Source organism: Gelidibacter gilvus (assembly GCF_004115975.1).
Classification (GTDB): domain Bacteria; phylum Bacteroidota; class Bacteroidia; order Flavobacteriales; family Flavobacteriaceae; genus Gelidibacter; species Gelidibacter gilvus.
In genome coordinates this window covers 173,014-230,684 of the sequence record NZ_SDDZ01000005.1, presented here as the reverse complement: position 1 = coordinate 230,684, position 57,671 = coordinate 173,014, and the positions used below count along the sequence as shown (strand labels likewise).

32 protein-coding genes (2 of these 32 only partly in view) are annotated in these 57,671 nt (G+C 38.8%); 17 read left to right on the top strand and 15 right to left on the bottom strand.

Features of this window, described 5'->3' with window-relative positions; genetic code table 11:
- The 7 genes from ESZ48_RS10835 to ESZ48_RS10805 form a co-directional block, all read left to right on the top strand.
- On the top strand, positions 1-1,829 hold the 3' portion of the coding sequence (locus ESZ48_RS10835) for a GH92 family glycosyl hydrolase (protein WP_223266420.1). Its footprint begins 373 nt before the window's first position; 1,829 of the gene's 2,202 nt are visible here — the last part of the coding sequence; the start codon falls outside the window, past its left edge; it ends in the stop codon at positions 1,827-1,829.
- Positions 1,830-1,935: 106 nt separating this feature from the next.
- The gene (locus ESZ48_RS10830; protein WP_129017501.1) at positions 1,936-3,114 is read left to right on the top strand and encodes a PNGase F N-terminal domain-containing protein; all 1,179 of its coding nucleotides are present in this window, start codon (positions 1,936-1,938) and stop codon (positions 3,112-3,114) included.
- A gap of 237 nt (positions 3,115-3,351) precedes the next feature.
- Positions 3,352-6,708 carry a glycoside hydrolase family 2 TIM barrel-domain containing protein gene (locus ESZ48_RS10825; protein ID WP_129017500.1) on the top strand — a complete coding sequence of 1,119 codons (3,357 nt, stop codon included), beginning with the start codon at positions 3,352-3,354 and terminating at the stop codon, positions 6,706-6,708.
- A 25-nt stretch (positions 6,709-6,733) separates the two neighbouring features.
- Entirely contained in the window at positions 6,734-9,850 is a 3,117-nt protein-coding gene (locus ESZ48_RS10820; RefSeq protein WP_129017499.1) for a glycoside hydrolase family 2 TIM barrel-domain containing protein, read from the top strand.
- Between the two features lie 48 nt (positions 9,851-9,898).
- A complete protein-coding gene (locus ESZ48_RS10815; protein WP_223266419.1) occupies positions 9,899-11,191 on the top strand; it encodes a glycoside hydrolase family 27 protein in 1,293 nt (430 codons plus the stop codon).
- A gap of 315 nt (positions 11,192-11,506) precedes the next feature.
- On the top strand, positions 11,507-13,081 hold the full coding sequence (locus ESZ48_RS10810; RefSeq protein WP_129017498.1) for an arylsulfatase: 1,575 nt from the start codon (positions 11,507-11,509) through the stop codon (positions 13,079-13,081).
- Positions 13,082-13,320: 239 nt separating this feature from the next.
- Entirely contained in the window at positions 13,321-14,925 is a 1,605-nt protein-coding gene (locus tag ESZ48_RS10805; protein ID WP_129017497.1) for a sulfatase family protein, read from the top strand.
- A 157-nt stretch (positions 14,926-15,082) separates the two neighbouring features.
- Here the strand turns inward: ESZ48_RS10805 and ESZ48_RS10800 are convergent, their stop codons facing one another.
- The 7 genes from ESZ48_RS10800 to ESZ48_RS10770 all read right to left on the bottom strand — a co-directional run bounded on the left by ESZ48_RS10800 (position 15,083) and on the right by ESZ48_RS10770 (position 26,265).
- Positions 15,083-15,523 (bottom strand): CHRD domain-containing protein, encoded by a 441-nt coding sequence (locus ESZ48_RS10800; protein ID WP_190246237.1) that lies wholly within the window; start codon positions 15,521-15,523, stop codon positions 15,083-15,085.
- Positions 15,524-15,922: 399 nt separating this feature from the next.
- A complete protein-coding gene (locus ESZ48_RS10795; RefSeq protein ID WP_129017495.1) occupies positions 15,923-16,561 on the bottom strand; it encodes a hypothetical protein in 639 nt (212 codons plus the stop codon).
- 218 nt (positions 16,562-16,779) lie between these two features.
- A complete protein-coding gene (locus tag ESZ48_RS10790; RefSeq protein WP_129017494.1) occupies positions 16,780-19,044 on the bottom strand; it encodes a beta-N-acetylglucosaminidase in 2,265 nt (754 codons plus the stop codon).
- Between the two features lie 18 nt (positions 19,045-19,062).
- Positions 19,063-20,841: a DUF4091 domain-containing protein gene (locus tag ESZ48_RS10785; protein WP_129017493.1), complete on the bottom strand. Its 1,779-nt coding sequence runs from the start codon at positions 20,839-20,841 to the stop codon at positions 19,063-19,065.
- A 51-nt stretch (positions 20,842-20,892) separates the two neighbouring features.
- Positions 20,893-23,190: a family 20 glycosylhydrolase gene (locus tag ESZ48_RS10780; RefSeq protein ID WP_129017492.1), complete on the bottom strand. Its 2,298-nt coding sequence runs from the start codon at positions 23,188-23,190 to the stop codon at positions 20,893-20,895.
- A gap of 283 nt (positions 23,191-23,473) precedes the next feature.
- Positions 23,474-25,120 (bottom strand): beta-N-acetylhexosaminidase, encoded by a 1,647-nt coding sequence (locus ESZ48_RS10775; RefSeq protein ID WP_129017491.1) that lies wholly within the window; start codon positions 25,118-25,120, stop codon positions 23,474-23,476.
- 188 nt (positions 25,121-25,308) lie between these two features.
- Positions 25,309-26,265: a M20/M25/M40 family metallo-hydrolase gene (locus ESZ48_RS10770; RefSeq protein WP_129017490.1), complete on the bottom strand. Its 957-nt coding sequence runs from the start codon at positions 26,263-26,265 to the stop codon at positions 25,309-25,311.
- A 252-nt stretch (positions 26,266-26,517) separates the two neighbouring features.
- Here ESZ48_RS10770 and ESZ48_RS10765 point away from each other — a divergent pair, with 252 nt between their 5' ends.
- Positions 26,518-29,136 carry a sodium:solute symporter family transporter gene (locus ESZ48_RS10765; RefSeq protein ID WP_129017489.1) on the top strand — a complete coding sequence of 873 codons (2,619 nt, stop codon included), beginning with the start codon at positions 26,518-26,520 and terminating at the stop codon, positions 29,134-29,136.
- Between the two features lie 209 nt (positions 29,137-29,345).
- Here the strand turns inward: ESZ48_RS10765 and ESZ48_RS10760 are convergent, their stop codons facing one another.
- Positions 29,346-30,134: an Fpg/Nei family DNA glycosylase gene (locus tag ESZ48_RS10760; protein ID WP_129017488.1), complete on the bottom strand. Its 789-nt coding sequence runs from the start codon at positions 30,132-30,134 to the stop codon at positions 29,346-29,348.
- A 169-nt stretch (positions 30,135-30,303) separates the two neighbouring features.
- Between ESZ48_RS10760 and ESZ48_RS10755 the strand changes: the two genes are divergently transcribed.
- Positions 30,304-30,732 carry a GNAT family N-acetyltransferase gene (locus tag ESZ48_RS10755; protein ID WP_129017487.1) on the top strand — a complete coding sequence of 143 codons (429 nt, stop codon included), beginning with the start codon at positions 30,304-30,306 and terminating at the stop codon, positions 30,730-30,732.
- 13 nt (positions 30,733-30,745) lie between these two features.
- Here the strand turns inward: ESZ48_RS10755 and ESZ48_RS10750 are convergent, their stop codons facing one another.
- Positions 30,746-34,834, bottom strand: a complete 4,089-nt coding sequence (locus ESZ48_RS10750; protein ID WP_129017486.1) for an ATP-binding protein — start codon at positions 34,832-34,834, stop codon at positions 30,746-30,748.
- 285 nt (positions 34,835-35,119) lie between these two features.
- On the opposite strand from ESZ48_RS10750, the gene ESZ48_RS10745 reads away from it, so the two are divergent.
- The 8 genes from ESZ48_RS10745 (at position 35,120) to ESZ48_RS10710 (ending at position 49,070) form a co-directional block, all read left to right on the top strand.
- Positions 35,120-36,478, top strand: coding sequence for a Gfo/Idh/MocA family protein (locus ESZ48_RS10745; RefSeq protein WP_129017485.1), 1,359 nt, complete (start codon positions 35,120-35,122; stop codon positions 36,476-36,478).
- A 55-nt stretch (positions 36,479-36,533) separates the two neighbouring features.
- Positions 36,534-39,539, top strand: coding sequence for a SusC/RagA family TonB-linked outer membrane protein (locus tag ESZ48_RS10740; protein ID WP_129017484.1), 3,006 nt, complete (start codon positions 36,534-36,536; stop codon positions 39,537-39,539).
- 11 nt (positions 39,540-39,550) lie between these two features.
- Entirely contained in the window at positions 39,551-41,263 is a 1,713-nt protein-coding gene (locus tag ESZ48_RS10735; protein WP_129017483.1) for a RagB/SusD family nutrient uptake outer membrane protein, read from the top strand.
- Between the two features lie 158 nt (positions 41,264-41,421).
- A complete protein-coding gene (locus ESZ48_RS10730; protein ID WP_129017482.1) occupies positions 41,422-42,744 on the top strand; it encodes a DUF3472 domain-containing protein in 1,323 nt (440 codons plus the stop codon).
- A 377-nt stretch (positions 42,745-43,121) separates the two neighbouring features.
- A complete protein-coding gene (gene nhaA / locus ESZ48_RS10725) occupies positions 43,122-44,474 on the top strand; it encodes a Na+/H+ antiporter NhaA (protein WP_129017481.1) in 1,353 nt (450 codons plus the stop codon).
- Between the two features lie 432 nt (positions 44,475-44,906).
- Positions 44,907-47,687, top strand: coding sequence for an aconitate hydratase AcnA (acnA, locus tag ESZ48_RS10720; protein WP_129017480.1), 2,781 nt, complete (start codon positions 44,907-44,909; stop codon positions 47,685-47,687).
- Positions 47,688-48,029: 342 nt separating this feature from the next.
- Positions 48,030-48,701 carry a ferredoxin reductase domain-containing protein gene (locus ESZ48_RS10715; RefSeq protein ID WP_129017479.1) on the top strand — a complete coding sequence of 224 codons (672 nt, stop codon included), beginning with the start codon at positions 48,030-48,032 and terminating at the stop codon, positions 48,699-48,701.
- Between the two features lie 6 nt (positions 48,702-48,707).
- Positions 48,708-49,070: a DUF488 domain-containing protein gene (locus ESZ48_RS10710; RefSeq protein WP_129017478.1), complete on the top strand. Its 363-nt coding sequence runs from the start codon at positions 48,708-48,710 to the stop codon at positions 49,068-49,070.
- A 114-nt stretch (positions 49,071-49,184) separates the two neighbouring features.
- On the opposite strand, the gene ESZ48_RS10705 is transcribed toward ESZ48_RS10710, so the two are convergent.
- From ESZ48_RS10705 to ESZ48_RS10680, 6 genes are all read right to left on the bottom strand, one after another.
- Positions 49,185-49,640, bottom strand: a complete 456-nt coding sequence (locus tag ESZ48_RS10705; protein WP_129017477.1) for an RES family NAD+ phosphorylase — start codon at positions 49,638-49,640, stop codon at positions 49,185-49,187.
- A gap of 2 nt (positions 49,641-49,642) precedes the next feature.
- The gene (locus tag ESZ48_RS10700; RefSeq protein ID WP_129017476.1) at positions 49,643-50,062 is read right to left on the bottom strand and encodes an antitoxin Xre/MbcA/ParS toxin-binding domain-containing protein; all 420 of its coding nucleotides are present in this window, start codon (positions 50,060-50,062) and stop codon (positions 49,643-49,645) included.
- Positions 50,063-50,326: 264 nt separating this feature from the next.
- Positions 50,327-53,185 (bottom strand): alpha-amylase family glycosyl hydrolase, encoded by a 2,859-nt coding sequence (locus ESZ48_RS10695; RefSeq protein ID WP_129017475.1) that lies wholly within the window; start codon positions 53,183-53,185, stop codon positions 50,327-50,329.
- A gap of 58 nt (positions 53,186-53,243) precedes the next feature.
- The gene (locus tag ESZ48_RS10690; RefSeq protein WP_129017474.1) at positions 53,244-54,596 is read right to left on the bottom strand and encodes a SusE domain-containing protein; all 1,353 of its coding nucleotides are present in this window, start codon (positions 54,594-54,596) and stop codon (positions 53,244-53,246) included.
- Positions 54,597-54,608: 12 nt separating this feature from the next.
- A complete protein-coding gene (locus ESZ48_RS10685; protein ID WP_129017473.1) occupies positions 54,609-56,207 on the bottom strand; it encodes a RagB/SusD family nutrient uptake outer membrane protein in 1,599 nt (532 codons plus the stop codon).
- 28 nt (positions 56,208-56,235) lie between these two features.
- Positions 56,236-57,671 carry the 3' end of a SusC/RagA family TonB-linked outer membrane protein gene (locus tag ESZ48_RS10680; protein WP_129017472.1) on the bottom strand. 1,468 nt of this gene lie beyond the right edge of the window, so 1,436 of the gene's 2,904 nt are visible here — the last part of the coding sequence; its start codon lies beyond the right edge, outside the window — the gene reads right to left on this strand; it ends in the stop codon at positions 56,236-56,238.

Below are 57,671 nucleotides of genomic sequence, written 5' to 3'. Positions count from 1 at the left end.
ATTACAGTACACAAATTGACAAATACGACGTCAGAGCAGAATTTACCGCTTCGACCAGAGTAGGCGTGAGCAAATTCAGCTTTCCGGAAGGGCAAGCCAATATTCTATTGAATTTGGGCATTGGACTGACCAATGAAGAAGGCGCCATGGTGCAAATAGTATCTGATACTGAAATTCAAGGCATGCGTTCAGTTGGATCGTTTTGTTATAACAGTCCAGAGGCGGCGTATCCCGTCTATTTTGTGGCGAAATTTTCCAAGCCTGCGGCCAATTTTGGAGTATGGAAAAAACCTGCACTTTATGAAGGTGTGGAAGCGCAATGGATGGGGTATAATGGAAAAACGCGACTCATGGAAAAGTCGACCAAAATGGTGGTGGGCGATAGTATTGGAAGTTATTTCAGCTATAACTTTGACAAACCAGAAACCATTGAGGTTAAAATTGGCGTGAGTTACGTCAGTATTGAAAACGCACGCGAAAACTTAGAACAGGAAACTGGGGGCAAATCCTTTGAAGATGTTTATAAGGAAACTCATAACGCGTGGAATGAAACGCTTTCCAAAATCAAAGTGGAAGGTGGCACCAAGGAAGATAAGACCATATTTTACACGGCATTGTATCACACTCAAATCCATCCCAATACTTTAAACGATTGGAATGGCGATTACCCTGAAATTAAAACCGGTGAAATTGGGAACACCAAGGGCACGCGTTATACCGTGTTTTCTTTGTGGGATACCTATCGAAATGTGCATCAGTTATTATCGCTAGTATATCCGAAGCAACAATCAAATATGATCCAAAGTATGTTGGATATGTACGATGAAAACGGCTGGCTCCCAAAATGGGAATTGAATTCCACCGAAACTTTTACCATGGTAGGCGATCCTGCAAGTATTGTCATTGCCGATACGTATTTGAAAGGGATTCAGGATTTTGATGTTGAAAAAGCTTACGAAGCCATGTTAAAAAGTGCTGATCAGATCGAGAATAATCCGTTGCGACCAGGTCTAAAAGATTATATCGAAAAAGGCTATGTCACCACCGATCATGGCGGTTCGGTTTCTACGACCCAAGAATATAATGCTGCCGATCACGCCATCGCTTTATTGGCAAATGCATTGGGCAAAAAAGACGATTATAAGCGATTTCAAAACCGTTCCTTATCCTATAAAAAGCTCTTCGATAAAAATTTAAAAATGTTGCGACCAAGATTGCAAAATGGCGATTGGTACGAACCTTTCGACCCAAATGAGGGCGCTAATTTTGCTGAAAACGTTGGTTTTATTGAGGGGAATGCATGGCAATATTCGTTTATGATTCCGCATGATGTACCTGGATTAATTAAATTGATGGGTGGCAATAAAGGCTTTACGGATCAGTTGCAAAAGATTTTTGACACCAAGCAGTTTGATATGGCCAACGAGCCGGGAATTGCGTATCCGTATCTTTTCAATTATGTGAAAGGTGAAGAATGGCGCAGTCAGAAAATGGTTGAAGAACTTGTCAGGAAACATTTTAAAAACACGGCCGATGGTCTTCCTGGAAATGACGATACCGGCACCATGTCGGCTTGGGCAGTCTATTCAATGATGGGCTTCTATCCTGTTTCTCCGGGCGATCCAAAATATACCATTACAAAGCCACTGTTCGATAAAATCACTATTCAATTAGATTCCAAATACTATAAAAACAAGGAATTGGTCATTGAAAAAGTTGGAAAAGGTCGAATCAAACAAATTCTAATCAACGGTAAAAAACACAAAGGTTATTTTGTTAGCCATGACGAATTGGTAAACGCTAAAATACTAAAAATCATTTTGGAATAAATAATGTTACGGAGACCTGCAAGTTTCCCGCGACCTGCAAGGTTTCCAAAACCTTGTAGGTCTTAACCACAATTTCAAAAACTAAAAACTAATAAACATTTTAAAAATGAAACTCAAATCCCTCCTCATAACATTCCTTTTAGCCACGTTCGTTTCGGTCTACGCACAAAATCCATCAACTTACAAGGTCTTTGAAAAACAACCTCTAAATTTTAGTGGTGAAAAAGGTACGGATGCTGAAGCCGTCAGCTTAATGGACGGACGTTTGGTCTACAAAAAAGTGACCGTGCCCACATTTGCAAATGGAACTGATGTGAAAATCAAATTGACTGTACGTTCCGCTGGCGATCGTTGGGATAAGTCCGGATCTTGCTTTGTGGTCACCGATCCAGAGAAACTCTCCATTCTTTCCATTGCGGAAAAAGACGAAAAATTCCCATCAGATTCTTATGTGGATGATAAATACGCCGGATTTGTCACCGGTAAAAGCTATAATCCAGTGGTAGAATTAATGCGATTTATGACCCCATTTGGCGTAGGACATTACAGTGATAACAAAGTGAAATATAGAAAACCAGTTTATATCCCTTCATGGGAAAAACAAGTGGTTTGGGAACATGACATTACCGATTTGGAAAGTCTGGTCACCGGTACATTTTATGTGGGCGTTTGGATTGACACTTGGACTGCCGAAGGCTATGACTTTGATATGGAATTGACCTATTCCGACAGAAAACAACAAAAAGTTTCCGTGATACCACTAGTAAATACGATTCCGTATGTTGGCGGACAGCAAATACCGGATAATTTCGCCCATAAAGATTTAGAGCAAACCATTCATTTAAAAAAGAATGCAAAAAACGTAAAGCTACATTATATCACAACAGGCCACGGTGGGCACAGCGGTGGTGATGAATTTATCAAAATCAAAAACAGTGTCTATTTTGATGGCAAATTGGTATTGGATACCATTCCGTGGCGTGATGATTGTGCCTCTTTTAGACGTTTCAATCCAACTTCGGGCGTGTGGATCAAGAAAGATTCGGCGTCTTATATAAGTTCTGAAACCAGAAAATATGAAATTAAGGAAATTGAAGAGCGTATTGCATCTTCAGATTTGTCACGTTCCAACTGGTGCCCTGGGTCATTTGTGGAACCAATGGTAGTAGATTTAGGTAATTTGAAAGCTGGTGATCATGCTATCAAAATTAAAATCCCGGCGACGCCTGTTGAGGGTGATAAATTAAACCATTGGCTGGTTTCGGCGTATTTGACTTACGAATAAAAAGTTCCTTAATTATAGGTTTTTATACCCTTTTAAATAGTAAATCCACGAAACCGTTTTCGTAGATTTAATATGTCCTACATAATACTATTGATGAAATATTGCTTAAATTTAGGGCATTCATTGTAGTAATAATCGTTGCTCATTCAGTCCAAAAACGAATGCTTTTGGCTATTAAAACTGCTGATAGTGAAAATGATTATTAAAAGTTTAATTATGCATTCTATATAAATTCTTATGAAAATTTTAAAAAAATCGACGTCTGTAGCCGTTCAAATCGTCCTTGTATTTCTTGCGGTTTTAAAAGTTAATGCCCAAGAAAAAAATCCGATAACGGATTACGTGCATTATATAATGAACGAATCAGTAATTAGCGAAAACAAAATGGATGCTCACGCTTCATTTACTTCGTTTACTTCAGAAAAGGATGCCTTGAACAATACGCCAAAATACCATCAATTATTGGATGGGATTTGGAAATTCAATTGGGTAAGAAATCCTGCTGATCGACCAACAACATTTATGAATCCATCTGAGGATGTTTCCTCATGGGATGATATCAAAGTGCCATCCAACTGGGAAGTGGAAGGCTATGGTATTCCAATTTATGTCAATCATCAATATGAGTTTGCCGATTATAAAGCGCCGGTTGCTGATGATATGGAATTTGTGGACAGAATTTATCCTGCACATCCTGGAAAAGTTCCCAGCGAATACAATCCCGTAGGTACTTATGTCCGTGATTTTACGATTGATAAGGATTGGGACGGTAAAGAAATCTTTCTACATATTGGCGCCATGAAATCGGGAGGTTTTGTATGGCTTAATGGTAAATATATTGGCTATTCCCAAGGCAGTAAATTGCCAGCGGAATTCAATATTACCGAAGCAGCAAAACCGGGTAAAAACAAAATCGCCATTCAAATTTTTAGATGGACGGATGGATCATACTTAGAATGTCAGGATTTCTGGAGAATAAGCGGAATTGAGCGTAGTGTCTATATCTATGCGCAGCCAAAAGTAAGAATTCAGGATTATGAAGTGGTTTCCATTTTGGACGGAGCTTATAAGGATGGTGTTTTTGAACTCTATGTAGATCTGGAAAATCATCTTTCGAAAACGACCAATGGTACTGTTTCTTATAAATTATTGGATGCTGATCATAAAATAGTCGCTTCAGAGAGCAAGTCATTTGCGGCAAAAATCTCAAATAATGATCCGATTGCATTTTCTGCAACGCTTCCAAACGTTAAACAATGGAGTGCAGAACATCCAAATTTATTCACGCTTCTGATTGAAACAAAAGATCAAAAAGGAAAAACGCTTGAGGTGACCACGTCTAGAATTGGATTTAGAATTGTTGAAATTAAGCAAGGTTTGCTGTTGGTCAATGGGCAGCGGATTACTTTAAAAGGTGTGAATACCCAAGAAGCAAATCCCGAAACCGGGCACGTTGTGGATGAAGAATTGATGATGAGGGACATTCATCTATGGAAAGAAAACAACATCAATGCGGTGCGTTTGAGCCATTATCCACAACAAAGACGCTTTTACGAACTCTGTGATGAGTATGGGTTGTATGTGGTTGATGAAGCCAATATAGAATCACACGGCATGTATTACGGCAAATATTCATTGGCAAAGAAGCCAAGTTGGGAAAATGCACATGTGGATCGCATGGTGCGTTTGGTAAAACGCGATAAAAATCATGCTTCTGTGATTATTTGGTCGATGGGGAACGAAGCCGGAAACGGTGTAAATTTCTTTGAAGGCTATGACGAAATGAAGAAGAATGACCGATCGAAACGTCCCGTGCAATATGAGCGTCCTTATAAAGATTATGACGGCAGCATTTGGGACATGGATTCCAATACGGATATTTTAGTACCCCAATATCCAACGCCGGCAACTTTTGAAATGATAGGAAAAACCAAAACAGACCGTCCTTATATTCCGAGTGAATATGCGCACGCGATGGGGAACAGTACCGGGAATTTTAAGGAATACTGGGACATCATTGAATTATATGACAATCTGCAAGGTGGATTTATCTGGGATTGGGTCGATCAGTCCATTTGGAAAACTGATGAAAACGGCGAACGTTTTTATGCCTACGGAGGAGATTTTGGCGAAAATATGCCGTCAGACAATTCCTTTTTGAATAATGGAATTGTGTTTCCTGACCGTACACCGCAACCCGCCTTACACGAGGTTAAAAAAGTGCACGAATTCATCAACTTTAAAGAAATGGGCATCAATCGCCATGATGAATTACGCGTGTTACTTGAGAATTTATATGATTTCACTGATTTGGAACACTTCGATTTTACGGCAGAAATAAAAGCAGATGGGAAAGTTTTAAAAACAATTCCATTTGAGACTATTTCGGTTGAAACCCATACAGGAAAACTGATTAGAATCCCTTTGAAAGACGTCGATTATAAAGAAAACACCGAATATTTCGTTGAAATTTCAGCAAAGACGAAAGCTGCTTGGGGACTGCTTCCAAAAGGATTTGAAGTTGCCCACGAGCAAATTCCTTTATCTGAAAAGTATAAAAAGGAAATTACCGAGATCGGTAATACAGGAACCTTGAAAATTAAGGATTCGAAAAACAATCTTGAGATTTCAAACCAGAATCTAAACTTGGTGTTCGATAAAGAAAAAGGACAAATCACATCCTATGTTTTTGAAGGCAATGAACTGCTGAAAGACGGCAATGGCCCAAAACCAAATTTTTGGCGTGCTCCAACCGATAATGACTTCGGTAGCCAGATGCAAGCCAAAAACATCGAATGGAAAAAAGCGTCACTATTCATGAAAGTTTCCAAATTGACTTCTAAGTCTAATGCAGATGGTAGCGTCACTATTGATGTGACTTACAATTTACCAGGAGTGGATACGACATTTGAATCACAGTATCACATATTTGGAAATGGCGTGGTCAAAATCGATAATACGCTCAATGAAACCAATTATTCGGGCGATATTCCTCGTGTGGGCATGCGGATGCAAATACCAAAAAAATACGAGAACATGAGCTTTTTTGGTCGTGGTCCATGGGAAAATTATCAAGACAGAAAAGCCTCTGCGTTTATTGGTTTGTATGAGTCTAAAGTAAAAGATCAATACGTGCCTTATGTGCGTCCGCAAGAAAACGGGTATAAGGTTGATGTGCGTTGGACAGCGTTTTCTGATGCCAATAATAACGGTTTATTAGTCGTTGCAGCAAATCAACTGCAAGGTTTGGGTATTGGCGCTTTGCATATGCCAAATGAGGATTTTGACACCACTTCCGGCATTGCTTATAGCGGTACTGATGTTTTGGAAGACGAATTTAAAACGGATGGGATTCCGCAGATCAATGCGTCCAAGCATATCAATGATATTAAGGAGCAGGATTTGGTTCAGCTAAATATTGATTTAGGACAACGCGGATTAGCAGGTGATAACAGTTGGGGAGGAAAACCGATGGATAAATACCAAATGAAAGGCGAATCCAAACATGCTTATAGTTTTTACTTGATTCCATTCAAAAATGGCTCTGAGGAAGCGTTTATCGCTTGGAGTAAATTGTATGGAAATCTGAAATAATTGTGTGAGAGGAAAATATAAAATCATGAATAAGATACATTATATATTAAAAGCGGCATTTCTGTTAGTAATAGGAAGCCACTTGGGTCAAGCGCAAACGCTTGATCCCGTTATCGAAAATCCAGATGTGGTAGGAATTAATAAGTTGGATGCACGTGCGACATTTTTTCCGTACAATTCTTTAGAATTGGCGAAGGAAGATGATGTTTCAAAAGCGGACAACTATATGTTGTTAAACGGCATCTGGCAGTTTAATTACAGTGATACTCCTGAAGTACGACCAACAGATTTCTATAAAGAAGATTTCGATACCTCAAACTGGAACACTATTAAAGTGCCTTCAAATTGGGAAGTGGAAGGCTTTGGAATTCCTATTTATGTGAATGCCACCTATCCGTTTCAGAAAGGCGAATTAAATCCACCAGAAATTCCAGATGGCGATAATCCTGTAGGTTCCTACAAAAGAACGTTTGAGGTTCCGAATGATTGGAACGGCAAAGATGTGTTCATCCATTTTGGAGCTGTTAAATCGGCTTTTTATATCTGGATCAACGGCAAGAAAGTAGGGTATAGCCAAGGTTCGAAATTACCGGCAGAATTTAATGTGACTAATTTTGTTAAGCCTGGCAAGAACAGCATCGCCTTGGAAGTGTACCGTTGGAGTGATGGCAGTTATTTGGAATGTCAAGATTTTTGGAGAATTTCAGGCATTGAGCGTGATGTATATTTATACGCAAGACCAAAAATTCAATTAGCCGATTATTTTGCGAAAGCCGGATTGGAAAACAATTATACCGATGGCGTTTTTGATCTGTCGGTGGATTTGAAAAGCATCGATTCTAAAAAGCAAAAAGGAAACATAGAAGTAGAGATAATTCGAGATAATCAATCGGTTTATAAATCATCTTCAGCTTATGAATTGGATCCGAATTCTGGAAAAACGTTCAGTTTCATAAAAACCATTCCGCAAGTAAAAACCTGGTCTGCTGAAATCCCAAATCTGTACCAATTAAACATTGTCATCAAAGACAGAAAAGGAAACGTAATTGAAGCGATTTCCAGAAAATTAGGATTTCGTACTTCTGAAGTAAAAGGCAGCAATTTCTTGGTCAATGGGAAACCAATATTAATCAAAGGCGTCAACCGTCACGAACATGATCCAAATACCGGACATGTCATTTCCCGCGAAGATATGCTTAGGGATATTCAAATCTTTAAGGAATATAACATCAATGCGGTAAGAACTGCGCATTATCCCAACGATCCCTATTTTTATGAACTATGTGATGAATATGGCATTTATGTGGTGGATGAAGCCAATATCGAATCACACGGAATGGGTTATGCCTTGGACAGGACTTTGGGCAATAATCCAGCTTGGTTAAAGGCGCATTTAGAGCGCATCAATCGTATGGTGGAACGCGATAAAAACCATCCGTCCATTATAATTTGGTCTTTAGGGAACGAAGCTGGAAACGGCTATAATTTTTATGAAGGCTATTTATCGGCTAAAAGAATCGACAATACCCGACCTGTACAACACGAACGTGCGGTTCATGAATGGAATACCGATTTGTACGTGCCAATGTATGAAACACCTGAAGATGCAGAGGCTTATGCCAAAAATGATAAACGGACCAAACCGTATATTCAATGTGAGTATGCACATGCTATGGGAAATAGTATGGGCGGTTTTAAAGAGTACTGGGATTTATATGAAAAATACGATAAACTACAAGGTGGATTTATCTGGGATTTCGTAGATCAAGGGCTTAGAATTGAACGAAATGGTAGAGAGATTTTTGCTTATGGCGGCGATTTCGGACCTGAAGGCACGCCAAGTGATAATAACTTTTTACTTAACGGATTGGTGCAAGCGGATAGAACACCAAATCCGCATATTTTAGAAGTAGCGCATATCCAACAGAATATTAAGTTTTACGAAAATGATCTTTCTAATGGGATGATAGACATCAAAAACTGGTATTTCTTTAGAGATTTGTCAAATTACAAATTGAATTGGGAGGTCATTGCTAATGGCGAGGTTGTAGAGTCAGGAACAATTGAAGAATTGGATTATGCTCCACAGGCTAAAAAAGCAATTAAAATTCCTTTTAAAACACAATTTAAAAACGGTGTTGAATATTTCTTGAACGTTTCTGCCATATTAAAAACTGATGAGCCTTTATTGAAAGCAGGTTATAGAATAGCTTATGAGCAATTTCAATTGCAAGAAGCTAAAGTTGGATTACCGGAAGCAGCCACGGCAGCAGTAAATTTTAAAACAAACGGTGATATGATTAACGTTACAGGAACCGACTTCGAATTGCTATTTAATCAAAAGGAAGGCACCTTAACCGATTACACCTTTAAAAACAAGAATTTAATAGAAAGCGGCCCCGTAGTGAACTTCTGGCGGGCGCCAACTGATAATGATTACGGTGCAGGAACTCAAAGAAGTTATAAAGAATGGAAAGATGCAGATACTTCAGGTAAGTTGACTACCGCTGTCAAACAACTGTCAAAGTCGCAAGTTGAAATCACGTTTACCAGAGATTTATTTGATGGTGATGCAAAGATTATTGAAACCTACTTAGTAGATGGAAATGGGGCGGTAAAAGTGACCAATGAATTGAAAGCTATTAAAGGGAAACATTCAGGTTTCTATAAGTTTGGAAATAAACTGGTCTTGCCAGAAGCCTATAAAAATATCACTTTTTACGGGAAAGGCCCTTTTGAGGCGTATACTGATAGACAGCATGCAGCTAAAGTAGGCTTGTACAAACAAACCATTGCAGAACAATATTTCGCATACTTACGTCCGCAAGAAAACGGAAACAAAATGGATGTACGTTGGGCGTCACTCACCAAGGAAGACGGCTCAGGAATAAAGTTTTTAAGTGAAACACCATTCTTCGTCCAGGCACTTAATTATAGAGAAGACGATTTACACAGTGGCGACCAAAGAAAACAAGAGCATGCTGGAGAAATCGATCCACGCAAAGAAGTGTTCGTCAATATTGATGGTTTCCAACAAGGTTTGGGAAGTATCAACAGCTGGGGAAGATTACCTTTGCCAGAATACATGCTGGCGTATAAAGACTATTCTTACTCGTATTGGATGGTACCTATTGAGAAATAAGAAATTAAAATAATGCTATAAAAAATACCATATCGACTTTATTGCAACATGCAGAAAGTCGATATTGGTTTTTATAAATCAAATGAAATGATAAAATATGGTCTTTTTTTAGCGGTGATTCTGCTCGTGTCTTGTAAAAATCAAGAACAGGAGATAAGGTCGGATGATTTGAATGGACCAATATCACTTGCGACTAATAAACCACAAACGCCCATTATGGGATGGTCCAGCTGGAATAATTTTCATGTGGATATTAATGAGGAGGTGATTAAAGCGCAAGCCGATTTTATGGTGTCTTCCGGGATGGCTGAAGTAGGCTATGCTTATGTCAATATTGACGATGGGTTTTTTGCTGGTCGTGATGATCATGGTGATTTGCTCGTCCATCCTGTACGATTTCCAAATGGTATGAAAGTGATTTCAGATTATATCCATTCTAAAGGCTTAAAAGCCGGAATTTACTCCGATGCGGGCATCAATACCTGTGCTTCCCACTGGGATAAAGATACGATAGGTGTAGGCTCAGGACTAATGGGTCACGATCGAAAGGATTTGAAACTGATGCTTAACGACTGGAACTACGATTTCATTAAAGTCGATTGGTGTGGTGGCGATTGGTTAGATCTCGATGAAGAAACACGCTACACCCAAATCGCCAATATTATAAAAGAGATCAAACCCCACACGGTTTTTAATATCTGTCGATGGGAATTTCCTGGTGAATGGGCGCTTCAAATTGCCGATTCCTGGCGAATTTCAGGCGATATTTCCAACGAATTTAGTTCCATTCTACACATCATCGATTTGAATGCCGATTTATGGAAATACGCTTCTCCGGGTCATGTCAATGATATGGATATGTTGCAAGTAGGAAGAGGAATGACTTATGAAGAAGATAAAACGCATTTTACCATGTGGTGCATGATGAACTCACCTCTTTTGGCAGGCAATGATTTGAGATATATGACTGATCAAACCATTGAAATTTTAACCAATAAAGAAATTATCGCACTCAATCAGGATCCTTTGGTTTATCAAGCACGCCGCTTGGATAAACGTGGCGATTTGGAAGTTTGGGCAAAACCATTGATTTCCACAATGAGTGGGAAAGTAGCGGTCACACTTTTGAACAGATCAGAAAAAGCAGCAACCATTTCTTTTGATTTGGATACGATAGGTTTGGATGCTTCAGAAAGTTATAGTTATCGCGATTTATGGGCAAAGAAGGATTTTGAAACCAGTACAAAGAAAACTTTAAGCTTTGAAGTGGCGCCACATGGTGTGGTTGTTTTAAAGCTTGACGGTGTTTCAAAACCGTTCAATATTTTTCAGAATAAATAATTAAATCGTCCATTGAGATGGCGCTCCTACGGAGCTCTATTCCCTATGCATATTTAAACTACAAATATTCCGCTCCGCTGGAGCTTAGAAATCCCATAGGGATGACATCTTTGTAGCCAATGTATAATTAGTAAAAATCAAGCCTCAGAGAGGCGACATCTTAAATGGGTTTTGAATTTAAACATCGATTGTTTAAGGTGCTCAGTGAAGGGCGCAGGAACGTATCGAGCAGCCGCCAATGGCGATGCAACTTGTAAAAAGATCAAAAACAAGAAAAATGCATATCTCAACTAAAAATTAAAAACAGATTATCGCATGAAATTAATTCAGATTTTAACATCTTTTATTTTAATAGTCTCCCTTTCTAGCTGTCAAGATAAAAAGGCAAATGATTCTGCTAAAACCGAAGTCCATCAAAAACCCAATATCATTTATATCCTTGCGGACGATTTAGGTTATGGCGATTTGGGCGTTTACGGACAGACCAAAATAGAAACGCCTAATATTGATGCCTTGGCTAAAGAAGGCCTGTTGTTTACCCAACATTATTCAGCATCGCCTGTGTGTGCGCCAGCTAGGGCTTCATTGTTAACGGGATTGCATGGCGGTCACGCCAGTATTAGAGGGAATGACGAATGGGAAGAACGCGGAAATGTTTGGAATTATCGCGCCATGATTGCAGATTCTACTTTGGAAGGACAACGCCCGATGCCTAAAAAAAGCGTCACAATCGCTCAATTATTGAAAAAAGCAGATTATAAAACTGCTATTGTTGGCAAATGGGGATTGGGAGCACCACAAACGGAGTCTATCCCAACAAGAATGGGCTTCGACTACTTTTTTGGATACAATTGCCAGCGTCAAGCACACACCTATACGCCGGTACATTTGTATGAAAACGAAAACCGTGTGTATTTAAATAATGATACCATTGCCCCACACGAAGGCTTGGCCAAAGGAAGTGATGCGTTTTCTTTAGAATCCTATGCTAAATACACACAGCCTGATTATAGCCCGTCCTTGATTTTTGATAAAATGATGGGTTTTATTGATGAAAATAAAAAGGATCCCTTCTTTGTGTATTGGGCAAGTCCAATCCCACACGTACCCTTGCAAGCGCCGCAAAAATGGATCGATTATTACGTCAAGAAATTTGGTGATGAAAAACCACATCATTTTATTGAGGACAAAGGCGCAGATTATTTTCCAACCCGATATCCACACGCGACCTATGCGGCGATGATTTCTTATTTGGATGAAAATGTTGGTAAGTTGGTCGCGTATTTAAAAGAAGAAGGTCTTTATGAAAATACGCTCATTGTATTTACCTCTGATAATGGACCTAGCTCAGCCGGTGGTGGTGACGCCGTTTGGTTTGATAGTGCTGCGCCATTTGATAGTAGTGATGGGAGAGGCAAAGGGTTTTTATACGAAGGTGGGATAAGAGTGCCCATGATTGCCACATGGCCTGCTAAAATAAAAGCTGGTTCGAAAACAGATCATATCTCTGCATTTTACGATGTGATGCCTACCTTAAATGAGATTGCCAATGTCCAAACCGACTATAAATCCGATGGTATTAGTTTTTATAACACGCTTACGAATACCGAAAAGCAAAAGGAACATGAATATCTTTATTGGGAGTTCGCGGGCTATAATGGACAAGTTGCGGTGAGAATGGGCAAATGGAAAATGATCTGGAAAAATATTAAAGACGGGAATAAGAACGTTGAGTTGTATGATTTGAATGCCGATATTCGAGAGGAACATAATATTATGGACCAACATCCAGAAATGCTCGAAAAATTCTTTGAGATTGTAAAAAAAGAACATCATACGCCAGAGAATGCATCTTTTGTGATTGATGGAGTGGAGGCGATTTTTGAATAGGGAGTAGAAAAAATTTCTATCGCGACCCTTGCAGAAAATCTTTGTATGCTTTGCGGTTGAAAAGTTGTGACACAGAGTTTCACAGAGGTTTCACAGAGGGTCACAGAGAGAAAAGGCTTTTGCATTCGGAATCTCAACATCCGAAAATATTTATGGATGATGGATACTATAAATAAAAATTGAATCGCTTATAACTTGTCTTTAGAAACCGAAAAGCATTAAATTAAAAATAAATTTTTATGACATATTTTAAACTCTTAATCATTGTTTTTGGCAGCTTACTGATGGTAAGTTGTAAGCAAGAAAAAGCTTCTGAAAAAACGGAACAGGCAACTTCTGAAAAACCCAACATCATTTTCATTATGTCTGATGATCATGCGTATCAGGCCATAAGTGCTTATGACAAGACCTTGATACACACGCCAAATATCGATAGGATTGCCAATGAAGGCATGTTGTTTACTAACGCCACGGTTACCAATTCCATTTGTGCACCGTCAAGAGCAGTGATCCTCACCGGAAAACACAGCCATATCAATGGTAAAATAGATAACTTAAGTGAATTTGATACCACCAATGTCACGTTCCCGCAGATCCTTCAGAAAGCAGGTTATCAAACAGCGATGTTTGGAAAATTGCACTTTGGAAATAATCCGAAAGGGTTTGATGAATTCAAAATTCTACCTGGCCAAGGGGAATATTACAATCCTAAATTTATTACCCAAAAAGGAGATACCATCATTGAGGGTTACGTGACCGACATCACTACCGATCTGACTTTGGATTGGATGAAAAACCGAAGGGATCCAAACAAACCGTTTATGTTAATGTATTTGCACAAAGCACCACATCGCGCCTGGTTGCCAAGTGAAAAGTATTATAAGGAATATACCCAGAAAACTTTTCCTTTGCCGGAAACCTTGTTCGATGATTATAAGACAAGAGGCACTGCTGCAAAAACTGCAGAAATGGGCATCTTAAAGCACATGTCGCTTATCAACGATAATAAATTAACTCCAGAAACGGTTAAGGAACTCGGTATTGAACAATGGAGCCAGCTCGGAGAAAGTTTATATGGTATGACTGTTGAACAACGCGCCAGTTGGGATGCTGTTTATGGTCCTATCAATGAGGATTTCAAAAAGCGCTATCCTACTATGAATGATTCCACGCTTACGGTATGGAAATATCAGCGCTACTTGCAAGACTATCTAGGGACGATTGCTTCTGTTGATGATAACGTAGGTCGTGTATTGGATTATTTGGATGATGAAAACCTTGCCGATAATACCATCGTTATTTATACCTCCGATCAGGGATTTTATTTGGGCGAGCACGGTTGGTTTGACAAGCGTTTTATGTACAACGAATCTTTTAAAACACCATTATTGATCAAATGGCCAAATAAAATTAGGCCAGGGATTACTGAAGATGAAATGGTTCAGAATCTGGATTTTGCTCAAACCTTTCTTGAAGTTGCCGGTGTTACAGCGCCAAAAGACATGCAAGGAGAGAGCTTGGTGCCGCTTTTAACGGGTAATAAAGCCGTTTGGGATCGAGATGCTGTCTACTATCATTATTACGAATATCCTGCCGAACACGCCGTGAAAAGGCATTATGGGATCGCTACGAAAGATTATAAGATCATCCATTTTTATCATGATGTCAACGAATGGGAATTGTATGACCGCAAAAAAGATCCAAGGGAAATTAACAATGTGATCAATGATCCAAAATATGCCAAGGTGGTTGCTGAAATGAAACAGAAACTTCAGGAAACAAGAGAGAAATATAAAGATTCGGAATCCTTGGATAAAAAATATATTGATCAGTACAACAAATAATAAAAAGATTTTTGGACTTCATTTTCAGTTGCAATGTGAAAATGGATTTACTAATCAGTGCCAAAACATGATTTTTTACGCTTGGATTTCATCGAAAGGAAATTAAAAAAAGCCGATTCCTTATGAATCGGCTTGGAATATAAAATATCATTATTTTTTATTTCTTTACAAGATTTCCACGGATTTCCCCTCCTGGAAATAATTCCGTATGAATATTTACATAGTAAAGTCCATTGTTTAAGTCAGCAATTTGGTCTTCTGTCAAAACGGGACTTGTAAAAGAAATTGGTGAGGCTAGAGATGTAAATGGAAATATAACTGAGCCATTTTCACCCGCAGCAGCTTTATGCACATGTCCCATGGTTGGAGTGGCAATATCATGGGTGACATTTAATGTGAAAATTTTTGTATCCTTATTAAATGTAAGTGTGGCAGTGCCCTTTGCCTCTGAACTATTTGCTGGAACTTCGTTGGCTCCGGATAGTGTTGTTTCATATACAACATTTGGATCTGGTGTGGTATTGTCATCATCATCACTACATGATGCCACGCCAATAATAATTGCTAAAATCGCAACGAATTTGAATATTTGTTTCATAATTTTCATAATTTTTAAGTTATACGTTTAAGAAAAGGATTTTCTTAATTGTTGTATAACAACGTTATTCAATAATAAATTGCGTGTAAATTTTATTTTAACGTTAGTTTAACCTTGTCTTTTGATCAAATTATGGGTGTAAGACGAGTAGATGATTTTTAAAACTCTTAGAGGTTAGGGGGCAGAATTATTGAAAAAATGTGGTAAATCTCACTACGGGTTAGGGATTAAATCTTCCATTTTGAGGGATGAGCCAAGTTTTTATTTGGAAACTTGTTTAGAGTTTTACAGTAGTAAGATTTTTAACGAATATCAAATTACTAATAATTGGTCATTAAGTTTATAAATCGAAAGTTTCTTTCATCATATATAATGATAGAAATGCATTTGAGAACTGCTTTAGCGATGAACCAAGAACCAGTCCATTATTGATAAGTAGTTGAACTCCTTTAACCTTTTGCTGTCTTCATCAAATATGAATTTCACTTCAAAAGAGTCGTTATCGATATAAGATGCAACATGATTTTCGTTTATTTCTAAAGGAAATAGTTTCGTAAAATCATCCAAGGCCATTCCTAAATGCACGCCATAATTTAATTGTATTCCGTTTGAATTCAATCTCATATAGGTAATACGTTCTACATATTTGTTTTTTAAAATCTCAATGACGTCCGTATTTGAAGATATTCTAATTATGGAATCTTGTTCTTTGTCAAAAGACGATCCATTTAGGATCACATAGCTGTTTGAAGTTGCCTTCGCAATAGAGTCGCTGTCAGAATTAAAATGTGGATTATCATTTAGAATATAGCTCTTATGGAATTTGATGTTGTTTAATCGCTGTTCGTTCGCGTTGGTATTAATAGTGATTGGCGATTCTAAAAACAGATCGAGTCTTTCCGTTTTAGTTAAAGAATGGTCTTGAAGTAAATTCCGATGGGGTGTTTTATCTTGACAAGAGATGATGATGCTTGATATAAAAACTAATAAAATGATTCGCTTCAATGGGTCGCAATTGATTGAAAAGTTTTTATTCAAGGTTGTTGCATTTTAACTATTGATGTCTCTAATATAGCCATAGTTTTAAAGCCCGCCTTATTTGATGAAAGTTTTTATAACCGAGTGGAAAATTACCTTAAGCTATTTTGAGTTTCGTGATTTTTGTTAAATTAGGATGCTCTCAAAAACAAAGGCAAAGCATTACTATTTGCTTTGCCTTTTGTTTAATATGAAATCCAAAGTGATTTATGACTTTACTACAACATCACAGTAAAATGTTCAAGTTTAGCTTCTGACATTTCCGATGAGGTGTTTACAAGTCTAATAAACTTAATCTCGCTATTCACAGTTGCTTTTACAGCGTCGTCTTTAACTTCTGTTTTTAAAGCAGTCCACTCTGCGCCATCGTTAGAAACTTCAAGAGAAATTTGCTCGTAAACTGTACTTGGAGAAAGTTTGTAGGCTATATTTTTCACATGTTCTATCTTTTGTAATTCAAATCCAAAATAAGATTGTGGCTCAAAACGAAGGATTTCCAATGGCGGATTTAACGCTAGTGTCCTATCTCTCAATGTGATCTGCTGATTTTTTAACTGCTCAACATTTGTAAATAATTGATGCGGGTTGTAATTGGACTCTACTTCAAGATTTTTATCAAATGTGTCATTATAAGCATTCACTACATGAGCAAATCCCTTATCAATCAATGGTGAAACTACTAAAGTCCCAGTTTTAACTCCAGGTTGGTAAGGATTTTGGTTTTCGGTACGGTCTATGGCATACATTTGAGCCTTCATGGCTTTGAGCGCTTGATAACTTCTTTCAAAACGCTCCGTTTGTTTATCTTCCAATGCCTTGTACATATGCAACATTGCAAGACCTGATTGTCCGAGAAGTTGGAACTGTTTTACCCACGGGCGGATTTCATCCAGAAGTACTGGATTATCCGTGCTATTCAATAAAATATAGGACGCTTCAACCATGGATTGAAATTCGTTTTGAATGGCTTCAAGATTATCAATCTGTTGATTTGCTTCAAGTTTTTGTAAAAACACAGTGGCTTTAGGTGCAAAGCTGACCGATTCATCACGTCTGTATTTATGGCCATTCGGACCCAAATCGCTGTTATGCCTTGCAAAAATTTCCAAAGCTTTATAGCTTTCAGGCATCACTACTTTTAAGGCTTCCAACCAGTTTTTTTCCGATTGGTATGCAGTCATGTTCCAAGCGTAATCGGCCACGCCATAAATAGCAATTTTCGATGCTTCGGCATGTTCCATCGGATTTGCAACAAAACCTGAAACGTCATCAGCGATATCTTTTGCATTGCCGTAGGTTGGACCTAAAAGCAGATGATTTCGCACATAATCGGACACAGGGAAATTCCACCATATAAATGCTTTTCGTTGTATTTTGGAGTTGATCCAATCCATCGTTTCTTGATCGATATCAGACACGACCGTATTGCCCGTCCACATAATCCTAATGGAAGGCTCCAATTCTTTTCCTAGAGTTTCTAAATACCCACCTTCAGGTTTTGACCAGCCTTTATTGTATTCGGTAGGACACATGATCAAAGGTTTGACATCGTCTTTTACTTTAACGAAGGCCTTGTGCAAATAATTTAATAAGTCTGCTTGTTGTTTTGGGTTGGTACCTTCTCCTGAAATGTCATCAAAAAACACGGCATAGGAACGGATGCCCAGATCGTACATCAATTCAAATTTATGGAGTAGGGCAGTGCGGTCTTCATCATTCCATTGGATGTCTTTTCCGGGATGAATGGCCCAGACAAAATCGACATGATTTTGCGCTGCTCGATCGATGAGTTTTTTAAGTTGAGTAGCTTCGTCTTCAGGATAGGGTTTTCTCCAATTTGGCGAGCTATGGTAAGGATCGTCTTTTGGTCCATAAATATACGTGTTCAATTTATTTTGGCCATAAAAATCGATTTGACGGATCCGGTGGTCAAAACTCCAAGGTGTTCCGTAAAAACCTTCTACAACGCCTCGCGCAACGACATCGGGATAATCTATAATTTCACCTTGAGGAAATTTATCTGATGCCAATAACGCTAATAAGGTCTTCACACCGTAAAAAGTGCCCCGCGCATCCCGACCAATAACCGTGATTTTTTTATTACTACTATTGATGAAATAGCCTTCTGCGTTTTGAGGTACTTTTCTTAGGAATTTTCGATGGAACCGATCATTGATGTCCCCAATGGTAATCGTAAAACCTTTGTTTGAAGTGTTCCCTTCATTAAAAAATCCAGAGAGTAGGTTTTGGGTCGCAAGGTCTACGTTTTTCAACTGTAACTTAAAATGAGTGGGCGTCTCTATATAATTAGAAATCACGGTTTGTTGAGGCGTAGGGTTAATGGCTAAGTTTTGTGCAAAACCAAAAAAGCACATCAAAAGGAATAATCCAGAAAGTGAAGCTTTCATTAAAATTGTGTTTGCTGTAAGTTTTTGTGTTTTAATCACGTTTTTATTGGGTATTAAAATGGTTCTTAAAATCATTTTAGAACCTTATTATGTCTATTGATTTAGTTTTTCAGCTAAAATATCGAGTACATTTTTGGCGTCTTTAAGCATGCCTTCAAAATTTGCTGGCTTTACAGTCAGATTAAATTGGGCCACAACTTTATCCAAATGGTCCAATTCATCCAACATGTTCTTTTCTGTAAGTTCTTCTCTTAGAATCCTGATTTTTTCAGCATCTTGAATGCCTTCCCTTAATCTTTCAAACCGAATGGAACTTCTGTTGTCGGGATAAACACTGTAGGTATCTCCAGCAGGCCAGGTGATGAAACGGGAATCTTGTAGCGGATTTTCTGTCCAGCTATTATACGACCATCTCAAAAAACCATCAAAATCGGCAGCCATAGTGTACCAACCAATGAATGTAGCTTCTGCCGGGGCCGAAAAGGTAAAGGTGTTTGGGAAGCCATCTGCACAGGATACATAAAAGGTGCTGATGTAGCCATTTGCTCTTCTAAGGATCAAATCTTCTTTATCAACCGGATCTCCAAAAGCGACGGACATATCCTTTAATTCATTGGGATAAAGTTTGTAGCTTTTATGATTATCGGCAAAAGAGACGCCAAATTCTGGAGCATGTTCATTGAGCAATTGCAACATGGCCTTCATTTCTTCCGGACCACGTTCGTCCATAGCTATTCTCGTAATGGTATTCCAACCTTTTTTCTCCAAATGCGCTTTAAACTGGTCCAAAAACGGAATCCATAATTCGCTATAAGCTTCAGTTCCTGGAGCCGCTTTTATTTTTATCTCTTTATTTTCGTTTTCATCGAAATAGTAGAATTCATTGCCCCATGGCACCATCGAATAACAGCTGATTTGATTTTTAACGCCTAAGTCCATCATCATTTGCACCCAACTATCAAAAATTGAATAATCATAGCTCCAAGTGCCATCTGCTTTCTTGCGCCATTCGATCATGGCTTCAAATTGATCAAAAGTCTGCCCGCCCCAAGGACGTTTGTTGAGAGAAACGGTAATCACTTTTTGTCCCGCATCTGCTAAACGTTTCATGATGGGTTTCAATAAATCAAAATGCGCTTCAGACCAAGGTTCAACATCATGATAACGGGCTACTGCGTAAGGATTTTGCCATAGATCCAAATGGAATTTCCAATCGGTAGCAGGTGGCAATACTTTATCAATCACACGAATGGAAAACGTCAGGGTTTTGGTCTCCTGTCCCTTGATATCAATGCTAAAAGTACTGTTGTAAGTTCCTGCTTTGGCATCAGAAGGCACATCAATCGAGATCCAAATAGGTCGTGTTTCTTCAGCTTTTATGGCGTAGGAATTTACAGGGTCTAAACCATCGGCGGCCAGTGAGGATGCAAAATCCTCTGGTTTTCTGTAGCCACAGCCTTCTGCAAACTCATCGGTTAGAATGTATTTTACGAAACTTATTTTGGCGATATCTGATGGTAAGGTTTCACCAGCATCCGACTTAAATTCTGACAGCTGCGTATGTACTTCGGTTAATGAATCTTTACTCCACAAGACGATTTGTGCAGAAGTTCGATCACCTTTCCAAGCAGTTCCGGACCAGGAGTTTTGTTGTTCAATTCTTGGGATTTCACTTCTTACAAAACGAATGTCGGTTGAGGTTACAGAAGCTTGCAGTCCGTTGGCAACGGCAGACCAATTTTCTTCAGTGTTTGGTGAAGGATCTTGAGGCTCTTCGTAGGTTTGAGCTACAGTAAATTCTTTGTTTTCATTCTGACAGCCGACTGTAAGTAGAATTGAAAGAACGAATACGCATTTAAAGATTAATTTCATTTTTGATTATAAATTTTGAATTGGTATTTTTTATTTGGAATTTTTCAATTCTCACTCTGCAATAACATCCCCTTTTAAAACTTTCTTTTCGCCGTTTGGTGCGGTGTACCAAACTTCTAATGCTCCACCTCCAGTGGCCTCATGGTATTTAATGGTGAGAGGATGCCATCCTTTTTTAAGTGCTACCATCCCATTTTTCTCCATTGCCGAATGGTTGCCGCCATTATCAACAACGAATATATCGCCGAGATACAATAAACTGCCATCATCAGATTTGGTGGCAAACTCGAACAATCCGTCTTCTTCTGCATAAAAATAACCTTTAAAAACCATGGACACGTGTTCTTTCCCATCATGATCTGAGAAAGCAATCGCCTTTTCGGATGTGAACGTGGCGTTTTTAGGTAAAACCACATCATCCACCACAGAAAATTGTTTGATACCTGCCCATCGTTTTAGACTGCCAGTATTTGGATTCACATCGATAGGTTCTAAATAAGTTTGTTTTTCAACCAGTGCGGATCGCGTGTCGCTTTCAATGTCGCCTCTATAGGCAATAGTATTTAGAGTGACTGTTTCTGTAAACTCTAGCGGACCGGTATATTTTTTAGAATCTTTTGAAGGCGTGGTGCCGTCGGTTGTATAATAGATATCCATCTCTTTCAGCGGCGCTTGCAATTCGACAATGGCTTTGTCCAAAAATGCGACTTTATCTTTAAAACCTGTTACGGAAGGGATGTGGTATTTAATATCCAGCGCATCCAATCGGTCGTATTGCAGCAGCATTCTCTTTTGGAAATCGTCATGGTTTTTATTGTCTTTTGAAGTCCATGCAGTTTCTGCCAAGGCCAATAGTCTTGGGAAGGCCATATATTCCAACCGTTTAAAATTAGGAATCATTTCCGACCATAAATTAGCCTGAACACCTAAAATATGTTTGGCTTGATCTTCCGTAAATCCTTCAGGAATGGGTTCATACTTGTAGACTTTTTCAAATGGGGTTACGTCGTGTTGGGCATCAAAGTAGTATTCAAAACAGGGGGTGAGCACCATGTCGTTGCCATTGTTGGCGGCAATATCTCTCATGGTAGGTGCCCAATTGCGCCACCACATCATGGTCGCATCCTCTGATAGACCTCCTTCAACAATTTCATCCCATCCCATAAGGCGTTTTCCTTTAGATTTCAAGAAGTCCTCAATCTCTCTATTGAAAAAGGATTGCAATTCGTGTTCGTTCTTTAAGTTATTATCTTTTATGGCTTGTTGACATAGCGGACATTCTTTCCACGATTGGATGTTCACTTCGTCACCACCAATATGAATGTATTCAGACGGGAATAATTCCACAATCTCCGAGAGGATATTTTTTGTGAATTCATAGGTGCTTTCTTTTCCTAAACATGCCGGAGTTGAAAAAAGTTCGCCCCAACCAGCTTCGCCGGTACAGGACAAATAGGGGTAATTATCAATTGCCGATTTAAAATGTCCGGGCATATCAATTTCAGGGATGACCTCAATTTGACGCTCTGCGGCGTAGGCAATAATTTCCTTGATGTCATCTTGGGTAAAGAATCCGCCGTACATTTTTTGTCCTTCACGACTGTGATAATGCTGTTCGTCTATAATATAAGAAGGATCTGTTTTAGCTAATTCGTTACAAGCAATGTCATGGGAGCTTTCCACACGCCATGCGCCTTTTTCCGTCAATAAGGGATATTTTTTAATTTCAATCCGCCAACCCTGATCGTCGGTTAAATGCATATGGTAGGTATTCAACTTATAAAGTGCCATATAGTTCAAAAAGATTTTTACCTCCTCTAGACTGAAAAAATGGCGACTGAAAACCATGTGCATGCCGCGCCATGCAAATCGCGGATTGTCTTTAATTTTAATGCTCGGAATCACCCAATTGTCTTCGTCGCTGTTTTCGATTTCAATACTTGGTGGAAGTAATTGACGCAAGGTTTGCACCCCGTAAAAATAGCCTGCGGCGTCACTCGCTTTTATGGTGATTTTTTTTGGCGTCACTTCTAACGTATACGCTTCACTAGCTATCTTATCATCATTTAAAAAAGCAACACCTCTATCTTCTCTCGTATCTATTATTGATAATGCATAACCGGCAGCATTCTCGAACAAATCAGATAAGTATTTGGCTGCGGGTTTTTGATTGTCATTTTCAACAGATATTTTAGTGTCTTCCGTAAATGTAAAGCTGCCTTCTTCAATAACCATTTCAGAAGGTTTTGGAACTATGGACACTTCCTCAGCCGTAAAAGTTCTAGTTTTTACGGTTTCGCAGCTATAAAGCATGAGTAAAAGCACTAATAATAAGGAGAGGTTTTTCATTTTTTCATTTTTTTAAGGGGTTGAATCCCTTAATTTTCTGTTCGTTCGGCTTCAAGGTTTCCGTGTTGATTTTTAAAATTTCTTAGACACGAATAGCACTAATTTTTACAAATTCCTTTGTTCTTAAAGGTAAAATCATTTTTTATACTATCTATTTCACGAATTGAATAGACTTTCAGTCTTTATTAAAATCCTATCAACTTATTCCATGGTTTAATTTTTTAACCTAACTAGAAATTCGCCTGCCCGTCCGTAGCTTTTGCGTAGGCGGAAACATCAAACTTTATTCCCCTTCAGTTTTGGACGCATCGACATCCTTAAAATAATTGATGCCTAAAGCATCCCAATGTTTTTGCATTTTTTTAAGTGCGATTTTAAAACTGTCGTAATCTTTATTTTCTAATGCAGTCCATCCGACTTCAGCATATGCGGCGATTCTTGGGAAAGTTTGTCGTTCCACATCAGCATTGGTTGGCGTCCATTCGCTCCACATTTGACAGCCGGTGCCATAAATATTTTTGTGGTATTGCGCATCCAAACCTTCAGGGATAGGATCAAAACTATAGGCTTTTTCTAAAGGAATGGAAGTGTAGCTGTAATCTAAATACGTCCTATTGTGCAAGGAATTTACTATGGCATATCCGTTTTTAGCAGCTTCGGTCAATAATTCCAAATCGCCTTTCCAGAAATGAACAATGGCGTTTTTTGCTAATTCAGTTTCTGCCTCTTGATCGTCTTTCTTTTCTTCAAAATCTGTATGGATGTTTTTACCTAAAATTTCGTTCCAACCCATCATGCGTCGACCATTTTCTTCAATATACTTTGAAATTTTGTTCGTAAAATCTATCTGCAGATCAGCAGGCGATTTGATGCCGTGTTCTTTCATGTATTTTTGAACCGAAGCCGATTTCTCCCATACTTCATAACCCACTTCGTCACCACCAATATGGATGACATCAGATGGGAACAATACAAATAATTCATCCAAAACATCTTTTATAAACGTCACCACTTCAGGTTTGGTCACATCATAATTGTCGTACAAGCGGCCAAATGTCACAGGTACGTCAATAGCTTTTCCGGCAGTTCCTAACCAAGTATAGGCCGCAATGGCCGCACTTGAATGTCCTGGCATTTCAAATTCTGGAACGATCGTAATGTTGCGTTCAGCAGCGTAAGCTACAATGTCTTTAATTTGCTCTTGGGTATAAAATCCGCCGTGCGGCTCTCCCGAAGTTTTTCCGCTTTTCCACGTTTCAATTTCACTATCGGCACGAAAGGCTCCAACTTCAGTCAATAGTGGATATTTTTTAATTTCAATCCGCCATCCTGCATCGTCAATCAGATGCCAATGGAAGGTGTTCATTTTTAACAATGCCATTTGGTCCAGCATTTGTTTTACGAATTCTTCGCCGTGAAAATAACGGGATTCATCAAGCATATAGGCACGCCATTTAAATCGTGGACTATCCGTAATTGTAATGGATGGCACTAAGTACACTTGGTCTTGAGATCCTTCTGGAGTCTCAATTGAAATCAGCTGTTTTAAAGTTTGGACGCCATAAAAGTATCCAGCAGCATCATTTGCCAAAATGCTTATCTTTTTTGGTGACACTATCAATTGGTAGGCTTCTGGTCCTAAATCTTCCTTTTTTTCAAAAGTGATGGACGCCGCAGAGTTTTCTCCTAAAGATGCATTGAAACCTGAAGTTTCAGAAATATAAGCTTGAAGATCTGCCGCCGCAGTTTTTTGTTCTTCATGATTTGAAAAAATTTGTTGATTGTCCTGAATGGCAAAAGAGCCTTCATTTAGGTCTAAAGACGAAGGTTTTGGAAGAAGGGCTATCTCAGATGCCGTAAAAGATCTGGTTTTTTCTGTGCAATTACTGAGTGTAAAAAGAGCGATTAAAGCTAAAAAGGTGGATTTCATTGTTATGATGGTTATAAGTGTTTCTTGGTGTCGTTTTATTGCAAAAAAATCAAGCTTAAAATATATGAATTTACTGAGAATTTTAAAAATGAATTCGACGGATGACCACCCCGGAACGCTGACCGCGTTTTACTTTATGGAGCCGATAAAATAGCATTTTCAAAATCGCGTTACATGACGTTCTTGTTTTATTCTTGTGGGATAAATTCCATTTTATATTCGGTGGTGGCAAAGGTCATTAAAGCGTCGTAAATATAATCGCTTACTTGTTTCTGACCTGGAACGTTGATCAAATCGGCAGTGTCTTCCGGTCGATGGTATTGTGGATGCGCGCCCGTGTGAATCCCGAGCACAGAAATATCTTTCTTAAAAAACGACACGTGGTCTGAACCACCAACTGAACCGGCATGGACAATTGGGGTTAAGTTCAAAGATTCACCTAACTGCTGCATAAATTCGACCCCTCCGGGAAATGTTCCAGCGCCATTCATATAGACATGATTTTCGTTGTTTAATCTGCCTACCATGTCCATATTAATCATCAGTTTAACCTGTGAAAGCGGGACTAACGGGTTATCTACAAAATACTGACTTCCCAGCAACCCTTGTTCCTCTGCACCAAATGCAATAAAAATGACACTTCGTTTTAACAAATCTTTATTTGCCGCTACTTTCTCGGCAATTTCTAAAAGCGCGGCAGTGCCACTGGCATTGTCATCGGCGCCGTAATGAATGGTGTTACTTTGGTCTGATTTTGAAGAAGGACCGCCCATTCCCAAATGGTCATAATGCGCACCTAAAATAATATATTCATTTTTCAGAAGCGGATCATTACCTTCAAGATAGGCCACAACATTGCAGGTTTTAGCAAGGCGTTTCTCAGGTTCTCCTTTATCGACACGTAAACGAGCCTTAAATTTCTGTTTATAATTTTTAGCTAAAGGGAGAAGGCCTTGTTCTTTAAAATCCTTGATGATGTATTTTACGACATCGCGGTTGGCTTTCGTACCAGGATAACGGCCTGCATTTTGTTCTGAAGCTAAAAACAGGATATGATCTTTGATTTCGTTTTCAGTGATTTCTACTTGGGAATAGGACGCACAATAGTTTAAGATTAAAAGTGAAAACAGAAGTATTTTTTTCATGGTGTTTCTATGTTTTATATTGATGAATAGGTCTGAAACAACTGTCTTGCTTAGAATTAGATAGACGATTAGGACAAATTTAGAAATTAATATGTAATACATAATACAATTAATTCTATTTTATTATATTTAGCATTATTTTTTGACGATGTGGGTGGTTGTCATTTTATTAAATTGGATGACCCACAAATTTCAATGAAATTTAACTGGTATCCGAACAAAGCACGAGTATTTTTAAGTAATCTCTCTAAAATGAAGAAAATTCTGAAAACGACACTTCTATTGGTCATTCTTTTTTTATGGATGCCGTCCTTTAGTCAAGAAATCTCAAAATTAGATGTTGCAGACCTTCCCAATTTGCCTGCCGAAACTTCCACAAGCGCATCCATTGGTTATGCCGGCATGTTGGGAGGCGCGCATAACGGCGTTCTTTTAGCAGCTGGGGGTGCAAACTTTCCTGAGGGTTTACCTTGGGAAGGCGGAAAAAAAGTATGGACTGATGCCATTTTTATTTATGAAAATGGCCAATGGCGTTTGTCTTCAACAACATTGCCGATGCCGTTGGGTTATTCGGCGTCTGTAGCAACTGCTCAAGGGATTTTGTGCATAGGAGGTAATAATGAAAATCTCATAAGTGATCAGGTCTTCTTAATGGCCTATAATAGTGGCAGCAAAGAGGTTGGAATTACGGAGTACCCGAAACTTCCAGAGCCTCTGGCATTTTCATCGGCGGTGGTCGTTGATGATTTTGTATATGTCGTAGGTGGTACCAATGATAAGGGCAGCACGAATTCATTTTACAGATTATCGTTAAAGGGCCAACAGCAATGGGAGAAACTCGCGGATTTCCCTGGACCTGCGAGAGCACTTCACACGACTGCCGTTCAAGAAACACAAACCACTAAGAAACTATTTGTTATTGGCGGAAGAGATGAAAGTGTAGGTCAGAAATCAGAAGCTTTAACCTCTTATTTATCCTACGATTTTAAAAATCAGATTTGGGCCGATGAAGGCGATCTGCTCATAAAAGACGCCTCAAGAGTATTGATGGGCGCATCTGCAGAGGTCATGGGTTCCATGCATATTATGGTTTACGGCGGGAGTGACGCCGTGCTTTTTGATGAATTGGAAAACATTGGTTTGGACTTAGCTAAAGTCGGAACAGACACTATAAGAAATCAATTGACCTCTAGAAGGGATGACATTTTAAACACGCATCCTGGGTTTTCAAATGATATCCTCGCCTACAATACCATTACCAAAAAATGGTTTGTTTATGCGAGCCTGCCTTCCAAAATACCGGTAACTGCACTTTCTTTTAAAAACAACAACGATTTTTTCATCGTTTCTGGTGAGGTCTCTCCAGGGATTCGTACTTCTGGGGTACAAAGCTTTAAGATTGCTGATGCCGCACATCCCTTTGGAATTCTCAATTATAGTATCCTTGCGATATACCTTTTGATATCTGTTTTGATTGGTCTTTATTTTGCCCGCAAACAAAAATCGACCGAAGATTATTTTGTAGGTGGTGGACGTATTCCTTGGTGGGCCGCTGGTTTAAGTGTATTTGGAACACTTTTGAGCGCCATTACGTTTATGGCCATTCCGGCTAAGGCTTTTGTGACCGATTGGTCGTTCTTTTTTCTGAATATTACGGCCATTCTCATCACGCCATTAATCGCTTTTGTGTTCATCCCATTTTTTAATAAACTAAAAATAAAAACGGCCTATGAATATCTTGAGGACCGCTTCAATTACGCCGCACGTGCTTTTGGAAGTTTATCTTTTATCTTATTTCAATTAGGACGCATCGGGATTGTATTGCTATTGCCTTCTTTGGCCATTTCCATTGTGACCGGCATCCCTGTGGAGACCAGTATTTTAATTATGGGCGTGCTGTGTATATTTTACACCACTTTTGGAGGTATTGAAGCGGTGATCTGGACCGATGTTATGCAAGTGGTCGTGCTTCTTGGAGGTAGTGTTTTAGCAGTGGCGTGGATTATGATGCATACGGAAACCTCATTTGGCGATATGATTACCTACGCTTCAGATAGGGATAAATTCAATATTGCCAATATGGATTTTAACTTTACAGAGTCCACGTTTTGGGTTGTTTTCATTGGTGGTCTTGCCTCGGCGATGGTCACGCAAGGGACGGATCAAACTATTGTTCAGCGGTATTTGACAAGTTCCAGTGTCAAGGATTCTCAAAAAACCTTATACACTAATGCGGTGTTGACCTTGCCCGCAACCATTATCTTTTTTGGGATTGGAACGCTGTTGTTTATGTTCTATTCTGAAATGCCCAGCAAACTGTCGCCGGCCATTTCCAATAACGATTCAATTTTTCCATGGTACATTGTAAGAGAGTTGCCAAAGGGCGTTTCAGGTTTGTTGGTGGCGGGAATTTTTTCTGCAGCTATGTCGAGTATCAGTAGTAGTCTGAATTCGGTTTCCACGGCTTATTGCAACGATTTCCATTTGCATTTCAGACCAAAAGTGGATGATCGTAAACTTTTGCGAATTGCGAGGGTCGCCACAATGGTTACCGGTGTTCTTGGTGTGCTTTTGGCCCTATGGATGGCAAGTTCTGAGATCAAATCGCTTTGGGATCAGTTCTATCGTTTCTTGGGACTTTTTACGGGAGGATTGGGAGGCATGTTCCTTTTGGGAATGCTTACCAAAAAAGCAAATGCCAAAGGCACATTAATGGGCTTGGTAGTCAGTGCGCTTTTGATATGGTATGTCAGCGTTTTTACAGAAATTAATTTTTTAATGTACTCGTTTTTGGGCGTTGCTTCGTGTTTTATCTTTGGCTATGCTTTTAGTTTGATGTTTCCAAATAAAGAAAAAGGTAGCATCGTTTAAAAAAAAGTGTATTTATACATTTAGGTTATTTAGATGTTGCTGGTTTTGAAGCTCGTTTTTAAATGCTCTAATTATCTCGCGTGAGGGATAGAAGTGGAAAGCCCGCAGCGATTCCGATAGGAGAAGCGAGGACTTGTAACGGATAGCCCGACCCTTTTGGGGCACGCCCAAATAAAACATCACGTGTATGATTATAAATTCAATACCATCTATTCTGCTTTTTTTTGCCAATCTGGTGAGAAATAAGTAGAGCGTCCACCCACTTTTATTTTTTGGATTTCCACGCCTGAGTGAAAACATGATGCGCCTTCTTTTCTATTATGGATTAAGAAATATTCTGGGAAATCGGGGTAATGGGCGTCGTTTTCAATGGCCACTTCTATGACGTTTTTCATGGCCTTAAAAATGGTATCAATATTTTTGTCCGAAAGAGCTTGAACTTTGGTTTCAGGATGGGTTTTTGATTGGTAAAGAATGTCATCCGCCATCCAATTGCCAATGCCAGCAGCGACACTTTGATCCATAAGAACGGCTTTGATAAACGTTTTCCGTTTGCGTAAAGAGTCTCTGAAATCTTCTAAGCTTAAGTCTCTGGCATCATCGCTGAGTTTGCGTGCTACTTTGTAATCTTCAATGGAATCTATCAGATCCCACCAGCCAAATTTGCGTTTGTTCTCAAAAGCAAAGTGAAAGCCATTTTCAAAAGTGAGTACAATATGTCCAAATTTTGGACGGTCTTCCTTTTCTTTATAGTAATTGGGACGGCCGGTCATTCCGAAATGGATAACGAGTATTTTTTTGCCCGAAGTTTTTACGAACAAATATTTTCCAATGCGTTTTGTTTCTGTAAGTTCTTCATTGACCAAATGTTTTTCGAAATCTGCGGTTGAGGTTTTGAGCAATCTAGTATCACGACATTCAAATGAAGTGATTTTTTTATGGAGGGCGGTGCTGTCAATATAAATTTTGTAGCCCTCTACTTCTGGTAATTCTGGCATTATCTTTTATTTGTGTCTAAATTAATTAAAATCTAGAGGATAATCATCGAGAGATTTTATAAAGCGTAGCAATGTATCGGTAAAAGTCCTATAGCCAGGTATTTAACATATCGAAGTGAATTCATTTTTAAATGAAGAAATCGGCGAAAAAATTCTTAATTTTGGTACTATGAAGATTTATAAGCTCACCACCGTAACAGATCAGGTTCTAAATGCCTTTGGGAAGTTGATTCCTCAACTCGCCCCTGGTCATCCTTTACCGACCAAAAAAGACCTTGAGGCAATTGTTAATTCTGATGGCACACGACTATTTATAGCAGAAGAGAATAATGAAATACTCGGTACATTGACCTTGGTATTCACTAAAATTCCTACGGGCGATAAAATTTGGATTGAAGATGTTGTGGTAGATAACTCAGCCAGAGGGAAAGGTGTTGGTGAACAATTGATGGCGTTTTCTATCGATTATGTCAAAAACCAAAACATTAAAACCATCAATTTGACTTCTAGTCCAGATAGAGTGGCTGCCAATACCTTATATCAAAAGTTAGGTTTTGTAAAAAGAGAAACTAACGTCTATCGATTGACAATTGAGTAAACCGCACTAAATTCTACAAGAAAGATCCTACTTCATGTTTGTTTAAATACTCATCCACGCCAATTTTATGGGCTTCGTGCTTGAAACTTACAGGGCTTTTTTTGAACTGTTTTTTAAAGCATTTTGAAAAATACTTCGGATCATTAAATCCGGTCATAAATGCTGTTTCAGAAACCGTAAATCCGTTTTTAGTGATTAAAACAGCCGCTTTTTTTAAGCGTAATATTCTTACGAAATCTACTAAACTATGACCTGTTAGCGCTTGACATTTTCTATATATGGTGGAATAGCTCATGTTTAAAGGTGCGGCCAATTCTTCCATTTTGAAATTGGCATCTTCCAATCTTAAAATAATATTGGCCACTAAATTTTCGAGAAAGATTTCGTCCTGTGATTTTTCCAAAGGAACTTCTGGTCTTGAAATCACTTCTTTTCGGTATTTCGTGATGATATCATCTTTAGCAATAAGAATATTTTCAATTTTAAGTAAGAGTTCCTTGGTGTTGAAAGGCTTGTTGATATATTCTATGGCGCCGGATTTCAACCCAGTTATTTTTGAGTGGGTCGAGTTTTTTGCAGTCAGTAAAATAATAGGAATATGTTTAGTGAGCTGCTCTTCTTTTAATTGTTTGCACATTTCAATACCATCAAGTTCTGGCATCATAATATCACTTAAAATCAGGTCTGGAATATTGCTCTTGGCATAATGAAATCCTTCAATGCCGTTTTCGCCTAATATGATATTATACTGATTTTGAAGAAGGTCTTTCAAGAAAAGTTGTAAGTCCAAATTGTCTTCAACAATCAGAATGGTCTTTTTTAAAGCGTTACTTTCGTTTTGCGTTTCAGCGATGACCTCATTTTCAATGGTAACTTCGTTAGGCTCATCGTCATCATCTGCCGTAATTCTTTCCATATCTGTATAGGCTTCCTTATGAATGGGAAACGTTATTGTAAATGTGGTACCGGTTATTGCGGAGGATTCCACCTCTATTTTTCCTTTGTGCAAATCAATCAATTCTTTTGTCAGTGCCAATCCTATCCCGATGCCTTTCTTTTTTCTTCCAATTTTGGATTGGTAAAAGAGTTCAAAAATCGTGTTCAATTCTTCTTTAGCCACGCCGGGACCGGAATCAGTTACGGATAAACGGATCATCTTTTTTGAATTGATCGGCGTTACGGTCAATATAATATTCCCTTCTTTTGGCGTAAACTTAAACGCATTGGAGAGGAGATTATATATGATATGTTCTAACTTTTCTTTGTCATACCATGCTGCAGTGAGGTTTTTGGGACAGTTGACCGCAAAGTCGATATGCTTTTTTCTTGCTAATTCATGGAATGACTGTGCAATGTCATCAATCTTCTTATAGAGGTTATTTTTAGTGACATTCAATCGGAGTCTATCCAATTCCTTATTTCTGACCAAGGTCAATTCGTAGGCAATTTTAGAAAGTCGCCTGCTATTATATCCGATGATTTCAAGGCGCTGTTTTAAAAGAAGATTGCCGTTTTTTTCTGCTTTCCGAATCATGTCATCAAGAGGTCCTAAAATCAGGGTTAGAGGCGTTTGAATTTCATGTGACATTTTAGCGAAAAAATTCATTTTTAATTCATGCAGTTCATTCTGATTTTGATGACTTATTTTTTCTGTGAACAACTTCTTTTTTAAGGCATACCAACGTCTTACGCCATAAACCATTAAACCAAAAAAGGCTATGTATAAAATCCAGGCAAAGGGTTTATTCCAAAATGGTTGTTCAATAGAGATGTTTATACTTTTGGCAGGAATGTCCCAAACGTTGTCTCGTGTGCCTGCCTTAACCTCAAAAGTATAATTGCCCGCAGGAATGTTGGTGTAGGTGGCAGAACGTTCCAAATGACTATAGATCCAATCGTCGTCAAAACCTTTTAACCTATAGGCGTAAAAGTGTTTCGGATATAATATATTGTCCAAAGCAGCAAAACGAAACGAAAATGACGACTGATTGTGTTTTAGATGCAAGGACTTGACATTGACAATGCCACTGTCAATTTGTTCTGGCAATAGAACTTCCGCTGGTTGGTTTAGAACTTCTATGGTGTTAATTTGTAGGTTGGGCTGTGATTCTTTTTTGTGTAAATCTTTGGGATAGAAATAATTAAAGCCTTTCGATCCACCAAAATATAAGACGCCCTTATGATCCTTAAACGCGCTTCTCGACAAAAACACGTTATCCTGCAGTCCGTCAGTGATATAATAGGTTTTTATGATGGCGTCTCTAGTATTGAAATTGACAATGCCATTGATGGAGCTTATCCATAAATTATCATTCCCTGTATTGATAACCGCGGTGAGCGTTCTATCTGAAATAGTCTTTAAATCCTCAAATGAGGTAAACGTATTTTTTTTGATATCATACTTTAATAGTTTTCCGATATCATTTATCAGCCATAAGCTGTTATAAGTGCCTTCTGAAATGGATTTGACACTTTTTATCCTGTCCAATTGATCATTCAAGATGGAAAAGTCTAAAAAAGTAGAGGCACTTAACTCAGTGTGATTCTCCTTAAATTGAAATAAGCCACCCTCATAAATACCTAGCCATATGCTGCCATTTTGAGTTTCGATGATGCTTTCAACAATGGTGCCTCTTAAACTATTCGCATTGTTTTCAAAGGATGCCAGAAGTTCCAGATTGTCTGAATAGATGTTCAGGCAGGTATTGGATCCTACCCAAACGCGTCCTTTGCTATCTTTAAAAACCGTCCGAACGTCGGACGCTTTTTGATTTTTGGAGTTTAATACGGGAATTTCACGAAAGTCTCTTTTTTTGGCATCATAGAACCACAGCCCATTTTTGTAGGTGCCAATCCATATATTGCCATTGTTGTCCTCGGTTATGCTTTGGACGTAAAACCCTTTGTTAGTATTGAAATCATTGAAAAACTGCTTTTCATTTGAACTTCCATCGGGGTTGAAAGTAATTCTGGTAAGTCCGGATCCATCCGTCCCTGCCCATAACACATCGTCAGAACCTTTGTAAATACTCAATATTCGGCTAGGCACACGATTTTCAGAGCCCTCGTGATAATTGATGTTATTATCTGCGTTGGGTAAGATATTCAAGTTGCCGTAATTGGGTGTGATCCAAATGTTTTGATGATTATCCTCATTAATATGTAAAATGGTATTACTACTTAAAGAAGATTCACTATTCACTTGTTTGCTGAACAGAAGAACATCACCTGTTGTTAAATTTACTTTATATAAACCACCGCCATCGGTTCCTGCCCATAGAAATCCACGTGTGTCCGCATAAAGATTCAGAAATAATTCATTTTTAATGTTGTGCGAATTTCCTTTGAAAAATGAATCTTGAATAAATTGTTTCTTAGTGATGTCATATAAAAAAAGCCCACTGGTTTCCGTACCAATCCATAATCTATTGTAATTGTCCGCCAATAACCTTAAGCTTTCGGGATAATTATTAAAGGGTGCTTTTAGAAATTCTTGGTTTTGGGATGGTATAGAATATACCATAACGTTGCCATCTCCTGTGCTTAAGAAAATGTCCTTATTTTGTCCCACTGCAAGATCCACAACGGTTTTTGAAGTGCTGCCCATGCCAGGAAAAGTAGTAATGCTATCCGTTTTAGAGTTGGCATAGGTGTAAATACTGCCTTTACTTGTGGCTAACCAGATTTCTTTGTTTTTTGAAGTGATGGCTCCAATTTTCTCATTATTTATCAGTGGTGTTACATCCTCAAAAATACCTTTGCTAGGATCATATTGAGTTAATGAACCTTGGGCTGAGATCAGCCAGATATTTTTAAAATCATCAATAAGAATGTCTTTTATGGATTCATAATCTTTGGAATTAGGAAAAATATTTTGGTTGCTGATGTGTCGGTAGTTATACCCATCATAGATGTATATGTCTCCTTTATCAACCATCCAGATATTTCCAAAAGCGTCCTGTATCGTTTTGTTAACCGTAATCGCTCTATTATCTGTAGTAGGCGCTAAATGCGTAAAATTGACATGGTGCTGTGCAAGTGCAGACGTAACGGTCGCTATAAATAAACAAAGGGTTAAAAGATAAGGCTTCAAACTGTACATAAGTCAATTCTTGGATTTGTAGACTATTTCCTTGAAGGACATAAATATTAGGATAGCTACTAGAGTAACTGATTAATTATGGTAAATATATTAATAATATAAATGCAAGGCGCCTTGTAGAGAATGGATTAATAGAGCATAAGCCATTAATTCGTCAAATAGGAGGATTATTTCAGCATTCATGTCATTTTCTCCACAATTGCCTAAAATCTCTACCACATTAACGGACTTTAATTCCAAATTTGAGAGCTAGATTATTTAACGAAACATTAACGATTTCATAATATGAGTTCAAGAAGAGATTTTGTCAAAAAAACAGCTTTGGCTGGCGCAGGTTTAATGATGCTTCCTAATATGTCCTTTGGTGCGATGTTGGGTTCAGCCGACCAAAAATTAAAAATGGCATTTATAGGCGTTGGCCTAAGAGGAGTAAATCATTTAAACAATGCATTGCTCAGAAAGGATACGGAAATTACTGCCATCTGTGATGTGGATCCTGCTAGGATTGAAGTTGCACTGAAAATGATCAAGGATGCAGGATTTGCAAAACCACAGGTTTTCAGTAAAAATGATCAAGATTATCTAAATCTATTGAACTTGAAAGAGGTTGACGCGGTTGTGATTTCTACACCTTGGTTGTGGCATACAAGAATGGCTGTTGATTCTATGAGAGCAGGAAAATACACCGGCTTGGAAGTTTCTGCTGCCAATACCTTAGAGGAGTGCTGGGACTTGGTAAACACGCACGAAGCAACAGGATCTCATTTAATGATTCTTGAAAACGTCAATTACCGTAGAGATGTTCTCGCTGTATTAAATATGGTGAAACAAAATGTCTTTGGTGAATTGGTCCACTTTAGATGCGGGTATCAGCACGATTTGCGTGGCGTAAAGTTCAACGATGGTAAGACGGCTTACGGTAAAGGCGTGGAGTTTGGAGATAAAGGTATTTCTGAATCTGCATGGCGTACCCAACATTCACTGTTAAGAAACGCAGATGTCTATCCAACGCATGGTTTAGGACCTATGGCTGTTATGTGTGATATCAATAGAGGAAATCGTTTGATGTCCTTAACGTCCAATGCATCAAAAGGGATCGGATTACATAATTATATTGTTGACAACGGTGGCAAGGACCATCCCAACGCTAAATTGAAATTCAAGCAAGGTGATGTGATTACCACGACGGTAGAAACCACCAATGGCGAAACCATCATTATTACGCATGACGTTAATCTACCAAGACCTTATTCCTTAGGGTTTAGGGTTCAGGGTGCCAACGGTTTATGGGAAGATGATGGAAAAAGAATTTATATCGAGGGTAAATCAAAACCACATCAATGGGATGATGCCGATGAATGGCTTAAAAAGTACGACCATCCCTTATGGAAAAAGTATGGCGAGCTCGCTACTGGCGCTGGTCATGGTGGCATGGACTTTTTTGTGATGAATTCCTTTATAGAATCAGCCAAAGAAAAAATTGCACCTCCTATGGATGCCTATGATGCGGCGGCATGGAGTGCAATTACCCCACTTTCAGAAGCGTCTATAGAAAATAATGGAGCACCTCAGGAAATCCCGGATTTTACAAGAGGAATGTGGGTAAAACGTAAGCCTTACAATTGGATCAAGGATACCTATTAAGAAATAAAATATACTGTGATTTTTTAAAAATGAAAATAAACTTAAAATAAAACTTATGAAGAAACTATTATTAGTCTTATTCTTATCCTTATTTGTTGGATCTGCTTATGCGCAGCAATCTAAAATTGAGGTCAAAGGTACGATAACTGAGGCCAGTACTGGGATTTCTGTTCCAGGAGCAACTGTTTTAGAAAAAGGTACTACCAATGGGACGGTGTCTGATTTTGATGGAAATTTTTCTATAAATGTCACTAGCGACGCAACTTTGGTAGTGTCATTTATGGGATTTGTAACTCAAGAGGTTCAAGTCAATGGCAGGACGACCATAGGCATTAGCTTGAAGGAAGATATCGCCAGTTTGGATGAGGTGGTTGTTGTTGGATATAGTACACAAAAAAGAGAGAGTTTAACCGGCGCATTGAATACGGTTACTGGAGATGACCTTAGGGATGTTACTACGCCATCCGTAGAAAACATGCTTAATGGAAAAGCACCTGGGGTATATGTAGCTTCTGGGTCAGGGCAACCAGGTTCAAGAGGTGCAGTTGTTATTCGTGGGCAAGCTACGTTAAGTGGTACAACGAGCCCACTTTGGGTTATTGATGGGGTTATTGTTGGATCTAGTGCAGGGGAATTGAACCCAGATGATATCGAGACCATGACGATTCTTAAAGATGCTGCTTCCACATCCATTTATGGATCTCAGGGGGCTAACGGCGTTATTGTGGTAACGACAAAAAGAGCTAAAATTGGAAAAACTTCGGTTAACTTTTCTACTAAAGTGGGTATTAGCACACTCAATAACGGTAACACAAATATGATGAATGGGGCGGAATTATATGATTATTACTCCTCGTTTTCCAATGCCAGTCAAATTTCATTTCCACGTTGGAATGCTGATTTACGTAACAGCAATTTTAATTGGTGGGATTTGGCCACTAAGACTGGTTTGACACGTACGTATAACGTTTCCATTCAAGGAGGTACTGAAACACTGCGTTCTTATATGTCTCTTGGGTTATACGATGAAGAAGGAGCTGTTAAAGGTTATGACTACAAACGTTATAATTTCCGTTTCAAAACGGAATACAAACCGTTGGATTGGTTGACTATAAAGCCGGCAATTTCTGGTTCTATGCGTGATGTGGATGACCGTCAGTATTCTACAACGGCCATGTATTCTAACTTACCATGGGACAGTCCTTATAATGAAGATGGAACTTTGGTGGGACACCGTTCCAGCAGTTGGGTAAATAGTGCCAGCACCAATTATTTGTACGATCTTCAGTGGAATCATGGTGCCAGCAAGAATTATGAGTTCATGGGGAATATGGATTTTGACGTCAGATTGACGGATTGGTTGACCTTCTCCTCTATCAACAACATACGTTACAATACTTATAAGTCAAGTGGTTATACAGATCCTCGCTCTAGTGGCGGTGAAAGCGTAGGTGGTCGTATTGAAGAATATCGATCAGATTATACCCGTATGTTTACAAGTCAGCTGTTAAGATTTAACCAAAGTTGGGGTAAACATGACGTCAATGCTTTATTGGCTTATGAATTTAATGATTATACTTCGGAAACTTTGGACGTGGCAGGTACCGGATTTATTCCAGGTTTTGAAGTTTTGGACGTTGTAGCAGTCCCAGAGCGAACCAAAGGTGGTATCAGTGAATGGGCTGTCCAATCGGTTTTTTTCAACGCTAACTATGCCTATGATAATAAATACATGGGTCAGGTTTCCTTCCGTAGAGATGGGGCTTCCAACTTTGGTGACAACGCCAAGTACGGTAATTTCTTCTCGGTGAGTGCGGGATGGAACATCAACCGTGAAGAGTGGTTTAAAGCAGACTGGGTAGATAATTTGAAAATCCGTGCATCTTACGGTTCGGTAGGAAACCGTCCAAGTGCTTTGTATCCACAATATGATTTATATGCTGTATCAGGTGGCGCGAGCTACAACCAGAATCCTGGAGCATTGATCAGTCAAATAGGAAACAAAGATTTAACTTGGGAAAAGACGTATACCAGTGGTATAGGGATTGACGCAAGTATATTGAACAACCGCGCCAGATTAACGGTTGATTTATATGAGAAGAATACTGATAATATCCTGTACCGAGTTCCAATCACTGGATTGACAGGAGTGACGAGCATTTGGCAGAATATTGGTGAAATGGAAAACAAAGGAATTGAGGTTGCCATTGGTGGCGATATCATTCGTAATCAAGATTTGACTTGGAGTGTAGACTTGAATTTTGGTCATAATACTAATAAGTTGACTAAACTCTACAAAACAAAAAATGCCAATGGTGATTACGTGGTTAGACCAATTATAGTTGGTGATGGTCTAGGCATTGCCGGTTCCGCACAACGCATGTTGGAGCCAGGTCGTCCAGTGGATACCTATTATTTAAAAGAATGGGCTGGCGTTAATCCTGATGACGGATTGCCATTGTGGTACAAAGTAGAAAGAGATGCCGACGGAAATGAATTGTCTCGTGAAACCACTTCTAATTATTCACAAGCAACATTTGAGAAAACAGGTAAGGTATCTCCTGATATTTTTGGAGGTTTTTCTACAGCATTAAATTATAAGAGATTTGATTTTAACGCTGTATTCGGTTATGCTCTAGGCGGTAAAATATATAATTACTCAAGACAGGAATACGATTCGGACGGAACTTATACAGACCGTAACCAAATGCGTTTGAGACCAGAATGGAGCCGTTGGGAAAAGCCAGGTGATATTGCAACGCATCCTGTAGCGAGGTATAATAACCAGGATAAAGGAAATGCAACATCCACGCGTTATTTAGAAAACAACGATTTTTTAAAGTTACGTTCCTTGACTGTAGGTTATAATATCGACTTAAGCCAGTTTAAGGTGGATAACTTACGCATCTCCTTATCTGGAGAGAATTTATTCACCATCACCAAATACTCAGGGGTAGATCCAGAAATCCCAGCAATTGATGGAGCTGTAATGGGATCAACAGGTCCTGCAGTATATCCGACCACGCGTAAATTTATGCTTGGACTTAACTTACAATTTTAAAACTATACACCATGAAAAAAATATTTATAGCGCTATTGGTCACGGCAACATTCACAGCGTGTGATATCGACCGCCTGCCTCACGGAAGTATGGATTCACAGACTATTGTCGGTGATCCTGATGCATCTCTCGAAGCGTTGCTCAACGGAATGTATGCCCAGTTAAAAGCTTGGTCAGATCCTATGCATAGAATGGGAGAATATGCAGGAGATAATATGATGATCCGTGGATCATCTACTGATGCCTTCTACGAATTTCTTTCTTATGCACGTACTCCAAACAACTATCGTTTGACCCAAATGTGGGATTCGGGGTATAAAGCTATTGCTCAGGCTTCAAATATTATTGATATGATTGATGAAGGACAAAGTGCTGAGATTGATAATAAGATTGGGGAATCCTACTACGTGCGTGGGATGATGTATTTTTACTTGACCCGTGCGTTTGGACGTCCTTATTACCAAAACCCAGAAACAAATTTGGGTGTTCCAATCGTGAATGGAACTCCTGACGATGTTCTTAATATGAATTTTGATGATCGTGCAACAGTAAAAGAAAGCTACGAGCAGGCCATCAACGATTTAAAGAAGGCCGAATCATTATTGACTTTAGATAAAACTTCTATCTACGCATCAAAAGAAGCAGCTCAGGCCATGTTGTCCCGCATCTATCTTTATATGAGTGGCACCTATACGGCACCTAATACAGAATATGCGCAGCTTGCAGTAGATTACTCAAACAAAGTTATCAATTCTGGAAAATATTCGTTGTTACCAAGAGCACAGTTTATGAAGTACAATACCTTTATCCCAGAAAACAATGCCGAAACTATATTTGCTATCAAACGTGTGGCTTCTGAGTATTCAGGTTTTGACCATTACTATGGCGTTGGAGGAATGTATGCCAATTTAGGTGGAATGGGCTGGGGAGAAATGTATGCCAGTGCTAAATATATTGATTTGCTAAATGAAACCGGTCGCAATGACTGGCGTGAAGATAGCTATAATCTGGTAGATGCACGTGCAGCCTTTATCATGCCTACTTATTCAAAAGATGCTAACACTGGAAATTACACTGAAGTGTTTCGTTTTGTCAAGGAAGATGGTCCTAATAACTTAAACTATGTACAAGCAAATATCACTCGTAGCGGTGGTGCCATTACCGCTAAGGAAGGCGATAATACTTATACGCTTACTGCTATTGATGCGAATCAGGAAACTTATTCTATTGTTTACAAAGACGGCAAAACTTATTCAGGTGTCATAGATGATTATATCACACTTAACCGTGTCTATCCACAGTTCTACATTACAAAAGCATCATTGGAAGGTGAGGAGTCTCATTTGCACTCTCCCGTAATCAGTCGTTTGGGTGAGGTTTACCTGAATCGTGCTGAGGCCTATGTCAAATTGGGGAATTATAGCGATGCCCTGATTGATCTTAATACTATTAGAGAGCGTTCTATTGTTAATGGTGGATACACTACTTTGGATGCCGACAATGCTGGCGCTCGGATTGACAAAGAACGTCAATTGGAACTTGCTTATCAAGCAGAGCGTAGTTATGATGTATTCAGAAATGGCAAGGAACTGACACGTCACTATCCAGGACCTCACAATCAATTTGATGATATCTCGGCTACTGATTATCGTGTGGTTTATTATATTCCACAAGATGCCATAAATTCTTACCCAGGAACATTGACTCAGAATCCGACCCAATAAATCCTGTAAGAGTCAAAGATATTGATTGAGAGTGAACATCTCGGGAGAAGCTTGACCTTAAAATCAAGCTTCTCTCAATTTAACCTTTGACGGAACACCAACACATCAGTAATCACTGTTTTCAATGAATATTATTTGTGTATAAATAATTAAAAACTATGCTAAAAAAAGGGTGCCTTTTATTTCTAGTCTTACTGGTTTCTTTTACTCTGATAAGTTGCAACGCTAATAAATCCAACGAACAAGAAGGAGTAGAACTCAATTTCTCCATCCAAATCCCTGCAGGTCCAAACAGTTGGGTGGTCAATAACCCTTCCATTACTTCCGACATGATAAGTGATTCTGAAATTAAAAATTGGACCGATTTAAAAACCATAGTACACACTTATTTTAAAACCGATACTTCAGGAAAGCTCCACCTTGGTTTGAATTTGAATGTCCCAGAGGGCACTTCAAGATTAAAAGTCACATTGGCCGATCAAACCAAAACCATAAAAATAAATGCTTCAGAAGGCCAAACAATTGACATTGGTGTTTTTGATATTAAAGCCGGTTATAATGTTATTGAGCTGGTGGGTATTGAAAAATCAGGACCTGTTGTGGCCAACATTAGTGAGGTGTTAATCGGTGGTCCAGCCACTGCAGGAAATATATATTTTATTAAAGACGACTTTTATTTTGGAAGACGTGGTCCATCAGTCCATTTGACGTATGAATTGCCTAAGGAAAAGGAGATTGAATGGTTTTATAACGAAATCAATGTTCCGGAAGGTGAAGATGTCATAGGTTCCTATTATATGGCAAACGGGTTTCTGGACGGCTATTTTGGAATTCAGGTCAATTCAGAAACGGAGCGTCGCGTCCTGTTTTCAGTCTGGAGTCCTTTTGATACTCAAGATCCGAAGGAGATTCCTGACGATCATAAAATTATTTTATTGGGGAAAGGTGATGGCGTAACCACTGGCGAATTTGGAAATGAAGGCTCTGGAGGACAGAGTTATAAAGTGTACAATTGGAAAGCGAATACCTCTTATAAGTTTTTATTGAAAGGTGTTCCTGCAGAAAATAATTCAACAGATTATACCGCATATTTTTACACGCCAGAAGACAATAAATGGCATTTGATTGCGAGTTTTAGAAGACCACAAGGCAGTAGACACTTAGAAAGGTTGTATTCGTTTTTAGAGAATTTTGTACCGGCAACTGGTAATATTTCGCGAAAAGCAAACTACAATAATCAGTGGGTTTACACGACGGATAAAGAGTGGCTTGAACTGACCAAAGCTAAATTTACCGCAGACGCCACAGCTCGAAAGGAATCTCGATTGGACTATGCCGGTGGCGTGAATGGTGACCAGTTTTTTATGGAGAATTGTGGCTTTTTTAGTGATGCCACTCCAATCAATACGGAATTTACAAGAACATCAAATGGCACAGCTCCAAACATTGATTTTACGCAATTGGAAGTGCCAAAAAATTGAAATATTAAGTTGATTTGATTAGTTGGAGGGCCCGAAGAAATAATTTTTTCGGGCTTTCTTAGTGAAACCCCTGTATGCCGGCAGGCAAAACTTAAAAGCGAAGCGCATTGGGTATTGCTGTTTGAAGTAATCCCGCTTTTGGGCAGGATATGAAACTTTAATCCTAAAAGCCAAAAAGATGGATGTCGATTGTTGTTCGGAAACATCGGAATATTCCCTCCACAGGAGTACTTAGAGACTACTGCTAATCTCTCCTTCTCCGGTTAAATTTGGTCATTAATTTCAATTTCAATTTTTTTGAAAATATAATTTCAATTTTTATTGATAGAGAAGATTTAAAATCCGAAATTGTACATTAAATACAATTCTCTCCAAAAATGGGCAAAGTAACTGAGAGTATAGATGCATTTTTAAAACGAGATTCCGCACCAGGGATATTATTGATCATCGCCACTGCTTCAGCGTTGATTGTGGCCAATACCTCCTTAAATAGTTTTTATCATACGGTAATGCAGCTCAATTTTGGAATGGGGTTTAAAGATGTCTACATCTCTAAGTCCTTACATGATTGGGTCAATGACGGTTTGATGGCACTGTTCTTTTTGATGGTTGGCCTTGAAATTAAGAGCGAATTGAAATTTGGCAGTCTGACGTCTTTCAGATCGGCGATATTTCCTGTCGCCGCAGCCTTCAGCGGTGCCATGTTTCCGGCTATTATATATCTCGCTTTTAATCTAGGGACTGATTATGTAAAAGGATGGGCCATACCAATGGCTACTGATATTGCCTTTGTTATTGGTGTCATTGCGATGCTTGGTTCCAGAATGCCTTCTTGGGCTAAGGTTTTTATAACTACAATTGCTGTGGTTGATGATCTTATTGCAGTATTGGTCATCGCCTTTTTTTATACCGATGAAATCCATTGGCACGCCTTGGGAATCGCGGCGGGCTGTACCATAATACTCTTGATTCTTAACCGGAAAGGTGTGAACAGGTTGACGCCCTATCTCGTTATTGGATTTGTCATGTGGTGGGCCATTTTGGCGTCTGGCGTTCACGCCACCATTGCAGGGGTTATTTTAGCGTTAACCGTGCCTTTACGGCGCGAATGGGATATGGATCAGATAAAAAAAGTTTCTTTAAAAGGGTATCGGCTTTTTAAAGAGGCTAAGGATGATACTCACGCCATGACAAGTCCGCAGGTACATCATTTTCTTGAAAATATACATCGGGAGATGGAATCGCCATTGAAACGATTGGAACGAAAACTACACGGGCTGGTTTACTTTTTTATTATGCCGACCTTCGCTTTCGTAAATGCCGGAATTATATTTGATGCTGAAATTTTAAGTGAGGCATTTCATCTCACCATTACTTGGGGAACCATGTTGGGATTATTAATTGGAAAACCGATTGGAATTATGTTTGCCAGTTATATATTCTTGACCTTCTTCTATAAAAGTTCTAAAAACACGCCGGAAATTTGGAAACTGCTTTTCGGGATCTCGCTTCTTTGCGGTATCGGTTTCACCATGTCATTATTTATTGTGAATCTTTCCTTTGACGATCTTATTTTACAGGAAGAAGCTAAAATCGGAATTCTTTTTGCCTCTGGCTTGAGTGGCTTGCTAGGCTATCTTGTGCTTCGTAATGCTACCCGAAAACCTGAAGCAATTACTGAAGACAAGATCAGAATGAATCTATCGGATTTGCCGACACACGAAAAATGACATCTTAGAAAAAACCTAAAAACAGGTAATCGATGCTATGATTTTTGTCCAAGATTGAAATGCGACCATTTGATCCTAAATACAAGAGTTTCGAAGCTATGTTTTCTGCCGATGCCATTGATGGGAATGGATTATGAAATGCTAACTTCTGTGTTTTTCTATTCGCTATATAATTCTAGTGTTCTTTTTATTTGGATAAACTGACTTATGTTAGAACAAATTCGTAATTTTAAAGGGCTTAAAATAAAACACTGATCATCTGATTTTAGTGTTTTTACAAGTAGATTTGGAGGAAAAACAATCTTCTTATTGATTTTCTTTCATTTTCGATTTTATGAATGCGACTCCCCAACCATTCTACAAATAACCCTGTGCAGCAATGCCACTACTTGAATAGGCAATAAATACTAACATTTTTAAATCGCTGATACTATGAGTAATGATTTATTTAAAACCAAAAAGCAAATAACTGTAAATGGTAAAAACTTCACTTATTATAGTCTTGAAGAACTCTCAAAGCAAGGTTATGAGATTGATAAGCTGCCGTTTTCAATTCGTATTCTATTGGAGAATACCTTGCGTAATTTTGACGACTTCTCAGTAACTAAAGAAAACATTGAAACACTTCTTAATTGGCAACCAAAAGGGGTTGACAAGGATATTCCTTTCAAACCTGCACGGGTTTTAATGCAGGATTTTACGGGTGTTCCTGCCGTTGTTGATATTGCAGCCCTTAGGGCAGAAGTGGCTCGTAAAGGTGGAAACCCTGACAGTATTAACCCTTTGGTACCTGTAGATTTGGTTATTGACCACTCCGTTCAAGTAGATTATTTTGGTACGGATTATTCGTATCAGCGCAATATAGAAGAGGAGTACAAGCGGAATATAGAACGCTATCAATTTTTAAAATGGGCGCAACAATCTTTTGATAATTTCAGTGTGGTCCCTCCAGGAATGGGTATTTGCCATCAAATTAACTTAGAATATTTATCCAAAGGCGTCATTGAACGCAATGGAGAACTTTTCCCAGATACCGTGGTGGGTACAGACAGTCATACGCCAATGGTTAACGGCATTGGAGTTGTGGCTTGGGGTGTTGGTGGAATTGAAGCTGAAGCGGCAATTTTAGGGCAGCCGCTATACTTTATTATGCCAGAAGTCATTGGATTGAAATTGACCGGCAAATTGCCATTGGGATCTACTGCTACAGATTTGGTGTTGACCATTGCCAATATCCTAAGAAAACAAGGAGTGGTTGGTAAATTTGTTGAGGTTTTCGGATCAGGACTTGATCATTTATCGGTGCCGGATAGAGCGACTATTGGTAATATGTCGCCAGAATTTGGATGTACCATTACTTACTTCCCAATTGATGATAAAACCTTGAAATACATGCGCGAAAGTAATCGCTCGGAAGAACAGATTACTCTGGTGGAAACCTATTGTAAAACCAATATGCTATGGCGCGAAAATGAAGATCGAATCAATTACACCGAAGTTGTGGAGTTGGATGTTTCTACTATTGAACCCACCGTTGCAGGTCCGAAACGGCCACAGGACAAAATTCTTTTAAAGGATTTCAAACCCACGTTTATTGATTTGTTGAGTTCTTCTTTTGAACGTGAATATATAGAGCATGAAGAGCGGGAGTCGGTCATCCGATGGAAGAATGAAGGTGGTAATCAGCCTACTTCCCCGCCAAGAGCGATGTCTGAAGGTACAAAAATTGAAACGAATGAGCAAAACGGACTTAAAACTGTTTGGATTGATAAAGGCGAACAAAAATATTCCTTGTCTGACGGTTCAGTCGTCATTGCAGCGATAACCTCCTGTACCAACACCTCCAATCCATTTGTGATGATTGGTGCGGGCTTGGTGGCTAAAAAGGCAAGACAGCATGGTATTGATGTCAAACCATGGGTGAAAACCTCCTTGGCACCGGGATCTAAGGTCGTTACGGATTATTTGAAAAAAGCCGATTTATTAAAGGATTTAGAGGCGCTTCAATTCCATTTAGTGGGCTATGGGTGTACTTCATGTATCGGAAATTCAGGTCCGTTGCCTCCTGCCATTGCTAAAGCTGTAGATGATCATGAATTGGTGGTGTGCTCCGTGCTTTCAGGCAATCGGAATTTTGAGGCACGTGTCCATTCACAGGTGAAAATGAATTACTTGATGTCGCCTATGTTGGTCGTTGCTTTTGCTATTGCCGGGCGAGTGGATATTAATTTAACCACAGATCCTATCAGTTATGATAAAAACCAATTGCCAGTGTATCTAAAAGATATTTGGCCAACAGATGATGAAATCAATGCGGTGCTTAAGGAAGTACTTACGCCGAAAGATTTTGATAAAAACTATTCAGAGATCTTTGATGGGAATGAGATTTGGAGAAATTTAGAGATTCCAACAGGCAAGTTGTATGACTGGGACCCTGAGTCTACTTATATTAAGGAAATTCCATTCTTTAAGGATATTTCAGAAACGGCGCCACCACTTCAGAATATTGAAAATGCACGGGCACTTTTGGTGTTGGGAGACAGTATTACAACCGACCATATTTCTCCGGCAGGAGCGTTTGATGAGCATTCTGCGGCAGGAAAATACTTGATTGCAAACGGTGTCAAAAAAGAAGAGTTTAACTCTTATGGAAGCCGAAGAGGAAATGACGAGGTGATGGTGAGAGGGACTTTTGCCAACGTTCGGATCAAGAATAAACTGGCTCAAAAGGAGGGTGGTTATACTACGCATTTGCCATCAGGAGAAGAGATGAGTGTTTATGATGCCTCGCTTAAATATCAAAAAGATAATACGCCGTTAGTGGTGCTTACCGGCAAGGAATATGGAAGTGGTTCGTCTAGAGACTGGGCCGCAAAAGGCACATTTTTACTAGGGATAAAAGCAGTTATTGCTGAAAGTTATGAGCGTATCCATAGAAGTAATTTAGTTGGTTTAGGTGTGTTGCCACTACAATATGAAGCTGGGCAAACCGCTGAGAAATTAGGGTTGAACGGAACTGAGACGTTTACAATTTCAGGGATTTCTGAAGGGTTGACCCCACACAAATCTGTAGATGTTGTGGCGGAGAATGATAAAGGTGAAAGAATTAAATTTAAGGCCATTGCCCGATTGGATTCGTTGATAGATATTGAATATTACCGTAATGGTGGAATTCTGCAGTATGTGCTTAGACAGTTTTTGGATGAGAAATAGGTGAGGTGATGAGTTATGAATTCAGAATTATGACTAATTACTGGAGAAATTGAATTTGAAATCCAAGTTGAAATTGAAGTTGAAGTGGACGACAGGCAACATCCTGCTAATAACGAATACCAATAAATAATAGTTAATATTAGAATTCTGATTGCCCGTCCATGCTTTTTGCGAAGACGGGTTTGGGGATTGACGATTGTTGAAATTTCCAATTACCAACAAAATATAGAAATATCGAATATTTTGTATCCTTTATCTACATTTTGACTCTAACAGATAGAAGTTATACAAACCTCGCATTGCAATAAAAAATGCTCATCCAAAACAATTAATTTCTAAAAAATGGAAAATCAAGAAGTAACTATAAAATCGATTGAACATGCCACACATGATGTGTTGCATATAGTGGTCGAAAAACCCGAAGGTCTGGAATTTGAACCAGGACAAGCAACTGAAATATTTGTGGAGGAGGCGGGATGGGAAAATGAAGGCCGTCCTTTTACGTTTACATCGCTTCCAAAGGATGAGAATCTCGAATTTATGATCAAAACCTATCCGTTACGTAAAGGGGTCACGAACAAATTACTGTCTCTAAAAGCTGGCGATCATTTGATTGTTAATGAAGTTTTTGGTGCCATTGCCTATAAAGGCGAAGGCACCTTCATAGCCGGTGGGGCAGGAGTGACGCCGTTTATTTCAATTTTGAGGAACTTGAAGGCACAGAATAAATTGGGAAACAATAAACTTATTTTTGCCAACAAGACGAAAGACGATATCATTCTTGAAACGGAATTCCATGAGATGTTAGGTGATAATTTTATCAATATTCTATCTAGGGATACTGCTGAAGGTTTTGAACATGGACAGATTACTGAGAAATTCCTTAATAACTGCGGACTTGCTTACGACAAACATTTTTATCTCTGTGGACCGCCCCCTATGATGGAGGCTGTTGAAAAGCAGTTGGCCAATTTGAATGTGAAGAAAGAGCAAATCGTAATGGAAGCATTTTAATTTGCCATGAAACCAATCCAAATAAAACGGGTGTACGACACGCCTTCAAAAAGCGATGGCTATCGGATATTGATTGATCGGATTTGGCCCAGAGGCGTTTCTAAGGAAGAGGCCAAATTAGATGACTGGAATAAGGATTTGGCACCGTCTACCGAACTGCGAAAGTGGTTTGATCATGATCCAGAAAAGTTTGACGATTTCTCTAATAAGTATAAGAAAGAGTTAAAAGATCAATCCGAGGTTTTAAAAGAACTACGTCAAAAGGCAAAAGATCAAAAGGTGACGTTGCTTTATGGTGCAAAGGATACAGCGCATAATCAAGCAGTGGTTCTTAAAGAGATTCTGGAGGGTTTAGATGCATCAAGTTAGTGGTGTTAGTCTATGACGCTCCATGCTAGGGTAAATATGTGAAACAAAAAGAGATCAGTCGTTTTTAATTCAAATTAACTGTAAGTGGATTAATTCTTGTCAAATAAAGGGTTGTTATCCAAATAATCTTTCATCAAAAAAATAATCTTCATTTCTTACTAATGCCACCTTTTTAATAAATAACGGATGTTTGGTGTTGATTATATAATTATACTCCTTCGAAATAACGGCGGAAGGTACTTTTAGAACTAAAGAACGCTGTTCTTTATACCAATTTGAACCAATCATTTGCAATTTGTAATAGGCTTCAAACGATCGCCAATTTTGCGGTAGTTTTTTAATTGTAATTTGCTCATATAAATCCTCTTCATCGGCTATTGAGATGATCATGACTTCATACTCGGGAAGTTTGTTTATGGAATTGCGATGAACTACTAATTCTAAAGTTGATAAGGACCTCGATGCGCCTGCGTAAATAACGAACTCTCCATCTAAATTCCATCGGTTTGCTACGCCTGAACTTGATAATGCTTTTGAATGATTTTTATGTGAAATTCTGTATACTTCCATATTTAGACATTGTCACCATATTCAATTCCTGTCAATCTATCTTCAATGTATCTGATTCCAGAAATTGTTTTAAAAAAGTCAACAGGTCGCGCATCATTGAAATGAAAGTTTGGCTTTTCCAGCCATTCACTAAACGCTTCTTTAGATCCAAAAACCCGCTCTCCTTGCTTATATAGAGAGAAAAGTAGAACTAATTTCTCTTTAAAATTTATATTTAATTTGGCTTTAGAACTCCGATAATTTTGGAATGTTTTTTCACTAATTTCAAACCACTCAGAGATGACTTTATCAGTTGAGTGTGTTAAAGCCTTGAAAAGTTTGACTTGCTTTGTGCCTAGTTTTTCTGAATGTAAATAATTGACAACCTGACTATCTGAAATATTTGCTGGAATGTCTTTAATTATATCGTTTGTTGTTTCCATAATCGAAATTTTATTAAATATAAGTAAATCTTCTGAATTAATAGCGTAAAATTACTGTTTTGACAATTTTTAATTTGCTATATCATTTTTGGTAGCTCTGATTTTCAAGAGTTTCATTGGTTCTCCATCAAAAGTTTACTGTTTCCATGCGAAATTGGAATTGTTGGTGGAAAACACCAACAATGGCAGAGATTCTCTGTGAGGTAGCTATAAAAAAAGCTCCCCATTTCTGAGAAGCTTCTTTTGCTAAGTCATTTATCTAGACTATAATTTTATCAATTTTGAAGTCAACATTTGTCCGTTTTTATTCTCAATTTTAATGAGATAGATGCTTTGATTCAAATCGGAAATATCGAAACTGTTTGATGGCGTAAAGTCGCCTCTAAACGATTTGATGCGTTTCCCGGTCAGATCATAAATCTCAAGCATACTTACGTCTTTATTGACTTTAAAAGTAGTGTTGGCAGGGTTTGGATAAATAGCGAAACCTGAAATATTTTCAAAACTGTCCGTACTTAATGTGGATGCTTTATTTCCAAAAATTCTAAACTGACCTGCAGCAATGCTTACGCTTTCACTATTATAGGTGGTGCTTCCGTTGGCATCCATCAAATCATACCAAGTTTGGCCCGTCGGGATGGTGGTATTCATTGTTTTTGCAGTCACATCAAAATTTGCTAAAACAATCACTCTATTCAGGCTGCTAGTTGGTAATGTTGTATCAAAAATTTCGATAGACGGTGTCAGATTATTAGACGTCATCGTATAATCACCTTTAAAAACAGGTTCATTGGTTTTTAATGCAATAATTCGCGCCCAATCATTATAGATTTTATTTCTATTAGTGTCGCCAGTCCAATTTTGTGTCCATTGGGGTTGTGGTTTGGTGTCCAGTTTACAATCGCCGTCAGGACCACCAGGAACATTAACAGTACCATCATTACAAGTGAAAATGGAGTTTTCCATGCCCAATTCGCCAAAGTGCCAGATCATTTTTGGACCAGGAACTGTCAAAGTCACGGCACCCAAAGCAGACATGCGAGATAAAGCCGTGTTTAAATTTTTTACGTCATGGGAACTGTTTGTACTGTTTCCATATTGAAGATTTTTGTACATCAACCGCTCTTCATCATGACTTTCAGCATAACCGATAACACGTGGTCCTTGAAACGAGGGTCTTGATTTGTGTCCGATCCCACTGATATCTGCGGTAAATCCCATGGTTAATTCGTTGTAAGCATAATTCATATTGCCCCACATCATAATGCCTTTGCCTTCGTTATATCGGTAATTGGCCCATTCCTTTTCTTCGTTTTCTGACCCTAAATGTTCAAAAATTACATAATGAGAATCGTCCAGTGACCAAGAGTAGTCGGCATAATCTTTTAAAACCGCCACACGATCCGCTTGATAGGCATTGGTACAACCTTCATCATTTTCGGTACAGTTTTGTGTAAACCCTTTGGTCAAATCCCAACGGAAACCATCAATCTTAAATTCTTCAATCCAATGTTTAACGACACGTCTTACGTAATCTTTAGTTCGTGGATTAGAATGATCAAAATCAGAACCCACGTTATAAGTATGTCTTGGTGTCGTATTGAAATAGGGGTTTTCAGTACTTGGATCTCCCCAACCATCGCCATCCGGATCGTCCATCCACATGCGAACCATCGGATTTCTCCCAAAAGCATGGTTTAAGGCTACATCTAAAATAACCGCGATGCCGTTTTGGTGACAGACATCAATAAACTCTTTGAACTTATTTTCAGTGCCATAAAACTTATCCAAAGCCATATGGAAAGACGTATTATAGCCCCAGCTTTCATTGCCTTCAAATTCCATCACGGGTAAAAGCTCAATGGCATTGATATTTAGATTTTTGAAATAATCCATGCGATCAATCAAATCTTGAAAATTTCGGTTGGAACCAAAATCCCTGATCAAGACTTCATAAACCACCAAATCTTCTTTTGCAGGTTTGGTGAAATTGGAAACTTGCCAGTTGTAAGGCGTTTGACCGGTTTGTAAAACGGTCACTTCACGCTCTTGTCCTGCAGGATATGCCGGAAGGTTAGGGTAAGTGGATGCGGGAATATAAGGGTCATCAAATGGTGACAATACTAATGTTGAATAAGGATCAGCTGTTTTTACTAAAATAGGTGAATTTGCAATTGGCGTTTGGTCAACCACCCAATATTGATAAATGTTATTTTCTCCAGCAACTAAACCTGTTAATTCTAACCAAAATTTGCCAGTTGCACCGTCTTTTTTCATTGCATGGGAAGCGTTGGGTTGCCAATTGTTGAAGTTACCTGCCACATACACAAAATCTTTATTGGGTGCGTCAAGCACCAAAGTCGCCTTGGTGTTATCTGAAGTGTTGTAATTGATGCCGTCAACCATTCCAGAAGGTAAGGTTGATGAGACTGTTATGGGATTTACAATCACTGAAAATAATTTGGTGATTGTAGTTCCCGATTGGGTGGTTTCCAGTTTGTAGCTTTGGTTGGAAGTGATGTTTGAATGGGTAAAAGAATAACTAGAAGTACTGCTATTAGTGTTAATGCTCGTGCCGTTGGCTATCAGGCTGTAACTCGCATTTCCTCCCGTGTTAGTTGCCGAAATATTTAAGCTGCCACCAGAGGCAAGTATAGTGGTGCTATTCTGTAGTGGTGAAGTTAAGGTCACTCGAAAGTTCCCGACACTTAATAGAATATCTTGGCTTTTTTTGTCGCCAGTTCCGTTTTTTGCTTTGACTAGAAATCCTATTCTGCCAATACCACTTCTTCCATAAAAAGTTGTAGGCGTAAAAGTAATGCTGTAGGTGTCAGTCAAAGAATTATAAGTCAGCTTGTTGGCTTCGTCAGAGTTTTCCCAAATGCCATTGGTTGGGCTATTTTGAATATTTTGGTTATTGAGATCAAATGACCAAGCCCATAAATAAAGCGCGTTTCCGGTAACACCCCAAGTATCTTCGTTGATGCTGTTGCCATTGAAGGTTATGGAGATAGTATCATCCTCAGAAAAGCCATAAGGAGAATAATTATAAGTGACATTTTGTTGCTGCGCGTATGAAAGCGAACACAAAAATAACACTATATAAAACGTAATTTTTCGCATATTGAGAGGGTTTTAAAAAAAAAGGCTATTCAGTGAAGAATAGCCTTGGTTAAATTATTTATTTCATAGTGTAAGTCGGTCTTCCGGCATCGCTAAAATCCAGCGTAATGGTATAAGTGCCTGCAGTAACTGCAATATTGTTGTCAGGTTCTTGATCGAGAACGCCATCACCAGTAAGATCGCCATAATCTCCACCCCATGCGTCATTCATTCTAAATTTCAGTTCACCATCTACTAGCGTGATGTTTTTTAGTACCCAAACACCTGGATTGGAAAAATCTCGTGTGAATTTATAATCAGGACCATCCCAACCGTTAGGAGTGGAAGAACCTACTGCGCCCCAAATTTCAGTTGGTTCAATAGAGTATTCCAAAGTATTAAAATTGGCAGTGACCAAATAATAACCTGCAGTGACTGTGATATTGTTATCTGCGTCTTGATCGAGAACACCATCACCTGTAAGATCGCCATAATCGCCACCCCAAGCATCATTCATTCTGAATTTCAGTTCCCCGTCTTTCAATTGTACGACTGTTTTAAAACTATCGGTATTAAAATCGTATTGGAGTTTGGTATCTGGTCCGTCCCATCCATTTGGTGTAGCTGAGCCAACCAATCCCCAGTAGAATTTTTCTAGTGTATAGGTGTTGTCAGTCCAATCAATAGTGATTTTATAAGTGCCAGCAGTAACATTAATATTATTGTCAGGGTCTTGATCTAAAACGCCATCTCCATTCAAATCGCCATAATCGCCACCCCAAGCATTATTTTCACGGAACTTAATTTGTCCATCCACTAAGGTCGCATAGGCAACAATGACATTGCTTTCTTTGGTGGTATAAAAAGGTACGTCTGGACCATCCCACCCGTTTGGTGCTCCTGAACCGACAATGCCCCAAGTAGATTTAGTGATCTCACTACCACCTGTTTGTGCTTCTTGAAGGACTACAGATATGGTCTTGTTATCAGAAAACTTTTCTGTGTTGCTGCCACCGCCGCCAACATAAGCACGTATTCTTACTGAAAAGGAGCCTGTGTTTGGTTCTGGAGTTGCAGGATTTGCATCCAAACCAGCTTCAGTAGCCGCAGCCATCATTTGTCCGATGGTCATTGCAATTTCGTTACCTGAGGTTGTACCTACCAATACCGCATCACTAAAATCGCCAATTATGGAGCGTTGTAAATCATACGAAACGTTTGTTGGAACACCAAAATCGGCGCTGTTCCATGTAAAACGCTCCCCAAGATTGCTCCCGGTTGATGCTGTTAAAATGTATTCTGGCAAGATGGTATTTGTTAAAACAAATTCACCTGGTTCTTGAGCTATGAAAATGACATCGTCATCAGTTTCACAAGAATTTAGCCCAATCATGGCTAAAATAAATAAGCTAAATATTTTAAAATTTTTCATGTGTTTGTTTTTTTAATATCCTTGGTTTTGTTCTAAGTTGGTGTTGATACCTAAATCTGATGCAGGTAAAGGCATGAGGTCTCTAAAAGCTTCTGTTGTTGCACCTTGAGGCACGTTTCTTTTCCAAGGCCAGATGCCTTGATCAGAAAATTGACCAAATCTGATCAAATCCGTTCTTCTGTGTGCTTCCCAGAATAATTCTCTTGAGCGCTCAGATAAAATAAAATTGAGCGTCAAATCAGCCTGATTTATATTGCCTGAGGCGTTGGTGTAGGCTCTAGTTCTTAGTTGGTTGATATAAGTTACTGCATCTGCAGCACTTCCACCACCACCTCTAACAAATGCTTCGGCATACATGAGATAGGCATCAGCCAATCTAAACATTGGGAAATCCGTATCGGGAATATCGCCTGTAGGATCTGAACCTGCAACGCCATTGACGTCCACATTTCTAAACTTCTCTACCGCATATCCTTGGGTAAACGTTGAGGTGTTATTAATTTCTTTTGTTTGACCATCGGTGTAAAACAAAGCTCTTCCGTCGGCAGAGTTCGCTTCTCCTGGAAATTGTTCCACCAATGCAGATGTGGTTCTCAGACCTGCCCATCCACCATTAATTCCATAATCAGCAGGTTTCATACTGCCGCCAACGGCTGCATGGATCAAGAAGGTCATCCCTCCAAACGATTGGGTGTGCAACCCATCAAACGTGATTGGAAAAATAACTTCTGATTGTGAACCATTCGTGTCATTATCCGCTAAAAACAAATGGTAATAAGGATTTGTTGGGATGGTGTATCCTGCCCCGATTACTTTAGTGGTATAGGTAATGACTTCAGAATAACGAGGTGAGCCTGTGTACACTTCGGCATTCAAGTAAATCTTGGAAAGCAACATCCAAACTGCAGCTTGGTCAGCTCTTCCATATTCGTTTTGTCTTGCTGCAACAATATCATTTTCAATAGCCAGCAATTCAGATTCTACGTAAGTAAAAAGATCTGCACGTTTAATTTGTTGCGGTAAGAAAGCTCCAATTGGGTCTTCTTCTGTAACAAATGGGACGTTTCCGAATAAATCCATAGCATGCCAGTAAGTTAAAGCACGCATAAAACGGGCTTCAGCGCGATAGTTCTGGATTTCAGAACGTAGGCTGGCGTCAACCCCACGAGCATCTAATTTAGCATCGGAAGTCTGACGTAAAAACTCATTGGTCAATGCCACTTGGTAAAATATTCTACTGTACATGGTGCGGATAAACTCGTTACCAGACGTCCATGTTTGGGCATGTAAATCTTTAATGGTGCCATCATTCCATCCAACTATTGCTTCATCTGTAGTGAGTTCCTGCATGGACCAATACAAACGTAAATAATTGGAAAACCCTTCGTCCAATCCAGTTAAATCCGGGTTTCCCGCTGGTCCTTCCTGTCCACTGACAGAGATTCCTGCATATAATTTAGCTAAAAAAGATTTATAGGCGCCAGGCTCATCAAAGGCCGCACCAGATGTGAGGCGATTGTCTTCAGGTTGTAAATCTAAATTGCTCTCACAGGATTGTGCGAAAAGCACGATTGTAAAGGCAAGAAAGATGTTTTTTAGTGTTCTTAACATAACATTGTGTTTAATATTATTCATGATATTAAAATGTAAAATTTAGTCCCAATACAAAAGTTTGAGGTCTCGGATAGAAATTGTTATCTATACCGTTAGAAATCTCAGGATCTAAACCTTTGAATTTTGTTAGCGTCAATAAATTGGTTGCCGTTAAAGATATTCTCAAGTCCACTTTTTCACCAGGAATTAAATACCCTAGCGAAACGTTGTCCAATTTGACGAAATCCGCTCGGCTGATATAATAATCAGAAAAGAGATTTTGATTTTTGAAATTTGTATCCAACACATTTGAATGACCGTTCACGTAATATTGACCAGGTGCATCATTGATCGTGGTGATATTTCCTCTGTCTGAAGCGACGTTATCATACATGTAATTACCAAAGCTTCCTCTAAACGTAAAACTAAAGTCTAAGTTCTTATAATTTAAAGTGTTGGTGAATCCCATATACGCATCAGGAGATGCTTTTTTATAAGCTTGTTTATCTGCTTCGGTAATTTGGTTATCGCCGTTTACATCAACATAAGCTCCTTCTATAGGTTTTCCGGCCGTATCATAAACTTGTCTAAATACATAAAAAGTAGACGGATCTAAACCTTCTTTCCACAACTGGATATTGTTACCTACACCACCGCTAATGCCGCCTTGGGCGATAAAAAAGTTAGGATCTTCACCTAGGCTCAATTTCGTGATTTTATTTTCTTGGAAAGTGACGTTAAAGCCCAAGTCCCAATTAAAATCTGTTGATCGTGCCAAGGCACCGTTTAAACTGATCTCAATACCTTTACTTAAAACAGATCCGACGTTGGTGGTCAATAAATCTGAAAGATTCGAACCTGCCGCTGTTGGAATAGTGGCCAACAAATCTGTAGTTTCTCTATAATAAGCATCAACAGTTCCTGTTAAACGCTCATTGAAGAATCCAAAATCTAAAGCAACGTTGTATTGTGACGTTTCTTCCCATTTAAGGTTTTCATCAAACTCCTCAGGGCGTAACGTGTTTATAAATTGTGGAACACCATTGACATATCCAAATTGAACACTGGCGTCTGATCTACCTGGGCTGTAAATACCTAAGTAGCCGTAATTTTGACCAATCTCCTGTTGACCGGTTTTACCCCAACCTGCTCTCAATTTTAGATTTGAGAACAATGAATTTTGTAAAAATTCTTCATTGGTCATTTTCCATCCTATAGAAACACCTGGGAAATTACTCCATCGGTTATCTTCTCCAAATCGTGAAGATCCATCACGTCTTAAAGACAAAGACAATAGATATTTATTGTCAAAGTCAAAACTTGCACGTGCGAAATAAGACTCTAATGCGTTTCTATTGATTATTGTTGGACGTTGTATAAGACTACCAGAAGATTCTGTTTCACGACGATCAGATTTGATATAAAACTCTTGATATGAATGTCCTGCAGTTAAATCCATATTTGTATTGATGGATTCTAATT

Bases quoted from the DNA above. Each gene is read 5' to 3' on its own strand.
- ESZ48_RS10830 (WP_129017501.1), top strand. From the start codon at position 1,936: ATGAAACTCAAATCCCTCCTCATAACATTCCTTTTAGCCACGTTCGTT.
- ESZ48_RS10825 (WP_129017500.1), top strand. From the start codon at position 3,352: ATGAAAATTTTAAAAAAATCGACGTCTGTAGCCGTTCAAATCGTCCTT.
- ESZ48_RS10820 (WP_129017499.1), top strand. From the start codon at position 6,734: ATGAATAAGATACATTATATATTAAAAGCGGCATTTCTGTTAGTAATA.
- ESZ48_RS10815 (WP_223266419.1), top strand. From the start codon at position 9,899: ATGCAGAAAGTCGATATTGGTTTTTATAAATCAAATGAAATGATAAAA.
- ESZ48_RS10810 (WP_129017498.1), top strand. From the start codon at position 11,507: ATGAAATTAATTCAGATTTTAACATCTTTTATTTTAATAGTCTCCCTT.
- ESZ48_RS10805 (WP_129017497.1), top strand. From the start codon at position 13,321: ATGACATATTTTAAACTCTTAATCATTGTTTTTGGCAGCTTACTGATG.
- ESZ48_RS10800 (WP_190246237.1), bottom strand. From the start codon at position 15,523: ATGAAACAAATATTCAAATTCGTTGCGATTTTAGCAATTATTATTGGC.
- ESZ48_RS10790 (WP_129017494.1), bottom strand. From the start codon at position 19,044: ATGATTTTAAGAACCATTTTAATACCCAATAAAAACGTGATTAAAACA.
- ESZ48_RS10785 (WP_129017493.1), bottom strand. From the start codon at position 20,841: ATGAAATTAATCTTTAAATGCGTATTCGTTCTTTCAATTCTACTTACA.
- ESZ48_RS10780 (WP_129017492.1), bottom strand. From the start codon at position 23,190: ATGAAAAACCTCTCCTTATTATTAGTGCTTTTACTCATGCTTTATAGC.
- ESZ48_RS10775 (WP_129017491.1), bottom strand. From the start codon at position 25,120: ATGAAATCCACCTTTTTAGCTTTAATCGCTCTTTTTACACTCAGTAAT.
- ESZ48_RS10770 (WP_129017490.1), bottom strand. From the start codon at position 26,265: ATGAAAAAAATACTTCTGTTTTCACTTTTAATCTTAAACTATTGTGCG.
- ESZ48_RS10765 (WP_129017489.1), top strand. From the start codon at position 26,518: ATGAAGAAAATTCTGAAAACGACACTTCTATTGGTCATTCTTTTTTTA.
- ESZ48_RS10760 (WP_129017488.1), bottom strand. From the start codon at position 30,134: ATGCCAGAATTACCAGAAGTAGAGGGCTACAAAATTTATATTGACAGC.
- ESZ48_RS10755 (WP_129017487.1), top strand. From the start codon at position 30,304: ATGAAGATTTATAAGCTCACCACCGTAACAGATCAGGTTCTAAATGCC.
- ESZ48_RS10750 (WP_129017486.1), bottom strand. From the start codon at position 34,834: ATGTACAGTTTGAAGCCTTATCTTTTAACCCTTTGTTTATTTATAGCG.
- ESZ48_RS10745 (WP_129017485.1), top strand. From the start codon at position 35,120: ATGAGTTCAAGAAGAGATTTTGTCAAAAAAACAGCTTTGGCTGGCGCA.
- ESZ48_RS10740 (WP_129017484.1), top strand. From the start codon at position 36,534: ATGAAGAAACTATTATTAGTCTTATTCTTATCCTTATTTGTTGGATCT.
- ESZ48_RS10735 (WP_129017483.1), top strand. From the start codon at position 39,551: ATGAAAAAAATATTTATAGCGCTATTGGTCACGGCAACATTCACAGCG.
- ESZ48_RS10730 (WP_129017482.1), top strand. From the start codon at position 41,422: ATGCTAAAAAAAGGGTGCCTTTTATTTCTAGTCTTACTGGTTTCTTTT.
- nhaA (WP_129017481.1), top strand. From the start codon at position 43,122: ATGGGCAAAGTAACTGAGAGTATAGATGCATTTTTAAAACGAGATTCC.
- acnA (WP_129017480.1), top strand. From the start codon at position 44,907: ATGAGTAATGATTTATTTAAAACCAAAAAGCAAATAACTGTAAATGGT.
- ESZ48_RS10715 (WP_129017479.1), top strand. From the start codon at position 48,030: ATGGAAAATCAAGAAGTAACTATAAAATCGATTGAACATGCCACACAT.
- ESZ48_RS10710 (WP_129017478.1), top strand. From the start codon at position 48,708: ATGAAACCAATCCAAATAAAACGGGTGTACGACACGCCTTCAAAAAGC.
- ESZ48_RS10705 (WP_129017477.1), bottom strand. From the start codon at position 49,640: ATGGAAGTATACAGAATTTCACATAAAAATCATTCAAAAGCATTATCA.
- ESZ48_RS10700 (WP_129017476.1), bottom strand. From the start codon at position 50,062: ATGGAAACAACAAACGATATAATTAAAGACATTCCAGCAAATATTTCA.
- ESZ48_RS10695 (WP_129017475.1), bottom strand. From the start codon at position 53,185: ATGCGAAAAATTACGTTTTATATAGTGTTATTTTTGTGTTCGCTTTCA.
- ESZ48_RS10690 (WP_129017474.1), bottom strand. From the start codon at position 54,596: ATGAAAAATTTTAAAATATTTAGCTTATTTATTTTAGCCATGATTGGG.
- ESZ48_RS10685 (WP_129017473.1), bottom strand. From the start codon at position 56,207: ATGTTAAGAACACTAAAAAACATCTTTCTTGCCTTTACAATCGTGCTT.